Source organism: Intrasporangium sp. Soil_C_50, assembly GCF_057656595.1.
Genome location: NZ_JBDGKB010000001.1, coordinates 1063148 through 1118383, shown reverse-complemented (window position 1 = coordinate 1118383; position 55236 = coordinate 1063148). Strand labels below are relative to the sequence as shown.

Annotated in this window: 56 protein-coding genes (1 of these 56 running past the window's edge); 25 read left to right on the top strand and 31 right to left on the bottom strand. The window is 72.4% G+C overall.

Annotated elements, in window-relative coordinates; genetic code table 11:
* The 11 genes from AC3A5R_RS05190 to AC3A5R_RS05140 all read right to left on the bottom strand — a co-directional run.
* On the bottom strand, nt 1-234 hold the start of the coding sequence (locus tag AC3A5R_RS05190) for an NAD(P)/FAD-dependent oxidoreductase (RefSeq protein WP_487619663.1). Its footprint begins 1023 nt before the window's first position; the window shows 234 of its 1257 coding nt (coding positions 1-234); it begins with the start codon at nt 232-234; its stop codon lies beyond the left edge, outside the window.
* A gap of 1 nt (nt 235) precedes the next feature.
* Nucleotides 236-556, bottom strand: coding sequence for a 2Fe-2S iron-sulfur cluster-binding protein (locus AC3A5R_RS05185; protein WP_487619662.1), 321 nt, complete (start codon nt 554-556; stop codon nt 236-238).
* 55 nt (nt 557-611) lie between these two features.
* Complete coding sequence (locus AC3A5R_RS05180) at nt 612-1403, bottom strand: SDR family NAD(P)-dependent oxidoreductase (RefSeq protein ID WP_487619661.1); 792 nt, start codon at nt 1401-1403, stop codon at nt 612-614.
* Nucleotides 1404-1409: 6 nt separating this feature from the next.
* Nucleotides 1410-3275 carry a PEP-utilizing enzyme gene (locus AC3A5R_RS05175; RefSeq protein ID WP_487619660.1) on the bottom strand — a complete coding sequence of 622 codons (1866 nt, stop codon included), beginning with the start codon at nt 3273-3275 and terminating at the stop codon, nt 1410-1412.
* A gap of 109 nt (nt 3276-3384) precedes the next feature.
* Nucleotides 3385-4515: a PEP/pyruvate-binding domain-containing protein gene (locus AC3A5R_RS05170; protein WP_487619659.1), complete on the bottom strand. Its 1131-nt coding sequence runs from the start codon at nt 4513-4515 to the stop codon at nt 3385-3387.
* A 1-nt stretch (nt 4516) separates the two neighbouring features.
* Nucleotides 4517-5776, bottom strand: coding sequence for a cytochrome P450 (locus AC3A5R_RS05165; RefSeq protein ID WP_487619658.1), 1260 nt, complete (start codon nt 5774-5776; stop codon nt 4517-4519).
* A gap of 65 nt (nt 5777-5841) precedes the next feature.
* Entirely contained in the window at nt 5842-6615 is a 774-nt protein-coding gene (locus AC3A5R_RS05160; protein ID WP_487619657.1) for an IclR family transcriptional regulator, read from the bottom strand.
* A 2-nt stretch (nt 6616-6617) separates the two neighbouring features.
* Entirely contained in the window at nt 6618-7292 is a 675-nt protein-coding gene (locus AC3A5R_RS05155) for an HD domain-containing protein (protein ID WP_487619656.1), read from the bottom strand.
* Nucleotides 7293-7396: 104 nt separating this feature from the next.
* Nucleotides 7397-8062 carry a CoA-transferase gene (locus tag AC3A5R_RS05150; protein WP_487619655.1) on the bottom strand — a complete coding sequence of 222 codons (666 nt, stop codon included), beginning with the start codon at nt 8060-8062 and terminating at the stop codon, nt 7397-7399.
* The gene (locus AC3A5R_RS05145) at nt 8062-8757 is read right to left on the bottom strand and encodes a 3-oxoacid CoA-transferase subunit A (RefSeq protein WP_487619654.1); all 696 of its coding nucleotides are present in this window, start codon (nt 8755-8757) and stop codon (nt 8062-8064) included. Before AC3A5R_RS05145 ends, AC3A5R_RS05150 begins: the two co-directional genes overlap by 1 nt.
* The gene (locus tag AC3A5R_RS05140) at nt 8757-9941 is read right to left on the bottom strand and encodes a thiolase family protein (protein ID WP_487619653.1); all 1185 of its coding nucleotides are present in this window, start codon (nt 9939-9941) and stop codon (nt 8757-8759) included. Before AC3A5R_RS05140 ends, AC3A5R_RS05145 begins: the two co-directional genes overlap by 1 nt.
* 71 nt (nt 9942-10012) lie before the next feature.
* Between AC3A5R_RS05140 and AC3A5R_RS05135 the strand changes: the two genes are divergently transcribed.
* Nucleotides 10013-10900: a LysR family transcriptional regulator gene (locus AC3A5R_RS05135; RefSeq protein ID WP_487619652.1), complete on the top strand. Its 888-nt coding sequence runs from the start codon at nt 10013-10015 to the stop codon at nt 10898-10900.
* Between the two features lie 25 nt (nt 10901-10925).
* Here the strand turns inward: AC3A5R_RS05135 and AC3A5R_RS05130 are convergent, their stop codons facing one another.
* The 7 genes from AC3A5R_RS05130 to AC3A5R_RS05100 all read right to left on the bottom strand — a co-directional run bounded on the left by AC3A5R_RS05130 (nt 10926) and on the right by AC3A5R_RS05100 (nt 18116).
* Complete coding sequence (locus tag AC3A5R_RS05130; protein ID WP_487619651.1) at nt 10926-11273, bottom strand: hypothetical protein; 348 nt, start codon at nt 11271-11273, stop codon at nt 10926-10928.
* Nucleotides 11274-11400: 127 nt separating this feature from the next.
* Complete coding sequence (locus tag AC3A5R_RS05125) at nt 11401-13125, bottom strand: CocE/NonD family hydrolase (protein WP_487619650.1); 1725 nt, start codon at nt 13123-13125, stop codon at nt 11401-11403.
* Nucleotides 13126-13145: 20 nt separating this feature from the next.
* Complete coding sequence (locus tag AC3A5R_RS05120) at nt 13146-14090, bottom strand: MBL fold metallo-hydrolase (protein WP_487619649.1); 945 nt, start codon at nt 14088-14090, stop codon at nt 13146-13148.
* Nucleotides 14087-14995 carry an alpha/beta hydrolase gene (locus AC3A5R_RS05115; protein WP_487619648.1) on the bottom strand — a complete coding sequence of 303 codons (909 nt, stop codon included), beginning with the start codon at nt 14993-14995 and terminating at the stop codon, nt 14087-14089. Before AC3A5R_RS05115 ends, AC3A5R_RS05120 begins: the two co-directional genes overlap by 4 nt.
* 3 nt (nt 14996-14998) lie before the next feature.
* The gene (locus tag AC3A5R_RS05110) at nt 14999-16123 is read right to left on the bottom strand and encodes an FAD-dependent oxidoreductase (RefSeq protein WP_487619647.1); all 1125 of its coding nucleotides are present in this window, start codon (nt 16121-16123) and stop codon (nt 14999-15001) included.
* A gap of 12 nt (nt 16124-16135) precedes the next feature.
* Nucleotides 16136-17110 (bottom strand): phosphotriesterase family protein, encoded by a 975-nt coding sequence (locus AC3A5R_RS05105; protein WP_487619646.1) that lies wholly within the window; start codon nt 17108-17110, stop codon nt 16136-16138.
* A gap of 1 nt (nt 17111) precedes the next feature.
* On the bottom strand, nt 17112-18116 hold the full coding sequence (locus AC3A5R_RS05100; RefSeq protein ID WP_487619645.1) for a phosphotriesterase family protein: 1005 nt from the start codon (nt 18114-18116) through the stop codon (nt 17112-17114).
* Nucleotides 18117-18235: 119 nt separating this feature from the next.
* On the opposite strand from AC3A5R_RS05100, the gene AC3A5R_RS05095 reads away from it, so the two are divergent.
* The 7 genes from AC3A5R_RS05095 (at nt 18236) to AC3A5R_RS05065 (ending at nt 25416) form a co-directional block, all read left to right on the top strand.
* The gene (locus AC3A5R_RS05095) at nt 18236-18817 is read left to right on the top strand and encodes a TetR/AcrR family transcriptional regulator (RefSeq protein ID WP_487619644.1); all 582 of its coding nucleotides are present in this window, start codon (nt 18236-18238) and stop codon (nt 18815-18817) included.
* 199 nt (nt 18818-19016) lie between these two features.
* Nucleotides 19017-20195, top strand: coding sequence for a cytochrome P450 (locus AC3A5R_RS05090; protein ID WP_487619643.1), 1179 nt, complete (start codon nt 19017-19019; stop codon nt 20193-20195).
* Nucleotides 20192-20386 (top strand): ferredoxin, encoded by a 195-nt coding sequence (locus AC3A5R_RS05085; protein ID WP_323101402.1) that lies wholly within the window; start codon nt 20192-20194, stop codon nt 20384-20386. The genes AC3A5R_RS05090 and AC3A5R_RS05085 overlap by 4 nt, the downstream gene beginning before the upstream one ends.
* Nucleotides 20383-21540 (top strand): NAD(P)/FAD-dependent oxidoreductase, encoded by a 1158-nt coding sequence (locus AC3A5R_RS05080; protein WP_487619642.1) that lies wholly within the window; start codon nt 20383-20385, stop codon nt 21538-21540. The genes AC3A5R_RS05085 and AC3A5R_RS05080 overlap by 4 nt, the downstream gene beginning before the upstream one ends.
* Before the next feature lie 48 nt (nt 21541-21588).
* Nucleotides 21589-23169, top strand: a complete 1581-nt coding sequence (locus tag AC3A5R_RS05075) for an ATP-binding cassette domain-containing protein (protein WP_487619641.1) — start codon at nt 21589-21591, stop codon at nt 23167-23169.
* Nucleotides 23166-24182, top strand: a complete 1017-nt coding sequence (locus AC3A5R_RS05070) for an ABC transporter permease (protein WP_487619640.1) — start codon at nt 23166-23168, stop codon at nt 24180-24182. Before AC3A5R_RS05075 ends, AC3A5R_RS05070 begins: the two co-directional genes overlap by 4 nt.
* A 64-nt stretch (nt 24183-24246) precedes the next feature.
* Nucleotides 24247-25416 carry a sugar ABC transporter substrate-binding protein gene (locus tag AC3A5R_RS05065; RefSeq protein WP_487619639.1) on the top strand — a complete coding sequence of 390 codons (1170 nt, stop codon included), beginning with the start codon at nt 24247-24249 and terminating at the stop codon, nt 25414-25416.
* Between the two features lie 117 nt (nt 25417-25533).
* On the opposite strand, the gene AC3A5R_RS05060 is transcribed toward AC3A5R_RS05065, so the two are convergent.
* Nucleotides 25534-26223 (bottom strand): DUF981 domain-containing protein, encoded by a 690-nt coding sequence (locus AC3A5R_RS05060; RefSeq protein ID WP_487619638.1) that lies wholly within the window; start codon nt 26221-26223, stop codon nt 25534-25536.
* 112 nt (nt 26224-26335) lie between these two features.
* Nucleotides 26336-26539: a hypothetical protein gene (locus AC3A5R_RS05055; RefSeq protein WP_487619637.1), complete on the bottom strand. Its 204-nt coding sequence runs from the start codon at nt 26537-26539 to the stop codon at nt 26336-26338.
* Between the two features lie 93 nt (nt 26540-26632).
* On the opposite strand from AC3A5R_RS05055, the gene AC3A5R_RS05050 reads away from it, so the two are divergent.
* Both AC3A5R_RS05050 and larC read left to right on the top strand, forming a co-directional pair.
* Nucleotides 26633-27205: a TetR/AcrR family transcriptional regulator gene (locus AC3A5R_RS05050; protein WP_487619636.1), complete on the top strand. Its 573-nt coding sequence runs from the start codon at nt 26633-26635 to the stop codon at nt 27203-27205.
* 50 nt (nt 27206-27255) lie between these two features.
* Nucleotides 27256-28518, top strand: a complete 1263-nt coding sequence (larC, locus tag AC3A5R_RS05045) for a nickel pincer cofactor biosynthesis protein LarC (RefSeq protein ID WP_487619635.1) — start codon at nt 27256-27258, stop codon at nt 28516-28518.
* 60 nt (nt 28519-28578) lie between these two features.
* On the opposite strand, the gene larB is transcribed toward larC, so the two are convergent.
* The 5 genes from larB to AC3A5R_RS05020 all read right to left on the bottom strand — a co-directional run bounded on the left by larB (nt 28579) and on the right by AC3A5R_RS05020 (nt 34733).
* Nucleotides 28579-29283: a nickel pincer cofactor biosynthesis protein LarB gene (larB, locus tag AC3A5R_RS05040; protein WP_487619634.1), complete on the bottom strand. Its 705-nt coding sequence runs from the start codon at nt 29281-29283 to the stop codon at nt 28579-28581.
* Nucleotides 29276-30172 (bottom strand): ATP-dependent sacrificial sulfur transferase LarE, encoded by an 897-nt coding sequence (gene larE, locus AC3A5R_RS05035; RefSeq protein ID WP_487619633.1) that lies wholly within the window; start codon nt 30170-30172, stop codon nt 29276-29278. The genes larB and larE overlap by 8 nt, the downstream gene beginning before the upstream one ends.
* A 10-nt stretch (nt 30173-30182) precedes the next feature.
* The gene (gene gndA, locus AC3A5R_RS05030; RefSeq protein WP_487619632.1) at nt 30183-31613 is read right to left on the bottom strand and encodes an NADP-dependent phosphogluconate dehydrogenase; all 1431 of its coding nucleotides are present in this window, start codon (nt 31611-31613) and stop codon (nt 30183-30185) included.
* 136 nt (nt 31614-31749) lie between these two features.
* On the bottom strand, nt 31750-33531 hold the full coding sequence (gene uidA, locus AC3A5R_RS05025; protein WP_487619631.1) for a beta-glucuronidase: 1782 nt from the start codon (nt 33529-33531) through the stop codon (nt 31750-31752).
* A 191-nt stretch (nt 33532-33722) separates the two neighbouring features.
* Nucleotides 33723-34733: a hypothetical protein gene (locus tag AC3A5R_RS05020; RefSeq protein ID WP_487619630.1), complete on the bottom strand. Its 1011-nt coding sequence runs from the start codon at nt 34731-34733 to the stop codon at nt 33723-33725.
* A 215-nt stretch (nt 34734-34948) separates the two neighbouring features.
* Between AC3A5R_RS05020 and AC3A5R_RS05015 the strand changes: the two genes are divergently transcribed.
* On the top strand, nt 34949-36019 hold the full coding sequence (locus AC3A5R_RS05015) for a LacI family DNA-binding transcriptional regulator (protein WP_487619629.1): 1071 nt from the start codon (nt 34949-34951) through the stop codon (nt 36017-36019).
* Here AC3A5R_RS05015 and AC3A5R_RS05010 read toward each other — a convergent pair.
* Nucleotides 35923-37293 (bottom strand): lactate racemase domain-containing protein, encoded by a 1371-nt coding sequence (locus AC3A5R_RS05010; RefSeq protein ID WP_487619628.1) that lies wholly within the window; start codon nt 37291-37293, stop codon nt 35923-35925. The two genes, AC3A5R_RS05015 and AC3A5R_RS05010, sit on opposite strands and share 97 nt — an antisense overlap.
* A gap of 109 nt (nt 37294-37402) precedes the next feature.
* Between AC3A5R_RS05010 and uxaC the strand changes: the two genes are divergently transcribed.
* From uxaC to AC3A5R_RS04975, 7 genes are all read left to right on the top strand, one after another.
* The gene (uxaC, locus tag AC3A5R_RS05005; protein WP_487619627.1) at nt 37403-38827 is read left to right on the top strand and encodes a glucuronate isomerase; all 1425 of its coding nucleotides are present in this window, start codon (nt 37403-37405) and stop codon (nt 38825-38827) included.
* Entirely contained in the window at nt 38824-40239 is a 1416-nt protein-coding gene (locus AC3A5R_RS05000; RefSeq protein ID WP_487619626.1) for a mannitol dehydrogenase family protein, read from the top strand. The genes uxaC and AC3A5R_RS05000 overlap by 4 nt, the downstream gene beginning before the upstream one ends.
* On the top strand, nt 40236-41876 hold the full coding sequence (locus tag AC3A5R_RS04995) for a gluconokinase (RefSeq protein ID WP_487619625.1): 1641 nt from the start codon (nt 40236-40238) through the stop codon (nt 41874-41876). The genes AC3A5R_RS05000 and AC3A5R_RS04995 overlap by 4 nt, the downstream gene beginning before the upstream one ends.
* A gap of 79 nt (nt 41877-41955) precedes the next feature.
* Nucleotides 41956-43425, top strand: coding sequence for a glycoside-pentoside-hexuronide (GPH):cation symporter (locus AC3A5R_RS04990; RefSeq protein WP_487619624.1), 1470 nt, complete (start codon nt 41956-41958; stop codon nt 43423-43425).
* Nucleotides 43426-43513: 88 nt separating this feature from the next.
* Entirely contained in the window at nt 43514-44245 is a 732-nt protein-coding gene (locus AC3A5R_RS04985; RefSeq protein WP_487619623.1) for a FadR/GntR family transcriptional regulator, read from the top strand.
* Between the two features lie 177 nt (nt 44246-44422).
* Nucleotides 44423-44812: an ArsR/SmtB family transcription factor gene (locus tag AC3A5R_RS04980; protein ID WP_487619622.1), complete on the top strand. Its 390-nt coding sequence runs from the start codon at nt 44423-44425 to the stop codon at nt 44810-44812.
* Between the two features lies 1 nt (nt 44813).
* The gene (locus AC3A5R_RS04975) at nt 44814-45875 is read left to right on the top strand and encodes a cation diffusion facilitator family transporter (protein WP_487619621.1); all 1062 of its coding nucleotides are present in this window, start codon (nt 44814-44816) and stop codon (nt 45873-45875) included.
* Between the two features lie 23 nt (nt 45876-45898).
* Here AC3A5R_RS04975 and AC3A5R_RS04970 read toward each other — a convergent pair whose 3' ends face one another.
* Complete coding sequence (locus AC3A5R_RS04970) at nt 45899-46963, bottom strand: alcohol dehydrogenase catalytic domain-containing protein (RefSeq protein WP_487619620.1); 1065 nt, start codon at nt 46961-46963, stop codon at nt 45899-45901.
* A gap of 186 nt (nt 46964-47149) precedes the next feature.
* Here AC3A5R_RS04970 and AC3A5R_RS04965 point away from each other — a divergent pair, with 186 nt between their 5' ends.
* Both AC3A5R_RS04965 and AC3A5R_RS04960 read left to right on the top strand, forming a co-directional pair.
* Nucleotides 47150-48028 carry a lysozyme family protein gene (locus tag AC3A5R_RS04965; protein WP_487619619.1) on the top strand — a complete coding sequence of 293 codons (879 nt, stop codon included), beginning with the start codon at nt 47150-47152 and terminating at the stop codon, nt 48026-48028.
* A gap of 57 nt (nt 48029-48085) precedes the next feature.
* Nucleotides 48086-48274, top strand: a complete 189-nt coding sequence (locus AC3A5R_RS04960) for a hypothetical protein (RefSeq protein ID WP_487619618.1) — start codon at nt 48086-48088, stop codon at nt 48272-48274.
* 66 nt (nt 48275-48340) lie between these two features.
* Here AC3A5R_RS04960 and AC3A5R_RS04955 read toward each other — a convergent pair whose 3' ends face one another.
* Together AC3A5R_RS04955 and AC3A5R_RS04950 are read right to left on the bottom strand one after the other, a co-directional pair.
* On the bottom strand, nt 48341-49780 hold the full coding sequence (locus tag AC3A5R_RS04955) for an aminotransferase class I/II-fold pyridoxal phosphate-dependent enzyme (protein WP_487619617.1): 1440 nt from the start codon (nt 49778-49780) through the stop codon (nt 48341-48343).
* Complete coding sequence (locus AC3A5R_RS04950; protein WP_487619616.1) at nt 49770-50897, bottom strand: M20 family metallopeptidase; 1128 nt, start codon at nt 50895-50897, stop codon at nt 49770-49772. Before AC3A5R_RS04950 ends, AC3A5R_RS04955 begins: the two co-directional genes overlap by 11 nt.
* 110 nt (nt 50898-51007) lie before the next feature.
* On the opposite strand from AC3A5R_RS04950, the gene AC3A5R_RS04945 reads away from it, so the two are divergent.
* A complete protein-coding gene (locus AC3A5R_RS04945) occupies nt 51008-52015 on the top strand; it encodes a sensor histidine kinase (RefSeq protein ID WP_487619615.1) in 1008 nt (335 codons plus the stop codon).
* Here AC3A5R_RS04945 and AC3A5R_RS04940 read toward each other — a convergent pair.
* Complete coding sequence (locus AC3A5R_RS04940) at nt 51963-52103, bottom strand: hypothetical protein (RefSeq protein ID WP_487619614.1); 141 nt, start codon at nt 52101-52103, stop codon at nt 51963-51965. The genes AC3A5R_RS04945 and AC3A5R_RS04940 overlap by 53 nt on opposite strands.
* Nucleotides 52104-52232: 129 nt before the next feature.
* Nucleotides 52233-52529: a hypothetical protein gene (locus tag AC3A5R_RS04935; RefSeq protein WP_487619613.1), complete on the bottom strand. Its 297-nt coding sequence runs from the start codon at nt 52527-52529 to the stop codon at nt 52233-52235.
* Between the two features lie 66 nt (nt 52530-52595).
* On the opposite strand from AC3A5R_RS04935, the gene AC3A5R_RS04930 reads away from it, so the two are divergent.
* The 4 genes from AC3A5R_RS04930 to AC3A5R_RS04915 all read left to right on the top strand — a co-directional run.
* Nucleotides 52596-52772: a hypothetical protein gene (locus AC3A5R_RS04930; protein WP_487619612.1), complete on the top strand. Its 177-nt coding sequence runs from the start codon at nt 52596-52598 to the stop codon at nt 52770-52772.
* A gap of 337 nt (nt 52773-53109) precedes the next feature.
* Nucleotides 53110-53748: a sensor histidine kinase gene (locus AC3A5R_RS04925; RefSeq protein WP_487619611.1), complete on the top strand. Its 639-nt coding sequence runs from the start codon at nt 53110-53112 to the stop codon at nt 53746-53748.
* Nucleotides 53749-53762: 14 nt separating this feature from the next.
* Complete coding sequence (locus AC3A5R_RS04920) at nt 53763-54416, top strand: response regulator (protein WP_487619610.1); 654 nt, start codon at nt 53763-53765, stop codon at nt 54414-54416.
* Nucleotides 54417-54514: 98 nt separating this feature from the next.
* On the top strand, nt 54515-55236 hold a 722-nt coding region (locus AC3A5R_RS04915; RefSeq protein ID WP_487619609.1), incomplete at its 3' end, for a LuxR C-terminal-related transcriptional regulator.

Here is a 55236-nt window from a genome sequence, read left to right as displayed (position 1 = left end):
CTCGTTCTTGACCACCGTGATGCGGTGCTCGTCCCAGTACTCCTGGGTGCGGAAGATCAGCGACTCCTTGGTGATGACGTCCTGGAGGAACTCCTTGGACAGGGCCGGCCGCTGGTAGGGACGGTGGTTCTCCTCGCCGAGCAGGGTGATCGGGCCGTCGTGGCCGAGAGCCCGCAGCGACACCGCGAGCTGCACCCCTGCCTGGGACGAGCCGATGATGAGCAGGCCGGACATGTCAGACCTGCGTCTCGGGGGTCGTGACGTGCAGGTCCATGTCGTCGACGACCTTGATCTGGCACGAGAGCCGCGAGGTCGGGCCGCGGTCGACCGCCGCGCCGTAGAGCATCTCGTCCTCCATGTCCTCCATCGGCGGGAGGGCGGCGAAGTCGGAGTCCGCGACGAAGACGTGGCAGGTGGCGCAGGACAGCGACCCGCCGCACTCCGCCACGATGCCGGGCACACCGTTGCGCACCGCGGTCTCCATGACGGAGTCCCCGACGGTGGCCGTGACGGTGCGCGCGTCGCCGGCGGTGTCGGTGTAGGTGATCTGTGCCATGGGTCTGCTCCTGTGGTCGGGTCGCTGGTGTCGCTGTCGCTGGTCGGAGGACTCGTCAGATGAACTGGCGGCCGCCGTCGACGACGAGGGTCTGGCCGCTCATGTACGCGCTGTCCGGGCCGGCGAGGAAGAGCGCGGCGCCGACGATGTCCTCGGGCTGGCTCGACCGCCGCAGGGCACCGCGGTCGACGCCGTACTGCTCGGCGTTCTCCATGAGGCCGAGGCTCGCCTCGGTGAGGGTGAAGCCCGGCGCGATGGCGTTGACGGTGATGCCGCGCCGGCCCAGCTCCTTGGCCATGACCCGGGTCATCGCGATGACCCCGCCCTTGGAGGCGACGTAGTGCAGCCACTGCTCGGACCCGCTGTAGACGGTGGCCGACGCGAGGTTGACGACGCTGCCACCTTCGGGCAGGTAGGGGCTGCAGGCCCGCACCACGAGCCAGGGGCCCTTGAGGTTGACCGCCATGACGGTGTCCCACTCGTCGGGGTCGATGTCCTCGAGCAGCGACCGGTTGAGGGTTGCGTACACGGCGGCGTTGTTGACGACGACGTCGATGCGGCCGCTGCCGAACGCTGCGACCTCCCGCGCCAGCCCCTCGGTCGAGGCTGCCGACGTCACGTCGACCGTTCCGTGCCAGGCCTTTCCGCCCGCGTCCTCGATGAGGCGCGCGGTCTCGGCCACACCGTCGGCGTTGATGTCGGCGACGGCGACGCGGTAGCCGCGCTCGGCGAACCCGAGGGCGAAGCTGCGGCCGAGCCCCCCGGCCGCGCCCGTGACGAGCACGGTGCGGTCGGAGGCGTCGGTGCGCTCCCCGGTGGTGCCGGAGGTGGGGGTGGGGTCGGTCACGACGGCTCAGTCCTCGAGCAGCTCGACGCGGCCGGTGTTGCCGTCGACCCGGATGCGCTGGCCGGTGCGGATCGTCGTCGACCCGTTGCCGGTGCCGGTGACGGCAGGGAGGGCGTACTCGCGGCAGACGATGGCGGCGTGGCTCATCATGCCGCCGATGTCGGTGACGGTCGCCCTGATCTTGCCGAAGATCGGGCCCCACGAGGGTGCGGTGATCGTGGCGACGAGGATCTCGCCCTCCTGCACCTCGCCGAGCTGGTCGGCGTGGGTGATCACGCGCGCCAGGCCCTCGGCGACGCCCGGGGAGGCGGCCATACCGGTGATCGTGCCCGACTCGGCGGAGTCGTCGTCCCCGAGCCACTGCTGCACCTGCTCGGTCGTGATGCCGTAGAGCATCATCGTGAACGGCTCGGTGATCTCGGCCGGCGGCGTGTTGAGGGCCGGCTGGGGGCGCTGGCTCGACAAGGCGTCGATGATGCCGCGTCGGCGCTCGATCTCCTGCGGCCAGTAGTGCGGCCCGGTCGGCTCGGCGCCCACGGCCCAGCCTGTGACGAGGTCGAAGATCGCGTCGCGCACCTCGCCGCGGGTCAGGTAGAGCAGGTCGCTCTCGTCGGCCCAGAAGCCGGCGTCGGCGAAGACGCGGCCGAGCTGGCGGACCTTGCGCCAGAAGACGCCCATCGTCCAGTGCTCGATGTAGAAGTTGTGGTTCTCGACGTAGGGGTAGGCGGTCGCCGCCAGACCGACCTTGGCGTCGAACTCGCCGACCAGGTCGGCCGGCACCAGGTCGCGGTACTCCTGGACGACCCGGTCGCGCTCGGCGACGAGCTCGTCGACGGGGCGCAGGATCTGGTGGCCCTCCTCGACGCGGCGCACGTAGTCCTTGATGTAGCCGAGGGGGATCTCGAGGTGCTCGATCCAGTACTTGTCGTGGCCGTAGAAGCCGTTGCCGACGGTGAAGTTGAACCACGGGTCCTGGGCCTCGGTCCACGCGGCGAGCCAATCGCCGCCGCCGTCGAGGGCGGCGATCCGGTCGAGGGTGCCCTGCACGTCGTCGGTGTCGGAGAACGCCGGCTGCAGGCCCTTCTCCACGGCGAGCAGGGCGAGCTTCTTGAGCTCGTCGTCCGGGCGGAAGAGCTCCATGTCGACGCCCTGCACCATCTTGGCGATCGACTGGTCGGGGATGCCGGGGAAGAGCTGCTTGCAGAAGCCGAAGAAGTCGAGGTAGGCGAGGTAGCCGAGGTTGAGGAACTCGAAGTGGTACTGCCAGTTCTGGTAGCAGAGCTGGATGAGCCGGTCGTAGCTCTCCATGAGCTTCTCCGACCCGTCCTTGGCGACGCCGGCGAGGATGTCCTCGAAGGGCACGGCGTCCGGCAGCGACTCGAACGAGAGAGTCTCCATCTCGGCGATGGTGTCGCGCACCTTGGACTGCCAGGCCTCGAGCAGGCTGTCCCAGTTCTGGAAGTAGTGCCCGGCCCGGCGCTCGAACTCGGGGACGCGGGCGGCGACCTCCGCCTCCGGCACGGGCACCGGGCTCATGTAGAGGTAGCCGAGGTGGATCTTGAACTCGATGCCGTTGGCGGGCGGGATGAGCAGGTGCCGGGTGTTGTACTGCCCGAGGCACTTGACCGCGAACTCGCCGCCGATCGTCTCGAAGGGCTTGAACACGGTCGGCCAGTGCTGGCTGTCGCAGAACCAGAACTTCTCGTCCTCGTCGCCGCTGAGGTTCCGGAACGACAGGAAGTACGGGTAGAGGTCCTCCCAGCCCTCGGCCCCGGGCGGCACGGACAGCTCGGACGGCTTCGGGAAGGACTTCATCGGGGGCGCGGGTGTGGCGGGAGCGGGCGCCTGGGCGGCGGTGAGGTCTGCGGTCATGTCGGGACTTCCTTGTCGCGAGTGGGAAACGCATGAGTGGGTCGGCGGAGCGTGGGCCGGGGGCGTCGGCCTGTGGGGCCGGGGATGGGCGTGACGCGGGACGTCGGCGTCAGCGGCCGGACTGGCCACCGGTGAGGCGCGAGGTCATGCCGGAGAGGCTGAACCCCGGCGTCGCCGCAGCCGGTGCGGCAGGGGCGGGGGCCGCGGCCTTCTGGGCTTCGGCACCCGCGCCGGTCGTGGCCGCGGAGGAATGGACGGTCTCCGGGCGAGCCTGCAGGAGAAGCAGGTCGGAGCCGTCGGGCAGGTCGCGGTCGAAGGCCCACTCGACGTCCTGAGGACAGCCGTAGTGCTTCTCGGCGGCCTTCGCCATGGTGGCGACGGCGGTCACCTGCTCCGGGGTCAGGCTGAGCCGAGCCCGACGCGCGTCCTCCACGTCGCGCTCGACGAGCCGGCCCAGCGCGAAGTCGGGGACGAGCTCGGCGTGCTTGTCACCGATCGTCTGGCTCACCGTGGACAGGACGACCTTGTCGACGACGATGTTGTCGGGGGTCACCTGGCCGGAGACGACCATCTCGCCGACACCGTAGGACGAGTCGATCGTCACCTTCGACCGGTCGCCGTTGGTCGGGTTCATCGTCATGGCGACGCCGGACACCGCGGAGTTGACCATCTTCTGCACGGCCACGGCCATCGACAGGCCCTCGTCGGTGATGTCGTTCTTGAGGCGGTAGAGGATGGCCCGGCTCGTGTAGAGCGAGGCCCAGCAGGCGCGGATGTGCTGCAGAACCGTGTCGATGCCGGTCAGCCACAGGTAGGTGTCCTGCTGGCCGGCGAAGCTCGCCCCGGGAAGGTCCTCGGCGGTCGCGGACGAGCGCACGGCGACCGGCACCTCGGACTCGAACCGCGACTGGAGCTGCTCGTACGCCGCGACGATCGGCGCGTGCACCTCGGGCGGCACCGGCCGCGAGCAGATCGCGTCGCGGATCGAGGCCGACACGGAGTCGACCGCGGAGACGTCATCGGGCGAGAGCGAGGCGAGCTTGTGCGCGATCTCGGTGGCGATGCCGGCTGCCTCGACGAACCGGTCGTAGGCGAGCGTCGTGACGGCGAAGCCGGGTGGCACGGGCATGCCGGCGGCGGTCATGGTGACGAGCGAGGCGCACTTCCCGCCGAGCAGCTCGTGGCGGGGCTCGGCACCGCCGTCGAAGAACTGGACGTACGCGTCGGGGGTGGTGGTCATGTCAGGCCTCCCAGGTGACGGGGACGGCGAGGGGGACGCGGAAGGACAGGTTGTCGCCGAAGTGGACCGGCTCGTCCTGCACCGGGCGCAGCCCGGGCGCCAGGCGCGCGACCTCCTCGACGGCGATCTTGGCCTGGAGCTTGGCGAGCATGTTGCCCAGGCAGTAGTGGATGCCGAACCCGAACGCGAGGTGCTCGCGGGCGTTCGGACGGGAGATGTCGAACGACTCGGCGTCGTCGAACCGGGACTCGTCGCGGTTGGCCGAGCCCATGACGAGCAGGATGTTCGCGCCTTCGGGGACATCGACGCCGCCGATCGTGGCCGCCCGCGTGGCGCGGCGGCGCCAGGCCACGATCGAGGGGCTGAACCGCAGCACCTCGTCGACGGCGGCGGCGATGCGGCTCGGGTCGGCGACCACCTGCTGCCACTGGTCGGGGTGGGCGAGCAGCACGCGCAGGGTGTTGGCGATGAGGGTCGTCGTGGTCTCGTGCCCGGCGAAGAGCAGGCTGTAGCAGATCGAGGCGATCTCGTGGTCGGTGATCGGGTCGCCGTCCTGCTGGGCACGCACGAGGTCGCCGACGAGGCTGTCGGGCTGGGTCTCGTGGGCCTCGGCGACGAGGCGAAGGCACTCCTGCCAGTACTCGACGAGGTTGTGCGCGTGCGGCACCTGCTCGTCGTCGGACAGGTCGCCCCACGTCATCGCGGCGCGCGAGTCGGACCACCGCTTGTACGTGTCGACCTGCGACACGTCGGCGCCGATGAGGGTGAGGATGGTGACCGTCGGCACGGTGTAGGCCAGGTCGCGGACGAGGTCGGCCCGACGCCCCGGGCGGGCGAGGAAGGCCTCGACCTGGGCGTCGACGTTGGCGCGGATCGTCGGCTCGAGGGCCTTGTAGCGACGCGGCGTGAAGGCCTTCGCGACGACCTTGCGGATGCGGGTGTGCTCCGGGGGGACCCGGGCCGACAGGCCGGAGTACGCCGTGAACCCGCCCTCCTTCATGATCCGCGCGGCCTCGGGACCGCGCTCGCGGACCGGGGCCTGCGCGTTCTCGCTGCTGAAGGTCTCCCAGTCGTCGAAGACGGCCTTGACGTCGTCGTAGCGGGTCACCACCCAGTAGCCGATCCGCTCGTCGTACATGACCGGCTCCTCCTGACGCAGCTGCGCGTAGGCCGGGAACGGGTCGTCGAGCTTGAAGGGCTCGTAGCCGTGGTGGACCGGGCAGCCGGCCTGCGCCGTGGGGATCTCCGTCGTCTTCGACATGCCCTCATCGTGGCCCCGTGCGGAGACGCCGGACAACGGCCGACTTCCACTGGACGGAAGTGACTTCACGACGCCCTCCACCGGGACACGGCCGGCTCGATGCGCGCCGCGACGCCGCGCAGGGTGGGCAGGTAGCGCACCATGCGGTCGGCCTGGGTGGAGAGCATGACGAGGCCGATCGAGGCCGGGACGCGCCCGTCGCCCGCCTGGACGGGGACGGCGATCGAGCACGACCCCGGGCGCACCTCCTCGTACGTCGTGGCATAGCCCTGCTCGCGGATGGTGTCGAGCTCGGCCAGCAGGCGCGTGGGGTTGATGTGGGTGCGCCGGGTGGGTGCCTCCAGGTCGCGGGCGACGTAGGCGTCACGGACCCACGGCTCCTCGAACGCGAGGAGCACCTTCCCGACCGCCGTGGCGTGCAGGGGCAGCCTCCCGCCGACGCGCGAGGCGCGGGGGACGCGCTTGGAGCTGTAGATCCGGTCGATGTAGAGGGCCTCGTGGCCCTCGCGCACCGCGAGGTGGGCCGTCTCCTGCGTCAGCGAGAAGAGGTCCTGCAGGTAGGGCCGCGCCGCGTCGCGCAGCTCGCGCTGGGCGTTCTGGGCGATCTCCCACAGGCGCAGCCCCACGGCGTACCTGCCGTGCTCGTCGCGCTCGAGGGCGCCCCAGTCGACGAGCTCGGCGACGAGCCGGTGGGCGGTCGGCAGCGGCAGCTCGGCCCGCTCGGCCAGCTGCGTCAGCGACAGCGGACCGGGCGCGCTCTCGAAGGCGGCCAGGAGGGCCAGCGCCTTGCTCGTGACGGTGCGCCCCGGCGTGGAGGAGTCCTCGCCCCGACCGGCCATGCTCAGCCCAGGGCGATGCGCTGGGGGAGCGTGTCGGCGCCCGCGACGGCCGACAGGGCGCGCGCCATGGTGCGCGCGGCGTCGGTGAACAGGTGGTCGTGGACGCGCGCGTCGATGAGACGGTGGGCCTGCGCCCGGCTCAGACCGAACCAGTCCATGACGGTGTCGACGCCGTGCGGCGTGAGGCGCCAGAGCTTGTCGGCGTCCTTGACGATCGCGTCCTCGACCGAGAGGGCCTCCCGGCGGCTGTCGTGGCCGTCGACGATCTCGACGACCCGGGCCGCGCGGGTGGCGTCGTGGCCCACGTCGGCGAGGATGGCCGCAGCGATGCGCGCGCCCTCCTTCTCGTGGCGCAGGACCGTCTCGCGGTTGCCGGCGCCCGGGGCGATCGCCGCGAGGACATCGGACTCCGGCACCTGCGACCACCCGGTGTCGTGCAGCAGGATCGCGGGCAGCACGACCTCGGGGTCCGCCTCCGGGTGGTGCCCGAGGAGCGCACGGGCGAGCCCGTGCGCATAGAGGGTGTGCACGTCGTTGTCGCGCACGGCGAGGTACGTCGCGGCGCGCTGCCAGATGTCGACGTGGTGGGGGTCGAGGGTGGCGCCGGTGGGGTCGGGGACGAACCGGGAGACGTCCTGGCCGTAGTGGTTGGCACGGGGCTCGAGCTTGGGCAGCACGCCGCCATTGCACCGCGGCCCGGGCCGCGCGGACAAGGGGCCGGTTCCACCCAGTGGAAGTGGACCGGGGTCGGTCGGGGATCGTCCGGGTCGGATGGCGGTGGTCAGGCGGTGCCGACGGCGGACGGGAGCCCGAGCCGTTCGCGCAGCTCGCGGACGCTCGAGCCGTACGTGGCGAGGAGGTCGACGCCGCCGGGGCCGACCCGGAAGACGCCGTGGTCGGTGTACACCCGGCTGACGCAGCCGACGCCGGTGAGCGGGTAGGTGCAGCGTGGGACGAGCTTGGGCGTGCCGTCCTTGCCGAACAGCCGCATCATGACGAAGACCTGCTTCGCGCCGATGGCCAGGTCCATCGCCCCGCCGACGGCTGGGATGGACCCGGGTTCGCCGGTGTCCCAGTTGGCGAGGTCGCCGTCGAAGGAGACCTGGAACGCGCCGAGCACGCACACGTCGAGGTGGCCGCCGCGCATCATCGCGAAGGAGTCGGCGTGGTGGAAGTAGGAGGCGCCGGGCAGCTCGGTCACCGGCACCTTGCCGGCATTGGTGAGGTCGGCGTCCACGTCGTCGCCCGACGCCGCCGGACCCATGTTGAGCATCCCGTTCTCGGTGTGCAGGACGACGCCCTGCTCGGCGGTGAGGTGGTCGGCGATCTTCGTCGGCTGCCCGATGCCGAGGTTGACGAACGACCCGTCCGGGATGTCCGCGGCCATCACCGCGGCCAGCTCGTCCATCGACAGCGGTCCGCGGTCGAGGTGCTCGGTGGCGGTCATCAGCGGGCTCCCTGGACGGTGTAGTGGCGGGCCTCGACCCGGACGACGCGGTCGACGAAGATCGACGGCGTGACGACGGCCTCCGGGTCGAGCGCACCGGTCTCGGCGATCTCGGAGACCTGGACGATCGTCGTGTCGGCGGCGGTGGCCATGACGGGCCCGAAGTTGCGGGCGGTCTTGCGGTACACGAGGTTTCCCATCCGGTCGGCCCGGTGCGCCGAGACGAGGGCGTAGTCGCCGCGGATGGGCAGCTCGAGCAGGTACTCGCGCCCGTCGATGACCCGTGACTCCTTGCCCTCGGCGAGTGGGGTGCCCACCGCCGTGGGGGAGTAGAAGCCGCCGATGCCGGCACCGGCCGCCCGCATCCGCTCGGCGAGGTTGCCCTGGGGGACGACCTCGAGCTCGACGCGTCCGGTGCGGTAGAGGTCGTCGAAGACGTAGGAGTCGACCTGTCGCGGGAACGAGCAGACGACCTTGCGGACGCGTCCGGCCTTGAGCAGGGCCGCGAGGCCCACCTCGCCGTTGCCCGCGTTGTTGGCCACGACGGTCAGGTCGGTCGCGCCCTGGCGGATCAGGGCGTCGATGAGGTCGAAGGGCATCCCGGCGAGCCCGAAACCGCCGACGAGCACGGTCGAGCCGTCCTCGATGCCCTCGACCGCCGCGTCGGCGGTGTCGAGGATGGTGGTCCGGCCCATCAGCTCGCCTCGACGTTCTCGAGCACGACGGCCAGGCCCTGGCCGACGCCGATGCAGATCGCCGCGACACCCCAGCGCTCGCTGCGCTCGCGGAGCACCTTGGCGAGGGTGCCGACGATGCGGCCCCCGGAGGCGCCGAGCGGGTGACCGATGGCGATGGCGCCACCGCGGGTGTTGACGATGTCGGGGTCGACCTTCCACGCGTCGAGGCAGGCCAGCGACTGCACCGCGAAGGCCTCGTTGAGCTCGACCGCTCCGACGGCGTCCCAGCCGATGCCGGCCCGCTCGAGCGCACGGTTCGCGGCCTCGACCGGCGCGTACCCGAACTCCTGCGGCGTCAGGGCGAAGGCGGCGCGGCCGGCGATGCGGGCCAGCGGGCTCGTGCCGATGGCGTCCGCCGCGGCCTCGGAGCCGAGCAGGACGGCCGACGCGCCGTCGCTCAGGGGGGAGGCGTTGCCCGCGGTGATGGTGCCGTCCTTGCGGAAGGAGGGCTTGAGGGTCGCGAGCGTGTCGACCGTGCTGCCGGGGCGGATGCTCTCGTCGCGGGTCAGCTCGGACCCCTCGAGCGGGACGACGAGGTCGTCGTAGAAGCCGTCCTCCCACGCCTGGTGCGCGAGGGTGTGCGACCGGGCGGCGAACTCGTCCTGCCGCTCGCGCGAGATGCCGAACCTCTCCTGCAGCTGCTCGTTGGCCTCGCCGAGCGAGACGGTCCACGCCGGGTTCATCCGGGGGTTGACGAGTCGCCAGCCGAGGGCGGTCGAGACCGCGGTCAGGTCGCCGGCGGGGAAGGGCCGCGACGGCTTGGGCATGACCCACGGGGCGCGCGTCATCGACTCGACGCCTCCGGTGAGCACGATGTCGGCGTCCCCGGTCTCGATGGCCCGGGAGCCGACGTGGACGGCGTCGAGGCTCGACCCGCACAGCCGGTTGACGGTCGTGCCGGGCACGCTGACCGGCATGCCGGCCAGCAGCGCCGCCATGCGGCCGACGTTGCGGTTCTCCTCACCGGCGCCGTTGGCGTTGCCCCACACGACGTCGTCGACGCGGGCCGGGTCGAGCCCGGGCGTACGCGACAAAATGGACGAGATGGCGTGGGCGGCGAGGTCGTCGGGGCGGGTCCCGGCGAGGCTGCCGTTGAACTTGCCGAAGGGGGTGCGGATGGCTGCATAGACGAACGAGGTCACGGTGCGAGCCTACGAGGCCGATTCGATATCGTGAAGTATCAAGATCGGACATGACTGAGTATCGTTGATGTATGGATCTGCTCCGCCACCTCGACTACTTCGTCGCCGTCGCCGAGGAGCGGCACTTCGGCCGGGCCGCCGAGCGGCTGCACATGGCCCAGCCGCCCCTCTCGCAGCAGATCCGCCGGCTCGAGGCCGAGGTCGGGGCGCAGCTGTTCGTCCGGACCACCCGCCGTGTCGACCTGACGCCGGCCGGGGCGGCCTACCTCGCCCGAGCCCGGGCCATCCTCGGCGCCGTCGACGAGGCCGCGGCCGAGGCCCGACGCGTCGCGGCCGGGAGCCTCGGCCGGCTCGTCGTCGGCTGCGTCGGCTCCGTGACCTACAGCCTGCTGCCCGAGCTGTCGGCCCGGCTGGCCGAGGAGCTGCCCGGCGTCGACTTCTCCTTCCGCGGCGAGATGCTCGCCTCCGAGCAGGTGCAGGCCCTGCGCGAGGGGGCCATCGACGTCGGCTTCCTCCGGCCCCCCGTCTCCGACCCGGCGCTCGCCGTCATCTCCCTGCGACGCGACCGGCTCGTCCTCGCCCTGCCCGCCGGTCACCCGCTGGCCCGGCGCACCCGGGTCGACGTGGCCCACCTGCGCGGGCAGGACCTCATCGTCCACTCGGCCGACCGGCGCTCGGCCATGTACGACGTCGTGCTCCGCCTGTGTCGGGACGCCGGGTTCGAGCCGACGGTCCGGCACGAGGTGGGGGAGACCTCGACGCTCGTCACCCTGGTGGCGGGCGGACTGGGGGTGGCCGTCGTTCCCGAGCCGGTGCAGGCGCTCGCCCTCGAGGGCATCGTCTACCGTCCGCTGGCGCGCCCTGCTTCCAGCGTCGAGCTCGTCGTCGCCCACCGGGCCGACCGGCACGAGCCGCACCTGACCCGCACGCTCGCCGTCGTGCGCGAGGTGGTGGGGTAGGTGGTGGGCGAGCGCCCTCCGGTGCTCAGGCCCAGATGTACTCCTCGGCGATGGCGCCGTCCTTCCACTTCGCGACGGTCACCATCCGGCCGCCGCCCTCGAACTCTCCGATGACACAGGTCCACTCGCCGGACCCGAACCCGATGGGGTGCGCCGTGATCTGCGGCGGCGTGCCGCCGGCGGACTCCACGTAGGCCTTCATGGCGTCGATGTGCTCCTCGATGCCGTGGGTCGGCGGCGTTCCCTTCCAGTCGACGAGGACGTCGTCTGTGTGGTGATGGGCGAACACGCCGTGCCAGTCCGCGGTGTTACAGCCCGTGAAGTCGAGATCGTCCATGCCCTTGAGATTGCGGGCCACCTGGTCATCGCTCATGCGACGCCTCCGGTCGGTCGATGGTGTCGTGCCGGTCGCGGGATGCGGCCATCTCTCGACGGTACGCGGGCCAGTCGGCCACCGACAGGCGGCCCGGCCCGGCCCGGCCCGGCACGGCACCGGTGCCTCAGCCGCCGGACCGGGCGGTGAAGGGGAGGACGAGACGGGACGGGTGGGCGGCGTCGCGGTAGACCTTGTGGGTGACGGGGCGGCCCACCGGCAGGTGGAACGCGTCGGGCGGCAGCAGCGCGTTGTGCTCGTCGGCGAGGGGCTCGTCGTTCGACAGCTGCACGACGAGCCGGTGTCCCGGCAGGAGGGTCGCCGCGAACGGGTAGAGCCGCACGACGTACTCCTCCACGACCCCGGGCTCGACCGGCACCGAGCGCGTGTGCGGGTGGTAGGGGTTGCCCTCGGTGGTGCGCTCGTCGAGCTCGCGGTGCGACGCCTTGAGGAAGCCGGTCGTGACCAGCTGCCTCTTGCCGGTGGGTGACTCGTCCCACAGCCGCAGGATGAGGTTGGTGTCGGGCTGGTCGATCTCGACGAAGAGGTGGGCCGCACCGGCGCCGACCATCTCGGTCGGCTCCTCGAACGCCGGCGTGCTCCAGTCGAGCATCTGCACCTGGTCGGTGACGGTGAGCGGCGCCTGGTAGAAGCCCTCGGGGGCGGCATGCTCGGTGCCCATGAGCTCGGGGGAGGAGGAGAGCCTGCGCCGCGGCCGGAGGTAGAGCGGTCGGTAGGAGACGTCCTTCGGCGGCCACTGGTCGCCCGTGAGGACCTCCCGAGTGCCCTCGACGAAGACGCTCACGGCGGGCTCGTCCATGATCCCGTTGTCGATGCCCTTGAGCCAGTACTCGTACCAGCGGAACATCGTGTCGTGCTCCTCGACCCAGGGGCGCGACTGCATGGGTGGGTAGGAGCCGATGTCGAGCCGCTTCGGGCCCGTCAGCTGCTCGAACAGCTCGATGTGCCCGTCGACGGTCCAGCCCCGGCCCTGGTCGATCTGCAGGTAGACGGGGATGTCGATGTTCTTCGCGAGATTGACCGGGTTGCGTTCCTCGTACCAGTCGCCGTCGAGCTCGTTCAGGACGATGTCGAACCACGCCTCGTGGTTGGTGGGGTAGTGCAGCAGGTGCACGAGGTTGGGCCAGGCCGCGATGTCGGGGTCCTCGAGCCGCTGGGCGACCCGGGCCTCGATCTCCTCCGGTGAGTACGTCTCGAGCATCCGCGACCTCACGCGATCGGTGAACGCCCAGCCGGAGTCACCACCACGTCCCTCGCGTGCCGCGCGCGGCATGAACCACATGACGCCGCCGTGGTAGGTCGTCTCGTAGAAGTCGTAGTGGCCGCCGCTGACGAAGATCGCCTTGAGGCTCGGGGGCCGCTCGGCCGCCGCGAACACCTGCATCGAGCCGAAGTAGGAGATGCCGATCATGCCGACGTTGCCGTCGCACCAGGGCTGCGCCGCGACCCACTCGATGACGTCGTACGCGTCCTGCCCGAGCGAGACCCCGCCGGCGTTGTAGTTGCCGATGTGCTCGCCCTCCGACGCGCCGGAGCCGCGGAGGTCACCGATGACGTGGACGTAGTCCTCGGCGACGACGCGGGCGATGTCGCCGGCCTCGATGCAGCCGTCCCACATGGGGGAGGGGCGGCGCTGCGGCGGTGTCGTCAGAGCGAGTGCCTGCAGCTCCTTGCCGTAGGGGCTGAGGGCCACGAGCGCGGGTCGGGGCCGGTCGTCGACGCCGTGGTAGGCGTCGGCGGCCAGGGTGATGCCGTCGCGCATCGGGACGGCGAGGTCCTTGCGGACCACGATCTTCTGCACGCCGGCGGTGATGGTCTGGACGTCAGCCATGGTCGAGGGGCTCCGTTCGTTCACGACGTCTGTTGGCGGTCGGGGTGGTGGGCGCGGTAGCCGTGCATCGAGGTGAAGAACGGCGACGGCTCGAGGGTGGGGTCGCCGGAGTAGCCGAGGGCCTCGGCCGCAGGGGCGAAGGGCGAGTAGGGAGAGTCGGACTCGCGCAGCCCGGCGCTGAGGCAGTCGTGTGCCGCCCTGGCGACCCGGGCCTCGACGGCGAGGCTCTCGTCGAGGGCGGCTCTCGCCTGGTCCGCGTCGAGCTCGACGCCGTAGGGCGTGCCGTCCGTCGTCCGGTAGGGGTGCCCGAGGTAGAGGTGGTTCGGGCGGACCTGGTCGCGCAGGCGGAGGAGGCTCGCACGGTAGGCGTCCGGGTCGACGAAGCCGGGGAAGCCGTTCGCGGCGCCGTGCACCTGCACCGCGTCCCCGACGAAGACGTCGTCCTGGCCGTCGAGCACGTAGGCGACCGACCCGGGGGTGTGCCCGGGCACGTGGTGGACCGACACCGTGACGTCGCCGCCGAGCGACAGCGTCTCGCCGCCGCGCACGAGCACGGCCGGCTCCATCTCACCCGAGATCGCGGCACGCCCGGCGGCGGCGACCGTGGCGACGCCGTCCGCGCCCTGGAGGTACCGACCCCGCCCGGCCGCGTACTCGTCGACGTGCGCGGCCCGCGAGCGCACCATCGGCGCGTCGGCCTCGTGGATGACGACCTTCGCCCGACGACCGGTCAGCTCCCACAGGGCGTGCGCGCCGCCGACGTGGTCGATGTGCCCGTGGGTCAACAGGATCCACCGCACGTCCTCGATCCGCCGACCGATGGCCTCGAGCGCCGGGGCCATGCCCTCGGCGGGGGAGGAGGCGATGCCGGTGTCGACGATGGCCGGCTCGGGTGCGTCGATGAAGAAGCTGTAGAGGTGGAAGCGACCCCAGGGCGACGCGAGCGGGTGGACGGCGACGGTCATCGGACCTCCTCGTCGAGGAAGGCCGCGGTCTCCACGAACACCCGGTGGTACTCCGGCAGCCACGAGAAGTGCTGGACGAAGCCGTGGCCGGCACCGGCGTACCTGCTGGTCGTGGCGGCCACGCCCGCCGCGCGCAGCCGCTCGGCGTAGCGCTCGCCCTCGTCGCGCAGCGGGTCGTGCTCGGCGGTGACGACGAGCGCCGGCGGCAGGCCGGTGAGGTCGGCACGCTTGATCGGTGACACGAGCGGGTCGGCGGGGTCGGCGCCGGACTCGAGGTAGAAGGCGTTGAACGGCTTGAGTCCCGCGGTCTCGAGCCCGTAGCCGACGGCGTTCTCGCGCAGCGACGGGTAGCGGTCCGGGTCGAAGTCGAGGTCGAGCGACGGGTAGTACAGGACCTGGTGGGTGATGCCGTCGAAGCCGTCGTCGTGGGCCAGCGCGGTCACCGCCGCGACGAACGTGCCGCCCGAGCTGTCGCCGACGAGGGCGAGCGGCTCGCCCGGTCGGTGCGCCCAGCGGACGACGGCGTACGCGTCGTCGAGTCCCGCGGGGAAGCGCGCCTCGGGTGCGCGGCGGTAGCCGACGGACACGACGGTGCGGCCGGTCTCGGCCGCCAGCGACCGCGCGACGTGGTCGTGCGTGTCGAGGCTGCCGAGGAAGAACGCGCCGCCGTGGAGGTGGACGACGACGCCGGAGCGCGGCTGCGCGCTCGCGGTGTAGACGCGGACCGGCACCTCACCTGCCGGCGTCGGCACGGTGCTGTCGGTGACGGTGTGCAGCGGCAGCCGGTCAGCGGGTGGCGGCACCTGCGACTCCTCGGCCGCGCGGAGCGCCGCGGGGTCGAGCGGCCCGTCCGGTGGCGGGGGGAGCGTGGCGAGGACCTTCGCGATCTCGGGGTGCAGGGCCATGGGTCAGCTCCGGACGGTCGCGGCGACCTGACCGGGCTTCTGGCCGGGGAAGACGTCGTCGAGCTCGTCCTCGGTCCAGCCTTGGCGCGAGATCCGCTGCAGCTCGTCGGTGACCGGCTTGCGGGTGGCCTGGAAGGAGGCGAGCGCCTCGGGCACCGAGTCGGCGGCGCCGAGCACGTCGGCGAGGGCACCGGCGTCGAGGATCGCCGAGTTGGCGCCCTGGCCCTGGTGGTGGCACATCGCGTGCGCCGCGTCGCCGATGAGCACGACCGAGTCGGTGTGCCAACGCTCGACGGGCTCGATGTCGTAGACGGCGCGGACGTTGACGGTGTCCATGTCGAGGCCCTCGGTCATCCGGATGATCCGCTCGTCGAAGCCCTGGACGGTTGCCACGATGTCGTCCTTGGTCACGGCGGGGGCCCACGTGCCGTCAGCGTTGAGGGCCGTGACGTCGAAGGACACCTGGCGGCGGTGCAGCAGCGGCAGCAGGTAGACCTTGGTGCCGCGGCCGATGAACATGCGCAGGTCGCCGTCCTCGGCCATGCCGAACGTCTCGTCGATGTCGATGACGGCGCGGTAGGCGTGCTCGCCGGCGAAGACCGGCTGCGCATCGGTGAAGAGCCGCTCGCGGACGACCGACCTGATGCCGTCGGCGCCGACGACGAGGTCGGCGGTGGCGGTCTCACCGTTCGCGAAACCGAGCGTCGCCGAGCCGCCGTGGTCGGTGACGGTCTCGAGCCGGTGCCCGAGCCGGACCATGCCGTCGGGGAGGGAGCCGACGAGGGCCTCGATGAAGTCGCCGCGGTGGATGAGGTGCGTGGTCTCGCCGTAGGCGGCCTTCTCGGGCCACTCCTCGCGGGCGATGCGGTGGTCGTCGGCGGTGAGGATCTCGAAGCCGTCGCTGGGCGAGCTCACGGCCTTGATCGCGGCGCCGATGCCCCACCGCTCGAACTGGGCCATCGAGGAGGGGCGCAGGCCGATGCCGGCGCCGACCTCGCGGATCTGCGAGGCCTGCTCGTAGACGGTGACGTCCGCGCCGGCGTTGGCCAGGGCGCGGGCGGCGGCCGCGCCGGCGTACCCGGCGCCGACGACGGCGACGCGGAGGTTCTTCAGCTCTGAAATCTTCATGGTGGTCCTCGGTCAGCTCGGGAAGGTCTTGAGGGACAGGAAGTCGGCCGGCAGGTCGACGAAGATGCGGGTGATGGTCTCCTCGTCGACGCCCTCCTCGCGCAGGGCTGGAAGGAGCACCTCGAAGAGGTAGTTGACGGTGTGGCCCTTGACGCCGGGCCAGCCGAGTGGGCTGCAGTTGGCGTCGGCCGAGGCGAGCACGCTGTCGACGCGGCCGCCCTTGACGTAGCGCAGGAAGTGGTCAAGGCGCTCGCGGCGGGGACGGCCCCAGAAGGGTGGGTCGGGCAGCTCGAGGTCGTAGCCGAAGGTGTCGAAGCCGATGCGGCCGCCCTGGTCGGCGATCCACGTGTCGCGCACCTTGCCCTGGCTGACCCCGTCGTCGGCGTGGCCGAAGAGCACCCGGTCCAGGGGGAGGCCCTCCTCGCGGAAGACGTCGAGGGCGGGCTCGACGTCGACGGCGAGGTGGGTGAAGATCGGCACGCCCGTGGCCAGTGCGGCCCGGGCCGCGGCCCGGTAGATGCGCAGGTCGAGGGGTTTCATCCGGAAGCCGCGGCTGACGCCGACCTTGATGATGCCGGCCCGGGCCCCGGTCGAGCCGATGCCGACCGTGATCTCGTGGACGAACTGCTCGGTGAGGTACTCGACGCTCGCCCGCTCGAAGAAGGCCAGCGCGGTGTCGCCGCCGACGAAGCCGGTCGAGGCGACGATGTGCACGCCCGTCTTCTCCGACAGCGACTGGTAGTAGCTGACGTCGCGGCCGTTGCAGATGCCGGTGGCGTCGACGAAGGTGGCGCCACCCCACGGCTGCGTGTTCTCGTGGAACGCCCGGAGCTTGGGCACGGTCTCCTCGTAGCGCTGCTCGGGCGTCTTCCACCACTGCGTGTCGAGCTCGGAGCCCGGCATGCCGTAGCCGATGTGCTCGTGGACGGCGACGAAGCCGAGCTCTGCGCTGGGGACCGTGCCGAGGACGGTGTTGACCCTGGACATGTCAGTGCGCCTTTACGGTGAGCAGAGCGCGTGGGTTGGCGACGAGGATGCTCTGGACGTCGTCGTCGCTCAGCCCCTCGGCCCGCAGGGCGGGGGCGAACGTGGTCAGCACGTGGGCGTATGCCGTGTCGATGCCTTCGTGTCCGAAGGCAGCGCCGGTTGCGCTGCAGGACAGCAGGATCCGCTCGGCATGGCCCGCGTCGACGAGCTCGGTGACGAGGGCGGTGCGCTCCTTGTCGGTGACGTGGCCATCGCCCTCGGAGCCGACGTGGTCGATCGCCACGTAGGCGCCGCGCGCGGCCACGGCCAGGTGGGCGCCTGCGTCGACGGCGTCGGTGCGGTCGAGACCGCCGACCACGACGCGGTCGGCCGCGAGGCCCTCGCCGAGCACCACCTGCAGGTCGGCGACGGCGTCGGCGCCGTAGCGGATCGACACGGGGACGCCCGTCGCGAGCCCGGCCCGGGCCGCGCCGCGGAAGAGGCTCTCGTCGGTGGGGGTCATCCCGGTGCGGGTGGCGGTGGTGGCGACGAGACCCGCTGCGCCGCGTCGCTCGACGCGCGGCACGACCATGCCCTCGGCCACTTCGCGGGCGAAGAGGTCGGCGAACCGCTCGGCGGGCCACGGGGTCGGCGGGTTGGTCTGCGGCGTGAGGAAGTAGCCGCCGAGCAGCGCCTCGGGCCCCTGGCCCGTCGAGGCCACGACGTGCACCCCGGTGGCGCGGGACAGGGCCTCGTAGAGGCGCAGGTCGCGGCCGTGGAACATCCCCGAGGCGTCGACGACGGTGCCACCGCCGGCGTCGCGGAAGTCGGTGAGCCGGCGTTCGAGCCGCTCGAAGACCTCGGCCCGGTCGATCGTGACGTCGTAGGCGTACTGGGCACCGGGGAGCACCGACAGGAGGCTCTCGTGGACCGACACGACACCGAGGTCGTCGGCGGGGACCGGGCCGAGGACCGTGTTGACGGTGGGGCGCGGGGCGTCGGTGGTGGAGGGGCTGCTCGCAGGCATCGGAGTCCTTTCGCTGCGGCAGCGGTGCCGCATGGCGTGTCACGTTAACCGGTGACTTTACAGAGCGTCAAGAGAGTGATCGCTACGATGTTTGGGTGTACGCGGTTATGCTGCGTGCCATGTCGCTCCGCGCCGCCCAGAAGCAGATGACCTACGACCTGTTCCTCGAGAAGGCGCTCGAGCTCTTCGGCGAGAAGGGCTACGCGGCGACGACGGTCGACCACATCGCGCAGGCGGCCGGCTCCACGCGCACGACGTTCTACCTGCACTTCGCCGGCAAGGCCGAGGTCATGGCGGCCCTGCTCGAGAAGGTCGACCACATCCTCACCTCGGCCGACGACCCGTCACTGTCCGAGGTGGTGGAGTCCGGTTCGCGTGAGCTCGTCCATGCCTGGATCGACCTGAAGTTCTCGCAGTGGGACGAGATCAAGCCGTACCTCACGGCCTCGTTCCAGGCGACCCACGAGCCGGCCGTCAACGAGCGCACCGAGAGCTGGTTCGAGCACGCGGTCGGCGAGATGGTCCGGGGTCTCGAGCGGGCCGGACGCTTCACCCCCGACGTCCGGCGGGTGCGCTGCGTGCTCGCGTTCGGCCAGCTCGAGTACCTCTCGCGGCGCTACTTCGCCACCGGCTGGCGTGCACCGCGCGAGGTGTACCTCGAGGAGCTCACCGACTCCTGGATGCACCTGCTCACCAACTGACTCGAGCGGGCGTCGCTGTGCGGCAAGCGTTCTGACGCTGTCCGCATCTCCACGTCGTCGCCGCGCCCGGGTGTCTTCGCCCGGGCGCCCCGTCGGCCTGCCCGCTTGTCCGGAATTGCCCCGACGTCGGGCGACGTCCGCCGAGATTTTCTGGTCAAACCGTTGACAACACTTACGTCCAGCACATTCACTTTGCAGCATGTCAACCAAAGCCCCCGCTGCCGTGGGCGACCTGGACCTCTCCGACGAGGTCCTGCTCGACCCGTACCCGACCTATGCGACGCTCCGCGAGACCGCCGGGGTGGTGCACCTGCCCGCCAACGACGTCTACGCCCTGACGCGCTACGACGTCATCCGTGACGCCCTCGCCGACACCGAGACCTTCTCCTCGGCCTCGATCGGCTTCAACCCGATGGTCAACGAGGCCCTCCAGGGCACCTCGCTCGCCTCGGACCCGCCGGCCCACACCCAGCTGCGGGCGACGCTCAGCGCCAACCTCACGCCGCGCTCGCTGCGGGGCCTCAAGGGCCAGATCGAGGAGAAGGCGGACGCGCTCGTCGCCGAGCTGGTCGAGAGCGGCTCGTTCGAGGCGATCGACGCGCTGGGCCGGGTCTTCCCGATCCAGGTCGTCGCCGACCTCATCGGCTTCACCGACGAGATCCGCGCGACGATGCTCCGCTGGGGCCAGGCGGCGATGGAGGTCATCGGCCCGCTGAACCAGCGCACCGCCGAGAACTTCCCAGTGGCCGGCGAGCTCTACGGCTGGTGCTCGCAGGTCACCGCCGACGACCTTGCGCCCGGATCGGTCGGGCGCGGCATCTTCGAGGCCGAGGCGCGGGGCGAGATCCCCCCGAACACGGCCGGCCACATCATCCACCAGTACCTCGGGGCCGGCGTCGACACGACGGTCGCCGCGATCGGCAACATCGTCGCGCTCCTCGCGCAGCACCCCGACCAGCTGGCCCTCGTCCGTGAGGACCGCGCCCTCGTCGGGTCGGCCTTCAACGAGGTGCTGCGCTACTGGGCCCCGGTCCACGCGTGGGGTCGTCGGGTGACGAAGGACGTCGAGATCGACGGAGCCCTCGTGCCGGCCGGCTCGCAGGTCGCCATCCTCTTCGGCGCCGGCAACCGCGACCCGCGCCACTACGACGCGCCCGACACCTTCGACGTGACGCGCAACCCGGTCGACCACCTGTCCTTCGGCTACGGCCCGCACGGTTGCGCGGGCCAGGGGCTCGCCCGGCTCGAGGCGCACGCGATCATCGGCGCGCTCGCCGCACGCGTCGAGCGGCTCGTCGTCGGCGAGACGCGGCGCGTCCCGAGCAACATCACCCGGAGCATCGACGCGCTCCCCGTCCTCGAGGTGGTGCCGGCATGAGGATCGAGCTCGACCGACCGCGCTGCGAGGGTCACGGACTGTGCGAGGAGGAGGCCCCGAGCCTGCTCCACCTCGACGACGAGGGCGAGCTCGTGCTCGACCGCGACGAGGTGGACGCGGGCACTCCCGAGGCCGCAGCGGCGAGCGCCGCGGTCCGGGTGTGCCCCGTGGCGGCCCTGAGACTGGCATGAGCGACCTGCGGCGGATCGTCGTCGTCGGTGGGGGGATCGCCGGGGTGACGGCCGCGGATGCCCTGCGCCAGAACGGCTTCGACGGTGAGCTCACCGTCGTCGGCGACGAGCCGCATGCTGCGTACAGCCGGCCGGCGCTGTCGAAGGCGCTCCTGCGTGACCCCGACGGCCTCACGGCGCACGAGCTGCCGACCGCCGCCCACGGCGGGACCGAGCTGCGCGGCGTTGCGGCCGTGGGCCTCGACGTGGAGGCGCGCACCGTGCTGCTCGACACCGGCGACCGACTGCCCTACGACGGCGTCGTCATCGCGAGCGGCTGCCGGGCCCGCCGGCTCAGTGGTGGGGAGCAGGACGCGTCCGGTGAGCTGACGCTGCGCACGATCGACGACGCCTGGCGGCTGCGGTCGCGGGTGGCCGACCGCCCGTCCGTCGTCATCGTGGGCGGAGGCCCGCTCGGCATGGAGATCGCCTCGTCGTGCCTCGACAACGGGTGCGAGGTCACCCTGGTCTCGCAGGGCCCGCCCCTGCTGGCCCAGCTCGGCCCCCACCTGTCCGACCTGTTCGTCTCTGCGGCGACCCACCGCGGCCTGCGCGTCGTCGAGAGCGCCGGGGCGCGGCTGCTGCGCGACGCGTCCGGCACGGGCGTCGTCCTCGCCGAGGGCCCGGTCATCGAGGCAGGGCTCGTCATCACGGCCGTCGGTGACCGCCCCAACGTCGAATGGCTCGACGGCAGTGGGCTTCTCGAGAACGGCGCGCTCGTCACCGACGCGCGCGGACGCGTCCGCCCGGAGGTCGTCGCCGCGGGCGACGTGGCCTCGGTGCCCACGCCGCGCGGCATCCGTCGGGTGCCGCTGTGGAGCTCGGCCATCGACCGGGCTCGCACGGCCGCTGCGGCGCTGCTCGGCGTCGACCCGGTGCCCGGCGACCACCGACCCTACTTCTGGACCGAGCAGTTCGGGCTCTCGCTCAAGGCGGTCGGGCACCTGCCGCTGCCCGGCGACCCGGAGCTCCTCGACGGTGAGCCTGGCGAGGACCGAAAGCTGTTGCGCTGGAACGCCGCTGACGCGTCGATCGGGAGCGCTGCCGTCGCCCTCAACTACCGCATCCCGATCCCTCGGCTGCGCCGGCTGTGCGAGCCCGCCGTCACCGGCTGAGGCCGCCTCTACCCCCGACACACCACTCCACGACTCGGAGACGCTGCCATGAGCACCACTGACGTTGCCACTGGCTCGGAGCCCCCGGCCCGCGACCAGAACGCCGCTGCGCCACGCCTGCAGGTGCGTGGGCTGTCGAAGACGTTCTCCGGCGTGACCGTCCTCGACGACGCCCACCTGACGCTGCAGCCCGGCGAGATCCACGCCCTGGTCGGGCAGAACGGCTCCGGGAAGTCGACGCTCATCAAGCTCGTCAGCGGCGTCCACCGCGCGGACCCTGGCGGCGAGATCCTCGTCGACGGCGTGCACCTCGGGCCGCCGGTCGCCGCCGGACGGCTGCATCGCCAGGGTCTGGCGTTCGTGCACCAGGACCTCGGGCTCGTGCCCGACCTCTCCGTCCGCGAGAACGTCCGCGTCGGGCTCAACGCCGTGGGCCGCCTGACGCGTCGGGTGGACCGCGCGGCAGACCGGGCGGCGGTGCGCCGCACGTTCGAGTTCCTCGGAGTGCCGATCGACCCCGAGGCCACCGTCGCCTCGCTCACCCCGAGCGAGCGCGTCGCGGTGGCTGTCGCGCGCGCCCTGCAGGAGCGCGAGCCCGGCAGCGGGGTCATCGTCTTCGACGAGTCGTCGCGGGCCATCCCGCACGAGGCATTGCCCGCCTTCTACGGCATGGTGCGCTTCCTCGCCGAGCAGGGCACGGCCGTGCTCTTCGTCAGCCACGACCTCAAGGAGGTCCTCGCCCTGGCGCACCGGGTCACGGCGCTGCGCAACGGCCGGGTGGTCGAGGCGGGCGTACCCGTCGTGGGTCTCGACGAGGCGATGCTGACCAGGATGGTGCTCGGCCGGGACGGCGCCCCGGGCGACCTCGTCGGCCAGTACCCACCCAGCCCCGGCGAGGCGTCGATCGAGCTCGTCGGCATCCGCGGCGGGCGGGTCCGCGACGTGACGGCGAGCCTGCGCCCCGGCGAGGTGGTCGGCGTCACCGGCACCGTCGACTCCGGCATCCTCGACCTCCCCTCGCTGCTCGGCGGAACCGCTGCGGCCGGCACCATCCGCCTCGACGGCCGCGACCTCGACCTGGCACGCGTCGACGTGGCCGACCTGCTCGCTGCGAAGGTCGTGCTGATCCCCCAGGACCGGCACGGGCGGGGCCTCGCCATGGGGCTCACCGTCGAGGAGAACATCACCATCCCGCACGTCGGGTCGCGGTCGCGGCCGTGGTATCTCGGGGCCGCCTGGCGCCGCCGCGAGACCGACTCCGTCCTCGACCGGTACGACGTGCGCCCGCGCGCCCGGGACACCGTCGTCGCCACGATGAGCGGCGGCAACCAGCAGAAGGTCCTGTTCGGCAAGTGGCTGCTCGAGCGTCCGCGCCTCCTCGTCCTCGAGGAGCCGACCCAGGCCGTCGACGTGGGCGCCCGCGCGGCGCTGCTCGCTGCCAGCCGACAGGTGGCGCAGGACGGCACCGCCGTGCTCTACGTCTCGTCCGAGGTCGAGGACCTCGCGGCCGTCTGCGACCGCCTCCTCGTGCTCGAGGACGGGGTCGTCGCACGCGACCTCGCCGGCCCGTTCACCCCCGAGGCCGTCCTCGAGGCCGTCTTCGCCAGCCCCGCCGGAGGAACAGCATGACCACCACCACTGCCCCCGATCTCACCGAGAACGATGGGGCCGACGCGAGCACGACGGCGGCCGGCCGGCGGCGCGTGGACCTCGGCGACCTCGCCCGCCGGTACAGCCTCATCCTGCTCTGGCTGGTCATGGGAACCGGCTTCTTCCTGCTCGCCGACGTGCCGCTGGGCAACTTCCTCCAGGGGATCTTCGCCCGGCAGACGCCGCTCGTGTTCCTCGGCATGGCGGTCGTGCTCACCATGGCCGTCGGCGAGTTCGACCTGTCGTTCCCGTCGGTCTACGCGCTGTCCGGGGCGAGCGTCTCCGCGCTCGTCGTCCTGCAGGGTTGGTCCTTTCCGGCGGCCGCGCTGGCCGCGGTGGGGCTCGCCCTGGTCTTCGGTGCGGCGAACGCGCTGCTCGTGGTCCGCGCCGGGATCAACCCGGTCATCGTGACGCTCGGAGTCGGCAGCCTCGCCATCGGGCTCGGGGGCTGGGTGTCGCAGGAGACGTCCGTCAGCGGGCTGGACTTCGGCCTGTCCAACATCGCGCTCGCCCGCGTGCTCGGGCTGCCGATGGTCTTCTGGTACGGCGTCGTCCTCGTCCTCGTCTTCGGCTACCTCATGAGTGCGACGCCGCTCGGTCGGCGGATCCTCTTCGTCGGCGCCAACCGCGAGGTCGCCCGGCTCGCAGGAATCCCGGTGGCCCGAGTTCGCGTGGGGGCGTGGCTGACCTCGTCGCTGCTCTGCGGCGTCGCCGGCGTCATCAGCGCGGCCGGGCTCGGCGGCTTCAACGCCACGTCTGCCCGTGAGTACTTCCTGCCGGCCTTCGCCAGCGTCTTCCTCGGCACCGTGGCTGTCGTGCCCGGGCGGTTCAACCCGATCGGGATGTTCATCGCCGTGTACTTCCTCGTCACGGGGATCTTCGGCCTCCAGCTCCTCGGCTACCAGGGCTGGGTCGCCGACGCCTTCTACGGCATCGCCCTCGTCGGCGCCGTCGCCGCGTCCACGTGGGTGCAACGACGCGTCCGGGGATAGCCGGCAAGCCGCTCGCTCTTCCAGTCCTCCTGTGCACCAATCCTTCTCGAATACGGAGTACCGCATGAATCTCACGTCCAAGTCGCTGCTCGCGGCACTCGCCGTCAGCGCCGTGGCTCTCGCCGGCTGCAGCTCCGTCGAGGAGCAGAGCGCGGCGGCGGGTGGCGCCCCGACCTCCGCGCCCAGCCGGGCCGAGGCGTCGGCCGCGCAGCGCGTCGTCGACCAGGCCACCCAGGCCGTCGCGACCTTCACGGCACCTGGCGCGCCCCTGAAGGACATCACCGCCCTCAAGGGCAAGACGGTGTACTTCGTGCCGGCCACCTACCAGGTGCCGGTGTTCCAGGCCATCGCCTCTTCGCTGAAGACTGCGCTGGGCTCGGCCGGCGTCGGGGTCGAGGTGTGCGACGGCAAGTCCAACCCCGCCAACATGGCCAGCTGCATCCAGCAGGCCATCGACGCCCGTGCCGGCGCCATCGTCACCGGGTCGATCCCCACCGAGCTCGTGTCGGTCGCCTTCGAGAGCGCCGCCAAGGCGGGGATCCCCGTCGTCAACACGATGACCGCTCCCGCCGGGCCCGGCGACCCGACCAAGGTCGCGTACCTCACCCCGGACTATGTCGGGCTCCAGTCGCTGTCGGCACAGTCGGTCATCGCCGACTCCGACGCCGCGGCGCACGTGCTCTACGTCGAGATCACCGACACCCCGGCCACCGTGCTGTGGGCCGAGCAGGGTGCGCTCGCGACGTACGAGAAGAGCTGCCCCGACTGCACCGTCACCGTCGTCAAGGCCAACACCGGCCAGTTCGACAAGCTGCCGAGCCTCATCACGAGCGCCCTGACGAAGGACCCGAAGATCACCCACGTGCAGACCGAGGTGGACTTCGCGGTCCAGCCGGTCGTCGAGGGGCTGCAGGCGGCGAACGCCACCGGCGTCAAGATCGCCAGCATGGACGGGGTGCTCGCGACGATGCAGATGCTCAAGAGCGGGCAGTTCGTCCACTCCGAGGTGGGCTTCAACGCCGACGCCCTGGCCTGGTACGCGTCCGACCAGGCCCTGCGCATGATGTCGGGTGCACCGGCGACGGTGAACGTGCAGTTCCCGTACCGGCGCATGGTCACGGCGGCGAACGTCGGCAGCCTCGACCTCACCGCCCAGGGGGAGAAGTCAGGGTCGTGGTACGGCTCGACCGACTACCAGGACGGCTTCCGCGCACACTGGGGCCTCGGCGGCTGACGCGCTCTCGGCACCTTCGGCGTGCCCGGCCCTCGCGGGGGTGCTCGGTGACAGGGGTCGGGCCCGTCCGGATGGACGGGCCCGACCGGGGTTCTCACCGAGGAGGCGCAGGACGGTTCACCACAGGTACGACGTCCCGTGGGCGATGTTGTAGTACATGCCGATGTGCGTGTAGAAGTTCATCGCACCGAAGAGCAGGAACACCACGCCGCCGACCAGCCAGGCGCGGGCGGCCCACAGCAGCAACGACGCCCGGTCGGTCAGCTGGGCCACGGCAAAGAGCAGGGCGCCGATGGCGACGATGCCCCACAGGCCGCCGAGGAAGAGTGCCTCGAGCAGCGGCAGGTGGCCGAAGCGTCCGCTGATCGGCTCCTCCGGGGGAGCGGCGCCGAGCTGGAAGCGGACGAAGGCGATGGCGAGGACGGCCATGCCGAGCCCGAGCGCGCCGACGAAGATCGAGACGGGCTTGAGCGAGCGCAGGGCGGTCGCGTTGGCCGTGTCGTCGTCCGCGGCGAACATCGTGCGGTGACGCCAGAGGTAGACCGCCGCGAACACCAGCAGGACGCCGAAGCCGGCGGCAGGCTGGCCGAACGCGACGTTGGCGTACTCGAAGCCGTCGCCGCCGAACGGCCAGGTGACGGTGGTGTGCAGGCCGAGGGCCAGCAGCAGCACGCCGGTGACGCCGAAGAACCCGGCCCAGCCCTCGCTGTCGACGTGCTTGCCTCGGATGAGGTGGACCAGGAACCACGCGAAGCCGATGAGCCCGGCTCCGGCGGTGATGGCCACCAGCTCGTTGTAGACGACCATGTCGCCTTCTTCTCCTTGCTACGGGCCGGACGGTCCGTCTGTCGTGTCTCTGAAATGGTTCGAAGTGGTGGCACGGCCACGATGCCGGTACCAGGGTGGGATGTCGCTCGGCTCAGCGGCGGTGGGTGCCCGCGGTGTGCCGCACCGGCTGGGGGATCGGCTGGGGGATCGGCTGGCGGGTCGGCCCGGTGCCGGGGTTCGGGGCGTCCTCCCGGTGGGAGTCGCGTCGGGTGGCGTCGACCAGGCCGAAGACGAACCAGGCGACGACGAAGACGATCGCGATGGCTCCGGGGACGAGGACCTCACCGGGGGTCATGATGGGCTCCTTCCTCGTGAGGTGACTCCTCACGATTATCGCTACAGTGTATGTAGCGTTAATGAGCTCGTCTTTGTTCCCGGAGGCATCGACATGACCCCAGCGCGAGGCCGGCCCCGCGACCCGAGGACCGACGACCGGATCGCCGGCGCCGCCCTCGGCCTGCTGCGCGAGCAGGGCCCGGGCGGCGTCCACATCGATGCGGTGGCGTCACGGGCCGGGGTCGCGCGCACCACGGTCTACCGGCGCTACCGGAACCGCGAGGCGCTCCTTGCGGCAACCCTCGGGCAGCTGGTCGAGGCGCCGTTGCCTGCTCGTGAGCTGCCCCTGCAGGACAAGCTGCGCTGGCTCCTCGAGCAGGCGCTCGGCCTCGTCGACGAACAGCTCGGCCGGGGGGCGGTCGCGTCGGTGCTCACGGACTCGGACCCGGCCTTCAGCGCGGCCCTGCGCGCCCACCTCGTGGGGCAGCTGACGGCACTCCAGGGCGAGATCGACGCAGACATCGAGGCCGGACGCGTCCGCGCCGGTACCGACGGCGAGGCGCTCGCCGACCTCGCCCTCGGGGCCTACCTCGCCCAGCTGCTCCGCCACGGGCGCGCCCGCAGGGGATGGGCGGACGGGATCGTCGAGCTGCTGCTCCACGGCGCGGACCCGGCGCCGGCGTGACCGTCGAGTCGCAGCCCCGGCGGGCGGCCCGGCCGCGTACGGTGAGCGACATGGAGCCACGAACGGACACCGGACTCTCCGCGTGGCTCGACCTGTCGGCGGGAGTGGCCGGCGACATGCTGCTCGCGGCCCTCGTCGACGCCGGGGCCTCGCTCGACCGGGTGCAGTCGGCCGTCGACGCCGTCATCCCCGACACGGTTCGCCTCGTCGCGACGCCGGTGCAGCGCGCCGGGATGCGCGCCCTCAAGGTCGATGTCGAGCTGCTCGTGGAGGACCAGCACCACCGCTCGTGGTCGACGATCCGGGAACGTCTCGGGGCCGCCACCCTCGACGAGCCCACGCGCCGGCGCGCGCTCGCCACGTTCCGGGGCCTCGCGCAGGCCGAGGCGCGGGTGCACGGCGTCACCACGGACGAGGTCCACTTCCACGAGGTCGGGGCGTGGGACTCGATCGCGGACGTCGTCGGGGTGTGCGCAGCGCTGTCCGAGCTCGGGGTCACCGACGTCACGGCCTCGCGCCTGGCCGTCGGCAGCGGTACCGTACGCGCCGCCCACGGGCGCATCCCCGTGCCGGTCCCGGCCGTCCTCGAGCTGCTGCACGGGTGGGACGTCACGTCAGGCGGCGACGGCGAGCTCGCCACGCCCACCGGCGTCGCGCTGGCCACGACGCTCGCCTCGGGCCAGGGGCCACTGCCGGCTGTTCAGGTGGCGGCGCACGGCGTCGGGGCCGGTACCAAGGACGTGCCCGACCGGCCGAACGTCGTGCGCGTCGTCATGGGTCGCGCCGTCGCGGCGCCTGCGGGGGTCGAGACCGACGACGGCCTCGCCCTGTCGGAGATGGTCCTGCTCGAGGCCAACGTCGACGACCTCGACCCCCGGGTGTGGCCGACCGTCATCGACGGCCTGCTCGATGCCGGGGCGGCTGACGCGTGGCTGACGCCGATCCTCATGAAGCGGGGTCGCCCGGCCCAGGTCGTGTCGGTGCTGACCGTCCCGAACCGGAGCGCCGGCCTGCGCGACCTGCTGCTCGCGACGACGAGCACCATCGGCGTGCGTGAGACCCGAGTACACCGGTGGGCCCTGGCTCGGGGGTGGGTCGACGTCGACGTCGACGGTCAGCGCGTCGGCGTCAAGGTCGCCCACCGGGCGGGCCGCGTCGTCACCGCGACCCCGGAGTTCCGCGACGTCGAGGCGGCCGCGGCCGCGCTGGGTCGACCCGTGCGCGACGTCCTGACGCGTGCCGTGGCGCAGGCAGACGCGGCCGGCCTGGGCGCGGGTTCGACCGTGCCGCAGGATCTTCGGTCGCAGGGCTGACCGCGGCGGTTGACGGCGGGTCGGCGGGGTCCGCGGTTTCGTCGCCTTGCCGCGGGTCCGTCAGCGGGCCGCGATCTGGGCGGCCAGGTGTCCTGCGCCGTAGCCGTTGTCGATGTTGACGACCCCGACCCCAGGCGCGCACGCGTTGAGCATCGTCAGCAGGGGCGCGATGCCGCCGAACGCGGCGCCGTAGCCGACCGAGGTGGGAACGGCGACGACCGGTGCACGGGCGAGACCGGCGACGACACTGGCCAGGGCCCCGTCCATCCCCGCGACGACGACCAGGGCGCCGGCACGGTCGATGAGCTCGCGTCGGGCGAGGACGCGGTGGATCCCCGCGACGCCGACGTCGACGACGAGCTCGACCTGCCGCCCGAGGTACCGGGCCGTGAGGACGGCTTCCTGCGCGACCGGGAGGTCGGAGGTGCCGGCGCACAGTACGACGACGAGCTCGCCTGTGGGAGTGGGCGGTTCGGGCGGCCAGGCGAGCAGCCGCGCAGTCTCGTCGTGGCGCGCGTCGGGTAGCTCGGCGAGCACCGCGTCCGCGTGGTCGGCGGTCGCGCGGGTGAAGAGGACCGAGCCGCTGGTCTCACCGGCAGCGTGCGCGTCGCCGAGGCGACGCGCGATCGCCCGCACCTGCTCCGGCGTCTTGCCCTCGCAGTAGATCGCTTCCGGGTAGCCGCGCCGGGCCCCTCGGGCGAGGTCGAGCTCGGCGACGCCGTCGAGGCCGGTGCCGTCCAGCTCGGCGCCGGTTGCGTCAGCCACGAGCCACCTCGACGAGCGGCAGGGTGAAGGCACCCGACTGGATGCCCGCGAGGTCGAGGGCGACGAACCGGAAGCCGGCGGACCTCACCGCGGCCACGAGTCGGTCGCGGACGTCCGGTGAGACTGCACGGGGCAGGTCGTCGGGGAGGAGCTCGACCCGCGCCACGTCGCCGTGGTGGCGCACGCGTCCGTCGGCGAAACCGAGCCGCCTCAGGGCGTGCTCGGCCGCCTCGACCTGGCCGAGACGCGTCGGGTCGACCTCGGTGAAGTGGGGGATGCGCGAGGCGAGGCACGGCGCTGCCGGCTTGTCGGCGTTCGGCAGCCCGAGCGCCCGGGCGAGTGCCCGCACGTCCGCCTTGGTGAGGCCGGCGTCGGCCAGCGGCCTTAGCACCGCGTGCTCGGTGGCGGCCCGGGCCCCGGGGCGGTCGGGGCGGCTCGTGTCGTCGGCGTTCTCGCCGTAGGCCACGGCGGACAACCCGTGCCGCTCGACGACCTCGTCGGAGATCCGGGTGAACAGCTCGTCCTTGCAGTGTAAGCAGCGGTCCGGGCCGTTGCGCCGGTAGGCCGGGTTGTCGCCCTCGTGCGTGGCGACCTCGACGAGCGGCACGCCGAGGTGCGCAGCGACGTCGTGCGCCCCTCGCCGTTCGTCGGCCGCGAGGCTGGGGGAGACCCCGAGGACCGCGACCACCCGGTCGACCCCCAGCGCGCGCGCCGCGAGGGCGAGCAGGAGGCTCGAGTCGACGCCGCCCGAGAACGCCACACCCAGCCGACGGTGCGCGCCGGGTGGCAGGCCGGCGTCGAGGGCGTCGGTGACCCTCCCGGCGAGCGCGTCCAGGTGCTCGGGCAGGTCCGCGTGGACGCCGTCGGCCACGGTCGCAGGGGTCGTCATGCCCCCATCCTCACGCCTCGACCTCGCTCCGGTCACCCGACCACAGGGTGTGGAACGCTCCGGGGCGGTCGGTGCGGCCGTAGGTGTGCGCGCCGAAGTTGTCGCGCAGGCCCTGTACGAGCGCGGCCGGGAGGCGCTCGGCGCGCACCGTGTCGTAGTAGCCGAGGGCGCTGGAGAAGCCGGGCACCGGCACGCCCGCGGTCGTCGCGAGACCGACGACCCGGCGCCACGCGTCCTGCCGGTCGGCGAGCCCGGTGGCGATGCTCGGCGCGACGAGGAGGGTGCGAAGTCCGCCTGCGGCGTACTCGTCACTGATCTGGGCGAGCAGCCGGGCCCGGATGATGCAGCCGCCACGCCAGATGCGAGCCACCGTCGCGATGTCGACGTCCCAGTCGTACTCCTCGCTCGCCTTGCGGATCTGCTCGAGGCCCTGGGCGTAGGCCACGACCTTCGAGCACCACAGGGCGTCGCGCACGGCGTCGACCAGCTGGCCCCGATCGTGCACGGAGACAGTGCGGTCCGGGCCGGCAAGCACGCCACGCGAGGCGTCGCGCACCGCCGTGTCGCCCGAGGCCGAGCGGGCGAACACCGACTCGGCGATGGTCGAGACCGGCACGCCGAGCTCGAGGGCGATCTGGACGGTCCACCGGCCGGTGCCCTTCTGCTCGGCGGCGTCGGTGATCAGCTCGACGAGGGGACGGCCGGTGGACGCGTCGACCTGCGAGAGCACGTCGGCCGTGATCTCGACGAGGAAGGAGTCGAGCTCGCCGGTGTTCCACTCGCGGAAGACGTCGGCCACCTCGGAGGCGGAGAGGCCCGCGGCCGAGAGCACGTCGTAGGCCTCGGCGATGAACTGCATGTCCGCGTACTCGATGCCGTTGTGGACCATCTTGACGAAGTGGCCGGCACCGTCCGGGCCCATCCACGCGCAGCACGCCTCACCGTCGACCTGCGCCGCGATGGACTCGAGGATCGGCCCCAGCGCGGCGTAGGACTCCTTCGAGCCGCCGGGCATGATCGAGGGACCCTCGAGCGCGCCGACCTCACCGCCCGAGATGCCGGTGCCGACGAAGTGGAGTCCGTGCTCGCGCAGCGCCGCCTCGCGGCGGCGGGTGTCCTCGAAGTGGGCGTTGCCGCCGTCGACGACGATGTCGCCCTCCTCGAGGAGGGGCACGAGCTGGTCGATGACCGCATCGGTACCGGCCCCCGCCTTGACCATGACGATGACCCGCCGCGGCCGCTCGAGCGAGGCGACGAAGTCCTCGAGCGACTCCGAGGGCAGGAACGTCCCCTCCGAGCCGTGGTCGGCGACGTGCTGCCTCGTGCGCTCGGCGGTGCGGTTGAACAGCGCCACGCGGTGACCGTGCCGTGCGAGGTTGCGGGCGAGGTTGCTGCCCATGACGGCGAGTCCGACGACACCGATGTTGGCCTGGTCTGTCATTGCTGTTCCTCTCTGGGACAAGGCGGTCGAGCTGGACGGCTGCTGGGTTCGGGCGCGGCCGGGTCGACACCGACGCGACCGCGCCCGCAGGTGGACGGGCGCCGTCGGATACGCGAGTGGACGGCGGCGCCCGGGCTCACGCGTCCTTCCGCCAGCGGCGACGCAGCGCGAAGGCGGCAGCCTTGGGCTTGCGGTCGCGGGTGAAGGCGCCCTTCTTGTTGCCGTCCACGCGCATGATCCCGGAGGTCGTGGCGAAGTCGGCGAAGTTCCAGACGTGCTCGCCGACGACGGCGTCGCAGGCGTCGAACACGCGGTGGTTCATGTCGAGGTAGTCGACCTGGTACTCCTCGCTCCACGGCTGCGGGGTGAGGGAGTGGTTGCCGGCGAGGGTGTCGGCGCCGTACTCGGTGATGACGATCGGCTTGCCCTCGGAGGCCCAGCCGTTCAGCTCGGTGGTCCAGGCGATCTCTGCGCCGGCGAGGTCGCCGGTGTTGACGTACCAGCCGTAGTAGCGGTTGAGCATGAGCACGTCGGCGAACTGCGACACGCGGCACTTGCCGTGCGGCGCGAGCATGACGTTGACGAAGCCCACCGGACGCGTCGGGTCCGCCTCGCGAGCCACGTCGAAGAGCGGGCGGAAGTAGTCCTCGGCGCCCTCGGTGTCGGACTCGGGCTCGTTGGCGATCGACCAGAGCACGACGCTCGGGTGGTTCTTGTCGCGGGCGATGAGCTCGCGGATCGCCTGGGCGTGGACCTCACGGGTCTCGTCGTTGACGGTCTCGGGGGAGAAGGTCGTGTAGCCCTGGCCGCCGAAGATGCCGCCGCCGAGGCCCATGTTGAGGCCGACGGCCGCGGTCTCGTCGATGACGACGATGCCGTGCCGGTCGGCGTAGTCGATGACGTCCTCGGAGTAGGGGTAGTGCGACGTGCGGAACGAGTTGGCGCCGATCCAGTCGAGCAGCTCGAAGTCCTGCACGACGTGCGCCGGACTGTGCGCCTTGCCGATCGTCGAGTGGTCCTCGTGCATGCCGAAACCCTTGAAGTAGAAAGGGTCCCCATTGATGAGGAACTCGGTGCCGCGCACCTGGACGGTGCGGATGCCGACGCTCTGGTGGTAGCTGTCGAGGACGGACCCGGCGTCGTCGACGAGCTGCACCTCGAGGTCGTAGAGGTAGCCGTGGCCGGGTGCCCAGAGGTGGACGTCGGCGACCTCGAGGGTGCCGTTCGCCCCGGTGCCGGTCGCGACCTCGCGGCCACCGGCGTCGCGCAGCACGACGCGCACGTCGAGGCCCTCGGCGTCAGCCGACACGACCGTGTACTCGACCGAGCCGGTGTCGCCCTGGAAGCCGGTGACGACCGTGATGTCCTCGAGGCGGGCCTGCGGCGTCGCGCTGAGCCAGACCGAGCGGTGGATGCCGGCGAAGTTGAAGAAGTCGTGCCAGTAGATCTGCTTCTGACCGGCCGGGCCGTCCTCGATGACGCCCGGCGGGATCGACTGGAAGCTCAGCGTGTTGTTGACGAGGGCGGTGAGGCGCACGGGCTCGCCCGGGATGACGAACTCCGTGACGTCGGCCTCGAACGGGGTGTAGCCGCCCTCGTGGCTGACGACCTCGTGGTCACCGACCCAGACCGTCGCCCGGTGCGTGGCCGACTCGAAGTGCAGCACGACGCGCTGCCCGGCCCAGCCACGGGGCACGTGCACGGTCCGCTGGTACCAGATGTCGCCGACGTGGTCGCGCACGGCGCTGTCGGCGGTCAGGTCGTTGAAGCTGGCCGGGACCGCCATGTCGCGGGGCGCCGGGAGAGGGCCCCGGAACCATCCCCCGTCGCGCCCCTCCGAGGCGCCGTCGAGCTGGAAGGACCAGATGCCGTCGAGCCGCTTCGTCTCGCGGGTGGAGGTGTCCTGGGGGCGGAGCATGGGGCGGCCTTTCGGTGGGAGGTCTGGGGCTCCTCCCATTGAGTCACCGGCCCCGCCGCAGAGCGAGCGATTGCCACCAGTTGCCACACCCGCAGGTCACCCCCCACCCCAATCGAAAGAGCACTCCGTCACCCTCCACCTAATCGAAAGAGCAGTCCGTCACCCTCCACCCCAATCGAAAGAGCAGTCCGTCACGCTGCGTTCGCGCGAGCGCGCAGTCGACGTGCGCGGATCTCGGCAAGCTCGAGCATGCGCGTGCTGAAGAACCGCGGGTGGATATCAGAGAGCTCCAGAGCCGCGCGTGGGTGGCCTAGCTCGTTCGCGACGCGCCGTACCAACGCATACCGGGCGCCGTCGCTGTTGACGTCGTCATCCCAGACGTCGATGACCGACCACCCTCCATCGGAGAAGCGCTGGAAGCGTGCTTCGTCGTGCCGTCGCTGCTCAGGACTGTCGTGGAACTCCCGTCCTTGGTACTCGAGCAGCACCCGCTGCTTGACCCAGCGCATGTCCGGCCTGCCGAGCCACCGCCGACCCTCGGCGTACGCCGGTTTGTTGAGCTCTGGTTCGGGTAGTCGAGCGCGCAAGAGGACGAGACGGGTGCGGGTTTCGCCCGGTGACTCCGAGCCGACGCGGATCCAGTCCAGCGCTTCGAGCAGGGTGAGCTTGCCGCGTGGCGCGACGCGCGCGGCAAGAGCTGTGCGCAACGGCTCCACCGAACCGAGCCTGGTGGCGACGGAATCGCCGATCACCACGAGATCGTCGTGACCCAGCGGGACTCCCGGCCGGATGAGCTCGCCCAGGTCGACCCAGGTGTCGGCCAGACTCGTCACCGGAAGCCCGGCGACGCGTACGACGGTTCGGTCCGAAAGGCCCCGATGCCCCACGAACCCGCGCCGGCGCACCGCACCGTCCCTCATGTTCCGTGTCACGTGGATGGCGACGTCGTCATCGAGCGACATCGGCAACGGGAGTCCGTGGATCCGCGCGGCCGTCAGGTGCGAGAAGGCATGCCGCTCGACCACCAGGCCGACCGCCGAACACTTCTCCACGAGGGAGTCGCAGGCGGCCGAGGACCAGACGCCGCGCGCGGGGGAGTTGAGGTTCAGGGCGTAGACCTGCGGCTTCGTGAGGCCCCAGGCGGTTGCCATGGTCGGCGTGAAGGGGCGGTCTCTCAGGGCCGCCGGCAGGGTCGCGGGCATGACGCCGATCGTGGCGCCGGCTCGTGATCGTGCGAGCGCGTCATCCACAGGAGTGCGTCGTGCCGGGCCGTGACGGAGCGCTCTTTCGATGGGAGGGGAGCGTGACGGAGTGCTCTTTCGATTGGGAGGGATCGTGACGGAGTGCTCTTTCGATTGGGGGAGGGCGGGGGATTGCTGTCGCGAGGGGGGAAGGGGGGCGCACTAGGGTGGCGGGCATGGAGCGTCGGCCGACGATCTACGACGTCGCCGAGGCGGCCGGCGTCGCCGCCTCGACCGTGTCGCGGGCCTTCGCCCGTCCCGGTCGGGTCAACGCCGAGACGGCGGCCCGGATCTTCGAGGCAGCGCGCGAGCTGGGCTACCGGTCCGGCTCCCTGCCCGGCCTCGTGACGAGCCGGACTCGCACGCTCGCGCTCGTCGTCACCGACATCACCAACCCGTTCTACGCCGACATCATCCGCGGAGCCCACGAGGCGGCGGGCGACCTCGGCTACACGGTCCTGCTGTCGCACACGCAGGAGGACGCACAGCTCGAGCGGGAGTGGACCGAGCGTGAGCTGCGCTCGGTCGAGGGGGTACTGCTCGCGAGCTCGCGGATGTCCGACCAGGCCATCCGGATGATGGCCAAGCAGCGGCCGGTGGTCGTGCTGAACCGCCGCCTGCCCGAGGTGCCCAGCCTGCTCGTGGACAACGCGCGGGGGGTGCGGCGCGCGGTCGAGCACCTTGCCGAGCTCGGCCACGACACGGTGACCTACGTCGCCGGGCCGGAGGCGAGCTGGACCGACGGCGTGCGGTGGCAGGCGCTCCGCGAGGCGGCGTACGAGCTCGACCTGAAGGTCAAGCGCGTCGGACCGTGCAACACGCCCACGGTGCAGGCCGGCTTCGGCAAGGCCCGCGAGATCGCGAAGCAGCGGGCCACCGCCGTGGTCGCCTACAACGACGTCGTCGCGATCGGCGTCCTCAAGGGCCTGCTCCGCCTGGGGGTCGGAGTCCCGGGCGACGTGAGTGTCGTCGGTATCGACAACACCCTGCTCGCCGAGATCACCGAGCCGGAGCTCACGACCGTCGCCGCACCGCTGCACGCCATGGGCGCCACCGCGGTGCGCAACCTCGTCGCCATGGTCGGCGGCGCCGTGCCGAGCCGCGAGCCGATCGTCATGCCGATGCGGCTCGTCGTCCGGCGCTCGACGGCTCAGCGCAGCCGGAACAGGACCTCGCCGGCGTTGGGCACGACGAACGTCCCGCCCTCCGCCTCGGCAGCCACGTCGAGGGAGTCGGGGTCGAGGTAGCCGAGATTCGCTGCGTGACAGACCTCCTCGGGGATCCGCGTCGCCAGCGTGACCTGGACGCGCAGCCGCTCCTCGCCAGTCTCGGCGTCGTACGTCCCCGCTCCGCGCAGGTGGGTCGAGTGCGCGAGAGTGCCCCAGTGGATGTGCTTGAAGCGGTCCCACTGCTTCACGAAGTAGTCGCGGCAGTGGTAGCCGATCTCGTTGATCTCGGGATGGCTCGTCGAGATCTCGGTGATGTGCGGCGCGTAGAGGATGACCTCGCCCCCGTCGGCCACGGCGGGCTCGAGCTTGTAGAACCCCTTGGCGCCGGTCCAGATGTCGTCGTACATCTCCGGGATCACCGAGACGACGCGTCGCACCGGCTCGTCGAGGTACGTGACGTGCGTCTGAGCGCACACCTCGGCTGCGCTGGCCCACGAGGAGATGGTGTCGCCGAAGGAGATCGAGTGCAGCGCCTGCTCGCCACCGTGCGAGCCCTTCTCGCCGACGACGCAGAAGGCGAGCTTCTCGGCGGGCACGAGCGAGGCGCCCTCGTTGATGAGCGCCCGCACCGGGGTGACCGCGGTCGTGCCGATGATCTCGGCCGAGGTGATGAGGGCCCCGATCCAGTGGGAGACGTCGATGATGTCCTGGCCGGCGACGCCGGGGAAGAAGTACTTGTTGCCGCCGGAGATGCCGACGACCTCGTGCGGCAGCACCGGCCCGACGACGAGGGCGACGTCGTGCTCGACGACGGCGCGGTTGAGCAGCACCCTGACGTCCATCGAGAGGCGCCCCTCGGACAGCTCGGCCAGCCGCGCCGCGGGGATGGTGCCGAGGTCGGCGAACGTGTCGGGGTCCCACCACTCGTGGTTGACGACCGTCATGCCGGGATAGGTGTCCTCGAGGTGCCCGGCCTCGTAGCCGAGGTGCGCCGCGAGCGCCGCCTCGGACATCGGCTGGTGCGTGCCGAGGGCGATGAGGGTCGTCATCCGCGTGACCCGGCCGTGCAGGGCCTCGTGGACCGCGCCGACGAGCAGGGGCAGGGGGCAGGTGCGGGTGCCGTCGGGCACGACGATGCACACGCTCCTGCCGTCGAGGTCGGTGTCGTCGAGCTGCTCCCGGACGAACCGGCGCACCTCGTCGGAGCCGAGTCGCGACGCCGGCCCACCGAGCCGGACGGCTCGTCGCGCCGCGACCTCGGGCGTCTCCTCACCATCAGCCGAACCGGGAGCTGAGCCGGGAGCCGTGCCGGGTCCGGGCGTGGTCGGGGAGGCCGGTGCGGTCGTCGTCATGCGCCCACTCTCATCCCGTCGACGAGGCGTGGCAAGGCGTCCGGGCAACACGTGGCAACAGGTGGCAACCCGTGGCCCTCCGGTCCCGCTCGGACCGACGATGGGAGGCATGACGACGCTCGCGGCCCGACCGCTCGCCCTCGACCCCGACCGGCTGCTGCCGGTCGACCCCGGCACCCGCGAGATCGCCCGTCGCCTCTACGGCGCCGTCGCCGAGCTGCCGATCATCTCGCCACACGGTCACGTGCCGCCGGAGTGGCTGGCCGAGAACACGCCTTTCACCGACCCGACGGCGCTGCTCATCTCCCCGGACCACTACGTCTTCCGGCTGCTGCACGCCCAGGGCGTGCCGCTCGAGCAGCTCGGCGTCGGCGGTCGGCCCCTCGACGCGGACGGCTCGCGCCGGGGCTTCCGTCACCTCGCCGCGCACTGGAAGGCGTTCCGCGGCACACCGAGCCGGTTCTGGATGGACAGCGTCCTGGCCGACGTCTTCGGCATCACCGAAAGGCTGGCGCCGGAGAGCGCCGACGGCATCTACGACCGCATCGCCGAGACGATCGCCCGCCCCGACTTCCGGCCGCGCGGCCTCATGGACCGGTTCGGTATCGAGGTGCTCGCGACGACCGACGACCCGGCCGACGACCTGCACCACCATCGGGTGCTCCGCGACGACGCATCCTTCGCACCGCGCGTCGTGCCCACGTTCCGGCCGGACCGCTACCTCGAGCCGGGCGCAGCCGGGTTCTCCGACCTCATGACCGACCTGGCTCGCGTCAGCGGCGTCGACACCGGCACGTACCGCGGCTACCTCGCCGCGCTCGAGCAGCGCCGCCGCTTCTTCAAGGAGAACGGCGCCGTGTCGTCGGACCACTCGCACGCCGACGTCGTGACGCTCGAGCTCGACGACGCCGCCGCGTCGCGGATCTACGACGCCGCGCTGCGCGGCACGGTGTGCCCCACCGACGCGACGGCGTTCCGACGCCACATGCTCGTCGAGATGGCGCGGATGTCCACCGAGGACGGCCTCGTCATGACGCTGCACCCGGGCGTCCACCGCAACCACCACACGCCCACGCTCGAGGCCTTCGGCGCCGACACCGGCCACGACATCCCGACCACGGTGGAGTTCACGAGGGGGCTGCAGCCCCTCCTCGACCGGTTCGGCACGGCGGACGGCTTCCAGCTCGTCCTCTTCACGCTCGACGAAACCGTCTTCTCGCGCGAGATCGCCCCGCTCGCCGGCTTCTACCCGAGCGTCTACGCGGGCGCACCGTGGTGGTTCCTCGACGCCCCCGAGGCGGTGCGCCGCTTCCGGGGCGCGGTCACGGAGACGGCGGGCTTCTACCGGACGTCCGGCTTCATCGACGACACGCGCGCGTTCCTGTCCATCCCCGCGCGGCACGACATGTCGCGGCGGCTCGACAGCGCGTACCTCGCGCAGCTCGTCGCCGAGCACCGGCTCGACGAGGACGAGGCCCTCGAGACCGCCGTCGACCTCGTCACGACGATCCCGCGAAAGGCGTTCAAGCTGTGAGCACCCGGACCCGTCCCACGAGCCACGACGCCGCACCGGGTGCGGCCCCCCGGCTGAGCCGTGCCGTCGCCGGTCGTCCGCCGGCGCCGGTCCGTGTCGTCCACCTCGGCGTCGGCAACTTCTTCCGGGCGCACGCCGCCTGGTACACCGAGCACGCCCCCGACGCGGCGGACTGGGGGATCGCGGCGTTCACCGGCCGCTCGGCCACCGTCGCGGACACGCTGGCCGCCCAGGACGGGCTGTACACCCTCCTCGTCCGCGGAGAGCGGGGCGCGACACCCGAGGTCGTCTCGAGCCTGAGCGCCGTCCGCCCCGGGGACGACCTCACCGCCCTCCGCCGCTACCTCGCCGACCCGGCGGTCGCCGTCGTCACGACGACCGTCACCGAGGCCGGTTACCGCCGCACGGCCGACGGCGGCCTCGATGTCGACGCCACCGAGGTGTCCTCGGACATCGCTGCGCTGCAACAGGACCCGACACATGGGGTGGTCGTGACCACGCCAGGGCGCCTCGTCGCCGGGCTGCTGGCGCGGCGCGCGTCGGGTGCCGGTGCGCTGACGATCGTGCCCAACGACAACGTGCCCGACAACGGCGCGATGGTGGCGGGCGTCGTCGGTGGGCTCGCCTCGCACGTCGACGCGACGCTCCCCGCCTGGATCGCCGAGAACGTCTCGTTCGTGACGACGATGGTCGACCGGATCACGCCCCGCACGACCGAGGCCGACCGCGACGAGGTGCTCGCGGCGACCGGCTTCGACGACGCCGCGGTGGTGCCCACCGAGCCCTTCTCCGAGTGGGTGCTGGCCGGCGCCTTCCCGGCCGGACGCCCATGCTGGGAAGCGGCGGGCGCTCGGTTCGTCGAGGACGTGCGGCCGTTCGAACAGCGGAAGCTGTGGCTGCTCAACGGATCCCACTCGCTCATGGCCTACGCCGGGTCAGCCCTCGGTCACGAGACGGTGGCCGAGGCCGTCGCCGACCCGGTGGTCCGCTCGTGGGTCGAGCAGTGGTGGGACACGGCGTCGGCGCACCTGAGCCTGCCACCCGCCGAGATCGCCGAGTACCGCGCAGCCCTGCTCGACCGCTACCGCAACGCGAACATCCGCCACCTGCTCGCCCAGATCGCGGCGGACGGGTCGCAGAAGATCCCGATCCGCGCCGTGCCGGTGGTGCGCGCCGAGCTCGCCACCGGGCGGCGTCCCGACGGCGCGACGCGTCTCGTGGCCGCCTGGGTGGCCCACCTGCGCGGCCTCGGGGCGCCGGTGACCGACGCGCGCGCCGACGAAGTGACCGCCCTCGCAAGGGGATCGGTCGACGACGCAGCCGGAGCGGTTGTGGCGTGGCTCGACCTCGACGCCGCGCTCGCACCGGTCGTCGCCGAGCAGGTGCGTGACCTCGAACGCCGGGCGTCGTGAGCACGGGTCGCGCTGCCTCCGGAGCGGGGCGCACCCCGGCCGGCCGAACGCGCGAGGTCGTCATCGGACTCGACGTCGGCACGACCGCGGCCAAGGCGGTCGCCTTCCCGACGGACGCCTTGCCGACGGACTCCGGCCCGCGGGTCGCCGCCTCCCGTGAGTACCCGCTGGTGCGGCCTCGTTCGGGTTGGCGCGTGCAGGACCCGGAGGCTGTGCTCGCGGCCGTCGACGCCGTCCTGTCGGGGATCACCGAGCAGCTCGACGGGGCCCCGGTCGCCGCGGTGTCGATCAGCACCGCCATGCACGGCCTCATCGGCCTCGACGCGCAGCGCCGACCCCTGACGCCGATCGTCACGTGGGCCGATGCGCGCGCCCGCGACGAAGCCCGCGAGCTGCGGTCCTCCCCGCACGCCGCCAGGCTGCACCAGACGTCGGGCACCCCGGTGCACTCGATGTCGCCCCTGACCAAGCTGCTCTGGTTCGCCCGTCACGAGCCGGACCTGACCGCCGCCGTCACGACGTGGGCCGGCCTCAAGGACCTCGTCGTCCACGCCCTCACGGGTCAGGTCGTCACCGAGCTGTCCTCGGCGAGCGGGACCGGTCTGCTGTCGGTGCGCGACCGCACCTGGGACCCCTTCGCCCTCGACCTCGCCGGCGTGCGTCGCGACCAGCTCCCCGACGTCCTGCCCACGACGACGACCCTGCCGCTCAGCGCCGAGGCCGCCCGCCGCACAGCGCTGCCCGCTGGCGTGCCGGTCGTGCTCGGCGCGGGGGACGGGCCCCTGGGCAACCTCGGTACGGGCGCCCTGCGTCCCGGTGTGGCAGGCCTGTCCCTCGGCACGAGCGGCGCGCTCCGGCTCGTCGTCGACCAGCCGTTCGCCGACCCCGGCGGGCGTCTCTTCTGCTACGCCCTCACCGACGACCGTTGGGTTGTCGGCACCCCGATCAGCAACGGGGGAGCCGTGGTCCGATGGGCCGGCTCCGTGCTCGCAACCGACGTCGCCGACGGCGGCGACCGCGACGCGCAGGTGCTCGCCCTCGCCCGGGGAGTGCCTGCGGGGAGCGAGGGCCTTGTCATGCTGCCCTTCCTGCTCGCCGAACGGGGGCCGCTCTGGGACGCGGACGTGCGCGGTGCCTTCCTCGGGCTGCGGCAGCACCACACACGAGGCCACTTCGTGCGGGCAGCCGTCGAGGGCGTGGCCTTCCAGCTCGCGACGATCCTGGACGGGCTCGACGCCGTCCGGCCCGTCACGTCGATCAGGGCGACGGGGGGCGTCTTCCGTGCGCCGCTGTGGCGGGAGGTCCTCGGCGGGGTGCTCGGTCGTCCGCTGGTCGTCACGGCCGGTGCTGAGGGCTCTGCGCTCGGCGCCGCGGCCCTGGGCTGGCACGCCGTCGGGGGCGCACCGTCGCTCGAGGTCGCGCTGGAGGATCTGTGCCCGGGCCTGCTCGACACCGACGGCGCCGGCGCGGAGGCGATCGTGGCCACCCCGTCCGAGGTGGAGGTCTACCGCGCGGCACGGGCGTCAGCGGCCGGGCGGCTTCGCGAGCTGTCAGCAGCGGCAGACCTGCTCGCCGTCCCGCCCCGGGCACGGCCCGTTGCCGAGGCTGCAACCACGTCGGCAACAAGCGGCAACTGATTGTCGGGCGCGGTCGCCCGGCCCTCTACTGGAAGCATCTTCCGGCAGCAATGCCATGGCCCACAAAGGAGTTCGGCTGATGGCCACCATCACCACGGAGCAGATCGCTCAGAAGTTCATCGACGAGAGGCTGCCCAAGCGCTCGATCGCCGGCTACGGGTTCGGCGACTTCGCCAACAACCTGGCCTTCACCCTCAGCACGTCGTTCCTGCTCTACTACTACACCGACGTTGCCGGGCTCACGGCCGCCGCGGTAGCGACCATGTTCTTCGTCGTGCGGCTCTGGGACGCCGTCGCGGACGTGCTGGCGGGCCGCCTCGTCGACCGCACGATGACGCGCTTCGGCAAGTTCCGTCCCTTCCTCCTCTTCGGTGCGGTGCCGCTGCTCTTCCTGTCGTTCCTCACCTTCCACATTCCCGAGTCGATCGACGACGGCGCGAAGCTCCTCTACGCCTACGTCACCTACGCGGTGCTGGGCCTGGTGTACTCGCTCGTCAACATCCCCTACGGCTCGCTCGCGTCGGCCATGACCCAGTCGGTCAAGGAGCGCGCCAAGCTCGTGTCGTCGCGCTTCTTCGGCGGTGCCGTCGGGGGCGTTGTGCTGACCTACATCATCGCCCCGCAGATCTCCGACCTGAAGGCAGCCAAGAAGACGCTCTCGCCCGCCGAGTACCGGGAGCAGGCGCAGTCGATCTTCACGAACACCACGCTGCTGTTCATCGCCATCGGCACCGTGGCCTACCTGATCACCTTCTTCCTCTGTCGTGAGCAGGTCGTCCGCACCCAGCCGCGGGTCTCGCTGCGGGAGACGCTGCAGACGCTGCGTCACAACGGCCCCCTGGGCATCCTCTGCGCCTCGAGCTTCTTCTACCTCATCGGGCTCTTCGCGGTCGGCGGCGCGGCTGCCTTCTACGCCCAGTACGTCATGGGCGACATCAAGTGGCTCGGCCCGATCACGCTCGTCAACAGCGGGATCTCCATCGTCGCGGCGCCCTTCATTCCCAAGGCCGTGGACAAGTACGGCAAGAAGGCCCTGTTCCAGTGGTGTGGGCTGTTCACCGTCGCCGGCGGCGTGGCCCTCTTCTTCACCCCGACCGGTGCGGTCGCCCCGGCCCTGATCTTCCTCGGCATCAAGGGAATCGGTGCAGCGCTCATCAACACGCTGATGTTCGGCCTCGAGGCTGACACCGTCGAGTACGGCGAGTGGAGGTCGGGTGCGCGCTCCGAGGGCGCGACGTACGCGGTGTTCTCCTTCACCCGCAAGATCACGCAGTCGATCGGTGGGGCGCTCGGCGCAGCGGCCCTCGCCTGGGGCGGCTACATCTCGGCGAGCGCCGCCACGCCCAACCCGGTCCAGCCGACCTCGGCGGTCGACGCGATCCGCTTCACCATCGGCCTGCTGCCGGCCCTCGCCGCCGCGATCGCGATGCTCATCTTCTGGAAGTACCCCCTCACCGACCAGCGGTTCCGTGAGATCCGCAACGAGACCGAGCTGCGCAAGGCCAGGCAGGGGCACCTCGTCCAGCCGGACGGCACGGTCGCCGGCTGAGCGACCGACCGGCCGGTGTCGCGTCAGGGGCGACACCGGCCCGTCGTCGTGTGCGCGCACCCCCGTCCGTCCACAGCCAGGAGACCTCGTGACAGCCGGCCAGCAGGAGGCCCCGGTCCCGACGCCGGCACTGCATGCGCAGGTCCTCGACGCTCTCGGTCGGCAGGTCGTGTCGGGTGAGCTCGCCGTGGGCACGGTGCTGCGCATCGACCAGCTCGACGAGCGGTACGGGGTGTCGCGCTCGGTGGTCCGTGAGGCGATCCGGGTGCTCGACTCGATGGGGCTGGTGGAGGCGCGCAAGCGGCTCGGGGTGCGGGTCATGCCGAGCACGGCCTGGAACGTCTTCGACCCCAGGGTCATCCGGTGGCGCCTCGACGGCCCGGGCCGGGAGGGTCAGCTGCTCTCCCTCGGCGAGCTGCGCCGCGGTGTCGAGCCGGTGGCGGCCGAGCTGGCGGCGGCGCACGCGACGCCGGAGCAGTGCGGGGCGATGACCGGGGCCGTGGTGGCGATGGCGGTGCACGCGAAGTCCGGTGACCTGGAGGCCTACCTGCAGGCCGACCAGACCTTCCACGCGACGTTGCTGGCGGCGTCGGGCAACGAGATGCTCGCTGCGCTGTCGGGGGTCGTCGGCGAGGTCCTCGCCGGACGGACCCACCACGACCTGATGCCGGCCACGCCGAACCCGGTCGCGGTCCGGCTGCACGGTGACGTGGCCGAGGCCGTCCAGTCCGGCCACGGCGCAGCCGCCAAGGCGGCGGTTCACCGAGTCACCGACACCTGCGTGGCCGGCCCGAACAAGCCGCTCGGGTGGTCGGGCTGACAGCTCGGCAGACCCGGGGGAGGGGAGAGGCCCTGACCGGGAGCTCCCTCCACGGCGCTACCGGCCAGGACACCGTGCCCTTACCCGTTTCGCCCGAAATGTCGCGATCTGCGGGCGCGTGTCCTGGCTGCTGCCGTCGCGTGAAGGGCTCCCACAGGGCTGGGCTACCATCTGCGCATGGACGCAGATGCGCAGGAGACGGGCCTGCCCGACGAACAGGTCGAGCTCGCGGTCGAGATCTTCCGGATGCTCGCCGACGGCACGCGGATCCGCCTGCTCTGGGCGCTCAGTGACGGGGAGCGGTCGGTCAACGAGCTCGCGGACCGCGTCGGGAAGCCTGGCCCGTCGGTGTCCCAGCACCTGGCCAAGCTGCGGATGGCGCGGATGGTCCGGACGCGTCGGGACGGCAACCAGGTGTTCTACCGCGTCGACAACGAGCACATCGCGAGCCTGGTCCGCGACGCGATCCACAACGCCGAGCACGCGGCCGACGGCGTCCCCCGGCACCACCGGTCCGCCGACGTCGCCGCGATCGCCCGCGGGACCGCCGCAGGGACGACGGACTGAGATGCACGAGAACGAGCACAGGCACGACCACCCGCACGACCATGTCCACGAGCACGGACACGAGCACCACCGCCGGAGAGGCTGGTGGGCCAGCCTGACCCACGCGTTCACCCCGCACTCGCACGACGCCGCTGACTCGATCGACTCGGCCCTCGAGTCCAGCGCCCGCGGGGTCCGCGCCGTCAAGGTCGGCCTCGTCGGCCTCGGTGTCACGGCCCTGCTGCAGCTGGCGGTCGTGTCCGTCTCGGGCTCGGTGGCGCTGCTGGCCGACACGATCCACAACTTCTCCGACGCGCTGACGGCCGTGCCGCTGTGGGTCGCCTTCGTCCTCGGCCGACGTGCTGCGACGAAGCGCTACACCTACGGGTACGGCCGCGCCGAGGACCTGGCGGGCCTGTTCGTCATCGCGATGATCGCCCTGTCGGCGGTCCTCGCCGGCTGGTCGGCGCTCGACCGGCTGCTCCACCCGGCACCCGTCACCGACCTCGGCTGGGTCGCCCTCGCGGGCTCCCTCGGGTTCCTCGGCAACGAGGCCGTGGCCGTGTACCGGATCCGTGAGGGCAGGGCCATCGGGTCGGCCGCGCTGGTCGCCGACGGCCACCACGCGCGCACCGACGGCCTCACCTCACTGGCCGTGCTCGTCGGCGCCGCCGGCGTCGCGATCGGCTGGGACTGGGCCGACCCGGTCGTGGGCCTCGTCATCACCGTCGCCATCGTGCTGGTCCTGCGCACGGCGGCGCGCGACGTGTTCCGCCGCCTGATGGACGGTGTCGAACCGGAGCTCGTCGAGCAGGCCGAGGCCACCCTGGCTGCGGTGCCGGGCGTGACCGAGGTGCGCGGCGTCCGGATGCGGTGGATCGGCCACCGGATCCACGCCGAGGCCGAGCTCGACGTCGCCGCCGACACGAGCCTCGTCGACGCCCACGCGCTGGCGCACCGTGCGGAGGCCGAGCTGGTCCGCACCACGCCACGTCTCACGGACGCCGTGGTGCACGCCTACCCGGCCCACCACGTCGGCGCGGTCGTCGCGGCGGCGCGGCGCCGTCAGGACGGGGGATCCTGACGGCGCACACCCTCGACGCGGGGTCAGCGGCGGGGATCGATCATCGTCATGCCCGCGCCCGTCGCCGTGTCGAAACCCGGGAGCAGGGCGGCAGCCTCCTCGAGCCCCACCGTCCGCTCGACGAGCCGCTCGGGCGCGAGCACGCCCCGCTCGACGAGCCGCATCAGGGCCGGGTAGTCGCGGGCGGCCATGCCGTGGCTGCCGAGGAGGTCGAGCTCCCAGGCGATGACCCGCGCCATGGGGACGCGCGGGTGCCCATTGACGGGCGGCAGCAGGCCCACCTGCACGTGGCGACCGCGCCGGCGCAGGCTGAGGACGGCGTCGGCGCAGGTCTGCTCGCTGCCGACGGCGTCCACGGCGACGTGGCTGCCGCCGTCGGTCAGCTCGGCCACCGCTGCCGGGACGTCGAGGGTGTCGAGGACGTCCGGACCGGCCGTGCTGCTCGCGAGCAGCGTGTGTTCGGCGCCGAGCTCGGCGGCCGCGGAAAGCGCCGCGGGGTTGCGGTCCACCGCGACCACCCGCGCACCGAGGGCCCGGGCGATCATGACGCAGCTGAGACCCACGCCACCGGCACCGACGACGGTGACCCACTCGCCCTCGGCCACCCGGGCCCGGGCCACCAGCGCCCGGTGGGCGGTGGCGAAGCGGCAGCCGAGGGCGGCCGCGGCCGAGAAGCCGAGCGAGTCCGGGAGTGCCACGAGGTTCGTGTCGGCCGCGTGCAGCGCGACGTACTCGGCGAACGACCCCCAGTGCGTGAATCCCGGCTGCTCCTGGTCGGGGCACACCTGGGCCTGCCCGGACCGGCACCACTCGCACTGCCCGCACCCGCAGACGAACGGCACGGCGACGCGGTCGCCGACCTGCCAGCGCCCGACGCCGCGACCCACCTCACGGACCACGCCGGCGAGCTCGTGACCGGGCACGTGGGGGAAGGTGATGTCGTCGTGGCCCGCCCACGCGTGCCAGTCGCTGCGGCACAGCCCGGTCGCGACGACCTCGACGACCACCCCGGCCTCCGGTGCGACGGGGTCAGGCACCTCCCGAACCTCGGGCTCGGCCCGGACCGCATCGACGACCATCGCACGCATCGCGCCATCATGACAGCGCAGGCTTTCGGGGCGGCCGGCGCGACCCTTTCGGCCGTTCTGCCCGTTTCGGCCCCGCCTCCCGCGGCCCGTGCCGTCCGCTGCGTATTCTCGCCCGGTGCACGGCCGGTACCAGGGGTGATGATGACGCGTGGAGCCCGGCGGCCGGTGCGCGGCACCCCCCGCCCCGTGGCCGCCAGGACGGGCTCGCGCCGCGGCCCCCGCGGGGCGTCCAAGAGCGGTCCGGCGGGTGCGTCGAACCGGTTGCGGCGGCTGGTCGGCTCCGTCCCGCTGGCCGGCCTGGTACTGGGCGCTGCCTTCTTCGGTGCCTCGTGGCTGATCGGTCACGGCGCACGCGGCCCGGTCGACCAGCCGGCAACGGGTTCGCTCGTCGACGTCGTCGACACGTCGGCGCTGACGGCCCCTGCCGACCGGGGGGCAACAGAACGCTCGTCACGCGCCGGCGCTCACGCCGGCGTGGGCGGCACCCTTGTGGTGCAACCGGATCCGCGCTGGGTGTCGCGCATCGCAGCACGCACCGGGATCCCCGTCGTCGCGCTCCGGGCGTACGGGAGGGCCTCGATCCTCGCGGCCTCGGACCTGCCCGACTGCCACGTCGGCTGGACGACGCTGGCCGCCATCGGGCAGGTCGAGTCCGCCCACGGGGCGGTCGGCGGCGGTCGCCTGCTGAGGAGCGGACGCACCTCGAGGCCCATCGTCGGGCCCGCGCTCGACGGCCGGGACGGCGTCGCGGCCCTGCGTTCCGACGCCGAGGGGGTGCGGCTGCACGGGGACGCCACGTGGGACCACGCCGTCGGCCCGATGCAGTTCCTGACGAGCTCGTGGCAGCGGTTCGGTGCCGATGCGGACGCCGACGGAGTCGCGGACCCGACCGACATAGACGACGCGGCGTGGGGTGCGGCCAGGCACCTGTGCACCGGCGGCGCCGACCTGCGCGACGGACGAGCGTGGACGCGGGCGATCCTGGGCTACAACGCCTCCGACGCCTACGTCCGGCGCGTGCTCGACGAGGCTGAGGGATACGCCCGCTCCGCCGCGCGACGCTGACGACGCGGTGCGGGTCGAGCGGTCGGAGCGCGACGCGCCGGCGCTCGCCTCGCCGGGATGACGGTCGACGGCGATGCGCACGCGGGCTCCTGGCTGCTGCTCCGTGACATCCGGAACGGCGCGAACCTGGGCTACACGCTGGCGACACGGCCCACGACATGGGCTGCCGCGGAGGCCCAGACCCCGCCCTCGGGTGCCGACGCCGACTACACCAAGGCGACCGCAGCCGCCACGAACGGACGCTGACCGACGGTCCGGCTCGTCACCCCGGCTCGTCACCCCGGATCGTCACTCCGCTCGTCACTCCGCTCGTCACCGCGCACCCTGCGTCTGGTCGCCCACCAGGCGCAGGGTGCGCAGTGCGGGGTCGGCCGCGTAGGCGATCCGGACGCCGGCGCGTCGGGCCGCGTCGAGGGCTTCGAGCGCTTCGGCCGTGACGCGCTCGCCGGGGGCGAGCACCGGGATGCCGGGCGGGTACGGCGCCACGAGCTCGGCGCTGACCCGGCCCACTGCGTCCTCGACGGGAACCGTCTCGGTGCGGGCGAAGAACGCCTGCCGCGGGGGCATGACGCCGACCGGTTCGACGCGGTAGGCCGCGTGGCCCGTCACGGGGCGAGGCCGGCCGCGGTGCCGCACGAGCGCGGCGGTGAGGGCGTCGGTGAGCGCGGTGAGCGTGGCGGTGGTGTCGGCGAGCGAGACCACGGCGACGAGGACGTCGCGGTCGGCCGACTCGAGCGGCAGCCCGGCGTCGAGGAGGTCCTGCTCGACGGCGTTGCCGTCGACGCCCGTGCCGGACAGGACGAGCGTCAGCTTGAGCGGGTCGACGTGGGGTCCGTCGAGGACGACGAGGCCCTCGATGTCCCCGAGCCGGTCGCGGGCCTGCCGGGTCGCCGCGACCGCGGCCCCCAGCAGCGCTTCCCCGTCGCGCTCCAGCAGGGCACGGGCGGCATCGGTGCTCGCGAGGATCGCGCCGGCCGGGCTCGTCGTCGCCGTCGCCTCGACGCCGGCGTCGAGCCTCGCCGCGTCGATGCGCTCGGTGCGGGCGAGGACGAGGGCGGCCTGGCTCCACGCGGGCAGCGTCTTGTGCGCACTGACGACCATGGCGTCGGCGCCGAGCTGCAGGGCGTGGCGGGGAAGGCCCCGGTGGAAGCCGAAGTGCGCAGCCCAAGCCGCATCGACGACGAGGGGCACGCCGTGGGCGTGCGCCGCCTCGGCCAGCCCGGCGACGTCACCGACGGTGCCGACGTACGACGGGTCCCCGACGAAGACGGCTCGGGCGTCGGGGTTTTCGGCAAGTGCCCGCCTCACTGACACGGGTGCGACGCCCAGGGGCAGCCCGGTGGACTCATCGACCTCTGGTCGCACCCAGACCGGCCGCAGCCCGGCGAGCACCAGCCCGAGCAGGAGGGAGCGGTGCAGGGTCCGGCTCACGACGACCGTGTCGCCGTCGCCGGCCACCGCCAGCGCGACGGCCTGGTTGGCATGCGTGGCGCCACCGGTGGAGAACCGGCAGACATCCGCGCCCCACAGCCGCGCCGCGCGCGCCTCGGCCTCGGCGAGCACGCCGCCGGTCAGCTTCATCGTGTCGAGGCCCGCGTAGAGAGGCACGTCGCCGGCCACGACGTCGCCGACGAGGTCGGTGCGCTGCTTGTGGCCGGGGATGGTGAACGGCGTCGGCGGGCGTTCCTGGAAGCGCAGCCACGCGTCGAGCAGCGGCGCGTCGGCGCGGAGACCCCGCGGGTCAGTCGGCATCGGGCCTCCAGTCGCCAAGCACCGCGACGAGCGCGCTCGTCAGGGCGCGCACCTGGCGCAGGTCCACCCACTCGTCGACTGCGTGCAGCCCTCCGCCGGAGGGGCCGCACACGAGCGTCGGGCACACCTGCTGCCACAGGGGTGCCTCCATCCAGTACGGCGCCTCGAAGGTCGGCCCCGTGCCGAGCTGCGCCCCGAGCCGGACCGCGAGCGAGGCGGCCGGGCCGTCGTCGTCGAGGCGCCAACCGTCACGGTGGGCGACGAGCTCGGCCTCGGCGTGCCACTCCGGCTCGAGCAGAGCGCGCACCCGGTCGAGCGCGTCAGCACTCGACTGCTCGGGCGTCGTGCGCACCTCGACGAGGCACTCGGCGTGGTCGGGGACGACGAACGGCGACGTGCCCCCGCGCGCCAGGGTGACCATGAGGCCACCGCCGGACGCCCGGACGCCCGGGGCTGCGGCGTCGACGACGTGGAGCAGGCGGCCGAGGTGGGTGACCGCGTTGACGCCCAGCTCAGCCTGGGAGCTGTGCGCCGCGCGTCCGGCGAAGGTGACTCTCACGACGGCGAAACCGCGCAGCGAGCGGCACAGGGCGTTGTCGGTGGGTTCGGCCACGAGGCACGCGTCGGGCCGCACGCCGAGTCCCGGCAGGGCGGCGATGACGGCCTCGCTGCCGAGGCTGGCATCCTCCTCGTCGGCGACCAGGGCGAGCACCGGACGAACCGCCGCGCCGCGGGCGACGAGGTGCTGTGCCGCCGCGACGACCGCGGCGACGCCGCCCTTCATGTCGGCGGCACCACGACCGTGGAGGCGGTCACCCTCGACGCGTGGCGTGAAGGGCTCCGGCATGCCGGCGACCCCGACCGTGTCGAGGTGGCCGTTGAGCACGACGGTCGGGCGGTCGGCCGGACCGGGTGGCACCGCCACGAGGCTCGGCCGACCGGACGCGCCGAGCGCCTGCACCACCGTCGTGGAGAAGCCCGCTCGGGTCAGCCTCGCGTCGAGCCGCCCGACGATCTCGGCCTCGCCGCCGGCTCCGGGCACCAGCGCCGGGTTGACGCTGTCGATGGCGACCAGCTCCTCCAGCAGCTCGACCGCCGAGCGCTCCACGTCTCCCATGAGGCGAGACTAGGGGCGAGACCAGGGGCGAGGCGCTGCAGGTCGACGCTCGCCGGGACCGTTCCTGCTGGCCACCTGGTCTGGCCGGGTGGGGACGAATCGGACAGGCCTTGCCGACGCCCGGTGACCGCGCGGCGCGCCAGGGTGCGTGGCTGTTCCTCGTCGCGGGGATGCTCGCCCTGCTGGCCATCGTCGTCGACTCGCCGCGTCCCGGAGGCCTCATCGGGGTGGCGGTCGCGGACCTCGCGACCGCGGCGCTGTGCCTGTTGCTCATCGCGCGGACCATGCACGACCTGCGCCAGAGCCAGCTGCGGCTCCTGGCGCAGGAGCAGTGGCGGGCGGCGATGACGGCGACGCTGGCCCACGACGTCCGCTCGCCCCTGACCTCGATCGCCGGGGCGCTCGAGCTGCTCGCCGACGACCCCGGCACGCCACCCGCCCTCGCGCCTCTCGTCGAGTCCGCGAGACGGCAGGCAGAACGCATCGCGCGGCTCGCCGGCGACCTGCTCGACCTGCTCGACCTCGAACGCATCGACCAGGGCCGGCTGCGGCTCGACCGCACGCAGGTCGACGTGCGTGCCCTCGCCGAGCGCGTGGCCGAGCTGACCGACCCGCGTCAGGTGCGTGTCGAGGTGCCGGCGGCCCTGTCGGTCCTCGCCGACCGCGGCCGCCTCGAGCAGATCCTCGTCAACCTGACGAACAACGCCGTGCGCCACGGGGCGGGGCCGGTGCTCATCGGGGCCGAGCAGGAGCCCGGCGCCGTCGTGCTGTCGGTCCGCGACCACGGGCTCGGCGTCCCGCCGGAGGCGACGTCACGGCTGTTCACCCGGTTGGCCGACGGCCGGCCTGGCACCGACTCGGTCGGGCTCGGCCTCTGGATCGTGCGGATGCTGACGCAGGCGCACGGCGGGTCGGTGTCCCAGGAGAACACGGATCCCGGGGCGGTCTTCCTGGTGCGGCTGCCCCAACCGGGGCCCGGGGGGCGCCGGCGGGAGTGGCCGAGGCGGCTTCGGCGCCGGCCGGCGGTGGGCGCAGCACACCGGGCGGCGGGATGCGACCTGCCGGCTAGTGCGCGGTCCAGTCGTAGAGCAGCAGGGCGCCCGCGTGGACCAGCGTGACGAGGAGGAACAGCAGTCCGGCCAGCATCGCGACGGCGATGAGCAGGGGCACGAAGTACCCCAGGCGTCGGCGGCGGTCGCTGGCCACGATTCCATTGAAGCGCAAGGGAATCCGTGAGGGGGTGGATCAGCGGAAGAGGCGGCCCTGACGACGAAGCGCGAGGACGTCGGGCCTGCGCGTACGGGCGGGCCGTCCCTTGGGGGTGGCGCGGAGGCGTCAGTCGTCGTCCTCGGTGACGCCGATGCGGATCTTGCCCTTGCCCGAGCAGTCGTCCTGGTGCTCGCGGGCGTCCTTGCGGGCCTTGTCGCGGGCGCGTCGGGCCGGACCGGTCCAGTCGCAGCTCTTGCAGTACCCGAAGGCGAAGGCGCCGTCCTCGTGCGCCCCGAACGCCTCGGCCTTCTCGGCCTTCTCGACCTTCTCGATCGTCGCGCGGTACTTCTCGCCCTCGGCGTCGCGCACCGTCAGCTCGTGTCCGTCGCGGGCCAGGAACCGGAGTCCGCGTCTGCGCGCCATGGGCCCATGATGCATCGCGGCGGCTTCCCGCGGTGACGCGGCCCTCGAACCAGCCACCGGTGTGCCGTGGACGCCCACGCCGAGGAGATCCTCCGCGTGTGCCACGGCCGCCGCAGCCAGGACACCATCGCCCTGTTCGTGCCCGCCGAGGAGCAGGCCGCCGCCGACGACGTCGTGCACGACCTCACGCGCTGCCGCGTCGGGTCCGCGGGGAAGGGCCTCGGGGTCACCGTCACGCCCTGACCGGCACGCGTTTCCTCAGTTCGCGCGGACACGGCGTCCTGTCGGCGCACCGGCGCGCGGATGTCCCAAACAGCCTCCTTCCCGGACGACCCGTTCCCATCCGGATATGTCGCATTCCGCACGTTGAGTGGCGAATTCTCCTGCCAATTCAGCGAATTGATGGCCGGAATTCACCGAAACGCCGGGTGTCCGCCGGTGCGGTCGTAACCTGATGTGGCTGGAGCGGCGCGGTGGCCCGGGGACATCGCAACAGCCCTCCAGCGACACAAGCTGGACGGTCGGGGGCGCGCTAACGGGGCGCGCGGGTCAGCCCAGCCTTGAGGGGGGTAGTCGAACCATGGTGGAGTACATCAGCCCAGCATCGGTCGAACGCGGTGCCGGCACGATCGAGGCGGACCCGGTCCGCGGCCTGCTGCACGACCTGAGGGAACCACTGGCAGCCATCCTGCTGCTGTCGACCTCAGCCGCAGGGGACGTCCAGGAACGGCTGGGACACATCCGGGAGCAGGCGACCTGGCTCGCCGAGCTCGTGGCATCCAGCCTCGAGGGCGCGGCCGGCGACGACCCGCTCGTCGTCGACGCGGTCGCGGTCGCCCGCGAGGTCGCGGGCCGGGCCCGAATGACGACGACGGCGACGATCGACGTCGAGGTGGCCGGCGACGGGCTCGTGCTCGCCCGGCCGATCGCGCTCGCACGGGCCCTGGGATGCGTCGTCGACAACGCGGTGCGCGCCGCCGGCCCCGCCGGACACGTGCTCATCTGGGTCGGCGACGACGGCGACGACGGCGTCCATGTCCGCGTGCTCGACGACGGGCCGGGACTCGGCCACGTCGTGCACCGCACGTCGATCGGCCTGGCCACGACGCGGGCGATGGTCGCCGCGTGCGATGGCGCGTTCCTCCTCGGCCCGCGCCCCGACGGCGGTGCGTCGGCGGACATCGCGCTCCGGCGCGGCACCCACGTGCTGGCCTCCTGAGAGGGGCGGGGGAGATGAAGCTGGTCGTCTGCGACGATCACCGGCTCATCCTCGACACCCTCGGCGCCGCGCTGTCCGACCTGGGCTACCAGGTCACGACGGCGAACGGACCAGCCGAGGCGCTCGAGGCCGTGGCCGAGGTCCAGCCCGAGGTGTGCCTGCTCGACGTCAACTTCCCGGGCGCCTCCGGGCTCGACGTCATCGCGAGCATCCGGTCCGTGTCGCCCGGCACCCGCGTCATCATGTTCTCGGCCGATGCCTCGGACGTCTCGGTGCGCCGGGCCATCGCCATGGGCGCGTCGGGCTACGTCCGCAAGGACCGCGGCCTGCCGCAGCTCGTCGAGGCCATCGGCCTGGCCGTCAGCGGCCACCTCGCCGTCGAGCCGCGGATGCTCCAGAGCGCCATGCGGACGGGAGACCCCCAGGAGAGCCCGACCTGGGTGCTGTCCTTCCTCACCGAGCGCGAGTGGCAGGTGCTGCGGTGCATCACCGACGGCCTCGGCACCGACGAGATCGCGACCGCCCTCAACGTCCGCCGCAGCACGGCCCGGACGCACGTCCAGAACGTGCTGACGAAGATCGGCGTGCACTCGCGGCTGCAGGCCGTCGCGCTCGTCGCGGCCCACGCGGACGAGATCGAGTGGCCCGCGCACGTGCGTCCCGCCTGAGGACAGCCTGAAGCCACGCTGAGTCATCCGTTTGACGTAGCGCGCGGTCGTGCCCGCGTCGGGTCCGCCCCGACGCGGGCACCGGCACTCTCAGGGACATGGAACAGGACGTCCGTGTGGTCATGGTGGACGCGCGTCAGGGATTCCTCGACGCCGTCGCCCTGGTGCTCGCCGAGCACCGCACGCTGCGCCTCGTGGGCAGCACGGCGACCGTCCGGCAGGCACTCGCCCACCGGCTCGCCGAGCGGTGCGACGTCGTCGCGGTCGGCCTCGACGACACCAACGACATCCTGGCGCTCGAAGGACTGTGTCGCGAGTGCCCGGGACTCGGCATCGTCGTGATGGCCTCGAGGGACGGCGAGGTGCACCTGCCCTTGGCGCTCGGCTGGGGGGTCCGTGGCTGGGTGTCACGACAGGACGGCGTCAACGACCTGCTCGATGCGCTCGTCGACGTCGCGGCCGGCGAGGCGCACCTGCCGGCAGAGCCCCTGCACGCGATGTTCGCGGCAAGCCTGCGCGACCGACCCGACGCCATCCCGCCCGGCACCCGGCCCCTGACCGGACGTGAAGCCTCGGTGCTCGACTGCCTCGCCGCCGGCATGTCCCGCCACGACATCGGCGTGGCGCTCGACCTTTCGGACAACACGGTCCGGACCTATGTGCGGCGCATCCTGCGCAAGCTGCACGTCCACTCCGCCTCGGCGGCGGTGGCGATGGTGCGAGGCGGCAGGACGTCAGCAGTGCTGACAGCAGTGCCGACCGCAACGACGACAGCAGTGCCGAAAGCAGTGACGGTGACCGGTGAGGAGAGGACAGGGGA

Bases quoted from the DNA above. Each gene is read 5' to 3' on its own strand.
- AC3A5R_RS05185 (WP_487619662.1), bottom strand. From the start codon at position 556: ATGGCACAGATCACCTACACCGACACCGCCGGCGACGCGCGCACCGTC.
- AC3A5R_RS05175 (WP_487619660.1), bottom strand. From the start codon at position 3,275: ATGACCGCAGACCTCACCGCCGCCCAGGCGCCCGCTCCCGCCACACCC.
- AC3A5R_RS05170 (WP_487619659.1), bottom strand. From the start codon at position 4,515: ATGACCACCACCCCCGACGCGTACGTCCAGTTCTTCGACGGCGGTGCC.
- AC3A5R_RS05165 (WP_487619658.1), bottom strand. From the start codon at position 5,776: ATGTCGAAGACGACGGAGATCCCCACGGCGCAGGCCGGCTGCCCGGTC.
- AC3A5R_RS05160 (WP_487619657.1), bottom strand. From the start codon at position 6,615: ATGGCCGGTCGGGGCGAGGACTCCTCCACGCCGGGGCGCACCGTCACG.
- AC3A5R_RS05150 (WP_487619655.1), bottom strand. From the start codon at position 8,062: ATGACCGCCACCGAGCACCTCGACCGCGGACCGCTGTCGATGGACGAG.
- AC3A5R_RS05145 (WP_487619654.1), bottom strand. From the start codon at position 8,757: ATGGGCCGGACCACCATCCTCGACACCGCCGACGCGGCGGTCGAGGGC.
- AC3A5R_RS05135 (WP_487619652.1), top strand. From the start codon at position 10,013: ATGGATCTGCTCCGCCACCTCGACTACTTCGTCGCCGTCGCCGAGGAG.
- AC3A5R_RS05130 (WP_487619651.1), bottom strand. From the start codon at position 11,273: ATGAGCGATGACCAGGTGGCCCGCAATCTCAAGGGCATGGACGATCTC.
- AC3A5R_RS05125 (WP_487619650.1), bottom strand. From the start codon at position 13,125: ATGGCTGACGTCCAGACCATCACCGCCGGCGTGCAGAAGATCGTGGTC.
- AC3A5R_RS05120 (WP_487619649.1), bottom strand. From the start codon at position 14,090: ATGACCGTCGCCGTCCACCCGCTCGCGTCGCCCTGGGGTCGCTTCCAC.
- AC3A5R_RS05115 (WP_487619648.1), bottom strand. From the start codon at position 14,995: ATGGCCCTGCACCCCGAGATCGCGAAGGTCCTCGCCACGCTCCCCCCG.
- AC3A5R_RS05110 (WP_487619647.1), bottom strand. From the start codon at position 16,123: ATGAAGATTTCAGAGCTGAAGAACCTCCGCGTCGCCGTCGTCGGCGCC.
- AC3A5R_RS05105 (WP_487619646.1), bottom strand. From the start codon at position 17,110: ATGTCCAGGGTCAACACCGTCCTCGGCACGGTCCCCAGCGCAGAGCTC.
- AC3A5R_RS05100 (WP_487619645.1), bottom strand. From the start codon at position 18,116: ATGCCTGCGAGCAGCCCCTCCACCACCGACGCCCCGCGCCCCACCGTC.
- AC3A5R_RS05095 (WP_487619644.1), top strand. From the start codon at position 18,236: ATGTCGCTCCGCGCCGCCCAGAAGCAGATGACCTACGACCTGTTCCTC.
- AC3A5R_RS05090 (WP_487619643.1), top strand. From the start codon at position 19,017: ATGTCAACCAAAGCCCCCGCTGCCGTGGGCGACCTGGACCTCTCCGAC.
- AC3A5R_RS05085 (WP_323101402.1), top strand. From the start codon at position 20,192: ATGAGGATCGAGCTCGACCGACCGCGCTGCGAGGGTCACGGACTGTGC.
- AC3A5R_RS05080 (WP_487619642.1), top strand. From the start codon at position 20,383: ATGAGCGACCTGCGGCGGATCGTCGTCGTCGGTGGGGGGATCGCCGGG.
- AC3A5R_RS05075 (WP_487619641.1), top strand. From the start codon at position 21,589: ATGAGCACCACTGACGTTGCCACTGGCTCGGAGCCCCCGGCCCGCGAC.
- AC3A5R_RS05070 (WP_487619640.1), top strand. From the start codon at position 23,166: ATGACCACCACCACTGCCCCCGATCTCACCGAGAACGATGGGGCCGAC.
- AC3A5R_RS05065 (WP_487619639.1), top strand. From the start codon at position 24,247: ATGAATCTCACGTCCAAGTCGCTGCTCGCGGCACTCGCCGTCAGCGCC.
- AC3A5R_RS05060 (WP_487619638.1), bottom strand. From the start codon at position 26,223: ATGGTCGTCTACAACGAGCTGGTGGCCATCACCGCCGGAGCCGGGCTC.
- AC3A5R_RS05055 (WP_487619637.1), bottom strand. From the start codon at position 26,539: ATGACCCCCGGTGAGGTCCTCGTCCCCGGAGCCATCGCGATCGTCTTC.
- AC3A5R_RS05050 (WP_487619636.1), top strand. From the start codon at position 26,633: ATGACCCCAGCGCGAGGCCGGCCCCGCGACCCGAGGACCGACGACCGG.
- larC (WP_487619635.1), top strand. From the start codon at position 27,256: ATGGAGCCACGAACGGACACCGGACTCTCCGCGTGGCTCGACCTGTCG.
- larE (WP_487619633.1), bottom strand. From the start codon at position 30,172: ATGACGACCCCTGCGACCGTGGCCGACGGCGTCCACGCGGACCTGCCC.
- gndA (WP_487619632.1), bottom strand. From the start codon at position 31,613: ATGACAGACCAGGCCAACATCGGTGTCGTCGGACTCGCCGTCATGGGC.
- uidA (WP_487619631.1), bottom strand. From the start codon at position 33,531: ATGCTCCGCCCCCAGGACACCTCCACCCGCGAGACGAAGCGGCTCGAC.
- AC3A5R_RS05020 (WP_487619630.1), bottom strand. From the start codon at position 34,733: ATGCCCGCGACCCTGCCGGCGGCCCTGAGAGACCGCCCCTTCACGCCG.
- AC3A5R_RS05015 (WP_487619629.1), top strand. From the start codon at position 34,949: ATGGAGCGTCGGCCGACGATCTACGACGTCGCCGAGGCGGCCGGCGTC.
- AC3A5R_RS05010 (WP_487619628.1), bottom strand. From the start codon at position 37,293: ATGACGACGACCGCACCGGCCTCCCCGACCACGCCCGGACCCGGCACG.
- uxaC (WP_487619627.1), top strand. From the start codon at position 37,403: ATGACGACGCTCGCGGCCCGACCGCTCGCCCTCGACCCCGACCGGCTG.
- AC3A5R_RS04990 (WP_487619624.1), top strand. From the start codon at position 41,956: ATGGCCACCATCACCACGGAGCAGATCGCTCAGAAGTTCATCGACGAG.
- AC3A5R_RS04980 (WP_487619622.1), top strand. From the start codon at position 44,423: ATGGACGCAGATGCGCAGGAGACGGGCCTGCCCGACGAACAGGTCGAG.
- AC3A5R_RS04975 (WP_487619621.1), top strand. From the start codon at position 44,814: ATGCACGAGAACGAGCACAGGCACGACCACCCGCACGACCATGTCCAC.
- AC3A5R_RS04970 (WP_487619620.1), bottom strand. From the start codon at position 46,963: ATGCGTGCGATGGTCGTCGATGCGGTCCGGGCCGAGCCCGAGGTTCGG.
- AC3A5R_RS04960 (WP_487619618.1), top strand. From the start codon at position 48,086: ATGACGGTCGACGGCGATGCGCACGCGGGCTCCTGGCTGCTGCTCCGT.
- AC3A5R_RS04955 (WP_487619617.1), bottom strand. From the start codon at position 49,780: ATGCCGACTGACCCGCGGGGTCTCCGCGCCGACGCGCCGCTGCTCGAC.
- AC3A5R_RS04950 (WP_487619616.1), bottom strand. From the start codon at position 50,897: ATGGGAGACGTGGAGCGCTCGGCGGTCGAGCTGCTGGAGGAGCTGGTC.
- AC3A5R_RS04935 (WP_487619613.1), bottom strand. From the start codon at position 52,529: ATGGCGCGCAGACGCGGACTCCGGTTCCTGGCCCGCGACGGACACGAG.
- AC3A5R_RS04925 (WP_487619611.1), top strand. From the start codon at position 53,110: ATGGTGGAGTACATCAGCCCAGCATCGGTCGAACGCGGTGCCGGCACG.
- AC3A5R_RS04920 (WP_487619610.1), top strand. From the start codon at position 53,763: ATGAAGCTGGTCGTCTGCGACGATCACCGGCTCATCCTCGACACCCTC.